The 41,204-nt window shown below is 63.4% G+C and carries 34 protein-coding genes and 1 pseudogene; 13 read left to right on the top strand and 22 right to left on the bottom strand.

The window, feature by feature from the left end; genetic code table 11:
• Positions 1-187: 187 nt before the first annotated feature.
• From BLU76_RS24215 to BLU76_RS24175, 9 genes are all read right to left on the bottom strand, one after another.
• Complete coding sequence (locus BLU76_RS24215; RefSeq protein ID WP_063320759.1) at positions 188-790, bottom strand: glutathione S-transferase; 603 nt, start codon at positions 788-790, stop codon at positions 188-190.
• Positions 787-4,428, bottom strand: a complete 3,642-nt coding sequence (locus tag BLU76_RS24210; RefSeq protein WP_092224776.1) for an AAA family ATPase — start codon at positions 4,426-4,428, stop codon at positions 787-789. The genes BLU76_RS24215 and BLU76_RS24210 overlap by 4 nt, the downstream gene beginning before the upstream one ends.
• Entirely contained in the window at positions 4,425-5,669 is a 1,245-nt protein-coding gene (locus BLU76_RS24205; RefSeq protein WP_092145913.1) for an exonuclease SbcCD subunit D C-terminal domain-containing protein, read from the bottom strand. Before BLU76_RS24205 ends, BLU76_RS24210 begins: the two co-directional genes overlap by 4 nt.
• Before the next feature lie 336 nt (positions 5,670-6,005).
• Positions 6,006-7,643 carry a BatD family protein gene (locus BLU76_RS24200; RefSeq protein WP_092145911.1) on the bottom strand — a complete coding sequence of 546 codons (1,638 nt, stop codon included), beginning with the start codon at positions 7,641-7,643 and terminating at the stop codon, positions 6,006-6,008.
• On the bottom strand, positions 7,640-9,376 hold the full coding sequence (locus BLU76_RS24195) for a VWA domain-containing protein (protein ID WP_092224774.1): 1,737 nt from the start codon (positions 9,374-9,376) through the stop codon (positions 7,640-7,642). The genes BLU76_RS24200 and BLU76_RS24195 overlap by 4 nt, the downstream gene beginning before the upstream one ends.
• Entirely contained in the window at positions 9,373-10,452 is a 1,080-nt protein-coding gene (locus tag BLU76_RS24190; protein ID WP_092224771.1) for a vWA domain-containing protein, read from the bottom strand. Before BLU76_RS24190 ends, BLU76_RS24195 begins: the two co-directional genes overlap by 4 nt.
• A complete protein-coding gene (locus BLU76_RS24185; RefSeq protein WP_063320765.1) occupies positions 10,445-10,939 on the bottom strand; it encodes a DUF4381 domain-containing protein in 495 nt (164 codons plus the stop codon). The genes BLU76_RS24190 and BLU76_RS24185 overlap by 8 nt, the downstream gene beginning before the upstream one ends.
• Entirely contained in the window at positions 10,936-11,880 is a 945-nt protein-coding gene (locus BLU76_RS24180; RefSeq protein ID WP_092145907.1) for a DUF58 domain-containing protein, read from the bottom strand. Before BLU76_RS24180 ends, BLU76_RS24185 begins: the two co-directional genes overlap by 4 nt.
• A 9-nt stretch (positions 11,881-11,889) precedes the next feature.
• The gene (locus BLU76_RS24175; RefSeq protein ID WP_003202654.1) at positions 11,890-12,849 is read right to left on the bottom strand and encodes an AAA family ATPase; all 960 of its coding nucleotides are present in this window, start codon (positions 12,847-12,849) and stop codon (positions 11,890-11,892) included.
• A 586-nt stretch (positions 12,850-13,435) separates the two neighbouring features.
• Between BLU76_RS24175 and BLU76_RS31990 the strand changes: the two are divergent.
• Positions 13,436-13,786 (top strand): annotated as a pseudogene (locus BLU76_RS31990) (DUF6124 family protein); the annotation flags it as partial.
• Positions 13,787-13,960: 174 nt separating this feature from the next.
• Here BLU76_RS31990 and BLU76_RS24165 read toward each other — a convergent pair.
• From BLU76_RS24165 to BLU76_RS24140, 6 genes are all read right to left on the bottom strand, one after another.
• Complete coding sequence (locus BLU76_RS24165; RefSeq protein ID WP_092145905.1) at positions 13,961-14,938, bottom strand: 2-hydroxyacid dehydrogenase; 978 nt, start codon at positions 14,936-14,938, stop codon at positions 13,961-13,963.
• Between the two features lie 14 nt (positions 14,939-14,952).
• Positions 14,953-16,251, bottom strand: coding sequence for an MFS transporter (locus tag BLU76_RS24160; RefSeq protein WP_092145903.1), 1,299 nt, complete (start codon positions 16,249-16,251; stop codon positions 14,953-14,955).
• An 88-nt stretch (positions 16,252-16,339) separates the two neighbouring features.
• Complete coding sequence (locus tag BLU76_RS24155) at positions 16,340-17,320, bottom strand: sugar kinase (protein WP_092145901.1); 981 nt, start codon at positions 17,318-17,320, stop codon at positions 16,340-16,342.
• The gene (locus BLU76_RS24150; protein ID WP_092145899.1) at positions 17,313-18,095 is read right to left on the bottom strand and encodes a sugar phosphate isomerase/epimerase family protein; all 783 of its coding nucleotides are present in this window, start codon (positions 18,093-18,095) and stop codon (positions 17,313-17,315) included. The genes BLU76_RS24155 and BLU76_RS24150 overlap by 8 nt, the downstream gene beginning before the upstream one ends.
• Before the next feature lie 154 nt (positions 18,096-18,249).
• Positions 18,250-19,275 (bottom strand): LacI family DNA-binding transcriptional regulator, encoded by a 1,026-nt coding sequence (locus BLU76_RS24145; RefSeq protein ID WP_092224769.1) that lies wholly within the window; start codon positions 19,273-19,275, stop codon positions 18,250-18,252.
• 352 nt (positions 19,276-19,627) lie between these two features.
• The gene (locus BLU76_RS24140) at positions 19,628-19,981 is read right to left on the bottom strand and encodes a hypothetical protein (RefSeq protein WP_092224767.1); all 354 of its coding nucleotides are present in this window, start codon (positions 19,979-19,981) and stop codon (positions 19,628-19,630) included.
• 465 nt (positions 19,982-20,446) lie between these two features.
• Between BLU76_RS24140 and BLU76_RS24135 the strand changes: the two genes are divergently transcribed.
• Positions 20,447-25,315, top strand: a complete 4,869-nt coding sequence (locus tag BLU76_RS24135; RefSeq protein WP_092224765.1) for an NAD-glutamate dehydrogenase — start codon at positions 20,447-20,449, stop codon at positions 25,313-25,315.
• A gap of 183 nt (positions 25,316-25,498) precedes the next feature.
• Here the strand turns inward: BLU76_RS24135 and BLU76_RS24130 are convergent, their stop codons facing one another.
• Positions 25,499-25,903, bottom strand: coding sequence for a cupin domain-containing protein (locus BLU76_RS24130; protein ID WP_092145891.1), 405 nt, complete (start codon positions 25,901-25,903; stop codon positions 25,499-25,501).
• Positions 25,904-26,354: 451 nt separating this feature from the next.
• On the opposite strand from BLU76_RS24130, the gene BLU76_RS24125 reads away from it, so the two are divergent.
• Positions 26,355-27,641 carry a delta-60 repeat domain-containing protein gene (locus BLU76_RS24125; protein ID WP_092145889.1) on the top strand — a complete coding sequence of 429 codons (1,287 nt, stop codon included), beginning with the start codon at positions 26,355-26,357 and terminating at the stop codon, positions 27,639-27,641.
• 45 nt (positions 27,642-27,686) lie between these two features.
• On the opposite strand, the gene BLU76_RS24120 is transcribed toward BLU76_RS24125, so the two are convergent.
• Both BLU76_RS24120 and BLU76_RS24115 read right to left on the bottom strand, forming a co-directional pair.
• Positions 27,687-27,980, bottom strand: a complete 294-nt coding sequence (locus tag BLU76_RS24120) for an antibiotic biosynthesis monooxygenase family protein (protein WP_092145887.1) — start codon at positions 27,978-27,980, stop codon at positions 27,687-27,689.
• A 123-nt stretch (positions 27,981-28,103) separates the two neighbouring features.
• Entirely contained in the window at positions 28,104-29,537 is a 1,434-nt protein-coding gene (locus BLU76_RS24115; RefSeq protein WP_092145885.1) for a MocR-like pyridoxine biosynthesis transcription factor PdxR, read from the bottom strand.
• A gap of 195 nt (positions 29,538-29,732) precedes the next feature.
• Between BLU76_RS24115 and BLU76_RS24110 the strand changes: the two genes are divergently transcribed.
• A complete protein-coding gene (locus BLU76_RS24110) occupies positions 29,733-30,173 on the top strand; it encodes a carboxymuconolactone decarboxylase family protein (protein ID WP_092224763.1) in 441 nt (146 codons plus the stop codon).
• A 180-nt stretch (positions 30,174-30,353) separates the two neighbouring features.
• On the opposite strand, the gene BLU76_RS24105 is transcribed toward BLU76_RS24110, so the two are convergent.
• Positions 30,354-30,695, bottom strand: coding sequence for a hypothetical protein (locus BLU76_RS24105; protein WP_092145881.1), 342 nt, complete (start codon positions 30,693-30,695; stop codon positions 30,354-30,356).
• 205 nt (positions 30,696-30,900) lie between these two features.
• On the opposite strand from BLU76_RS24105, the gene BLU76_RS24100 reads away from it, so the two are divergent.
• The 3 genes from BLU76_RS24100 to BLU76_RS24090 are packed head-to-tail and all read left to right on the top strand — an operon-like array spanning position 30,901 to position 33,054.
• On the top strand, positions 30,901-31,533 hold the full coding sequence (locus BLU76_RS24100) for a secretin and TonB N-terminal domain-containing protein (RefSeq protein ID WP_063320780.1): 633 nt from the start codon (positions 30,901-30,903) through the stop codon (positions 31,531-31,533).
• Positions 31,530-32,075, top strand: a complete 546-nt coding sequence (locus BLU76_RS24095) for a sigma-70 family RNA polymerase sigma factor (protein WP_072347363.1) — start codon at positions 31,530-31,532, stop codon at positions 32,073-32,075. The genes BLU76_RS24100 and BLU76_RS24095 overlap by 4 nt, the downstream gene beginning before the upstream one ends.
• A gap of 37 nt (positions 32,076-32,112) precedes the next feature.
• Positions 32,113-33,054 carry a FecR family protein gene (locus BLU76_RS24090; protein WP_092224818.1) on the top strand — a complete coding sequence of 314 codons (942 nt, stop codon included), beginning with the start codon at positions 32,113-32,115 and terminating at the stop codon, positions 33,052-33,054.
• 158 nt (positions 33,055-33,212) lie between these two features.
• Here the strand turns inward: BLU76_RS24090 and BLU76_RS24085 are convergent, their stop codons facing one another.
• Together BLU76_RS24085 and gspH are read right to left on the bottom strand one after the other, a co-directional pair.
• Positions 33,213-33,824 (bottom strand): PulJ/GspJ family protein, encoded by a 612-nt coding sequence (locus BLU76_RS24085; RefSeq protein ID WP_092145877.1) that lies wholly within the window; start codon positions 33,822-33,824, stop codon positions 33,213-33,215.
• Positions 33,821-34,273, bottom strand: coding sequence for a type II secretion system minor pseudopilin GspH (gene gspH, locus BLU76_RS24080; RefSeq protein WP_092145875.1), 453 nt, complete (start codon positions 34,271-34,273; stop codon positions 33,821-33,823). Before gspH ends, BLU76_RS24085 begins: the two co-directional genes overlap by 4 nt.
• 116 nt (positions 34,274-34,389) lie before the next feature.
• On the opposite strand from gspH, the gene BLU76_RS24075 reads away from it, so the two are divergent.
• Positions 34,390-34,833: a type II secretion system protein N gene (locus BLU76_RS24075; RefSeq protein WP_092224761.1), complete on the top strand. Its 444-nt coding sequence runs from the start codon at positions 34,390-34,392 to the stop codon at positions 34,831-34,833.
• A gap of 110 nt (positions 34,834-34,943) precedes the next feature.
• Here the strand turns inward: BLU76_RS24075 and gspI are convergent, their stop codons facing one another.
• The gene (gene gspI, locus BLU76_RS24070) at positions 34,944-35,318 is read right to left on the bottom strand and encodes a type II secretion system minor pseudopilin GspI (RefSeq protein ID WP_063320785.1); all 375 of its coding nucleotides are present in this window, start codon (positions 35,316-35,318) and stop codon (positions 34,944-34,946) included.
• Positions 35,319-35,465: 147 nt separating this feature from the next.
• On the opposite strand from gspI, the gene gspG reads away from it, so the two are divergent.
• From gspG to gspD, 5 genes are read left to right on the top strand one after another with little or no spacing between them, the layout of a single operon-like run.
• Positions 35,466-35,915 (top strand): type II secretion system major pseudopilin GspG, encoded by a 450-nt coding sequence (gene gspG, locus BLU76_RS24065; RefSeq protein ID WP_046062736.1) that lies wholly within the window; start codon positions 35,466-35,468, stop codon positions 35,913-35,915.
• An 8-nt stretch (positions 35,916-35,923) separates the two neighbouring features.
• On the top strand, positions 35,924-36,910 hold the full coding sequence (gene gspK / locus BLU76_RS24060; RefSeq protein WP_092224759.1) for a type II secretion system minor pseudopilin GspK: 987 nt from the start codon (positions 35,924-35,926) through the stop codon (positions 36,908-36,910).
• On the top strand, positions 36,907-38,079 hold the full coding sequence (gene gspL, locus BLU76_RS24055) for a type II secretion system protein GspL (RefSeq protein ID WP_092224757.1): 1,173 nt from the start codon (positions 36,907-36,909) through the stop codon (positions 38,077-38,079). Before gspK ends, gspL begins: the two co-directional genes overlap by 4 nt.
• Positions 38,072-38,644, top strand: coding sequence for a type II secretion system protein GspM (gspM, locus tag BLU76_RS24050; RefSeq protein ID WP_092145867.1), 573 nt, complete (start codon positions 38,072-38,074; stop codon positions 38,642-38,644). The genes gspL and gspM overlap by 8 nt, the downstream gene beginning before the upstream one ends.
• Entirely contained in the window at positions 38,641-41,004 is a 2,364-nt protein-coding gene (gene gspD, locus BLU76_RS24045) for a type II secretion system secretin GspD (RefSeq protein ID WP_092224755.1), read from the top strand. The genes gspM and gspD overlap by 4 nt, the downstream gene beginning before the upstream one ends.
• The last annotated feature ends 200 nt before the right edge of the window (positions 41,005-41,204 follow it).

The following is a 41,204-nucleotide window of genomic DNA, read 5'->3' as shown; positions in this document are numbered from 1 at the left end:
CGAGGCATTCCCTTAACCCGCGCCGTACCCAATTCCCCGTGGCGAGGGAGCTTGCTCCCGCTGGGGCGCGCAGCGGCCCTAAAACCCGGCAACGCGGTGGGTCAGGTTGATTAGTGGTCCTTGAGGGGGGGCTGCTGCGCAGCCCAGCGGGAGCAAGCTCCCTCGCCACAAGGGCTGTGTGCAGCCGTTATTTGGCCATGATCGCCACGAACAGCTCGGACGCCAGGAACCGTTGCAACCAGTCCCGTAGCCGAGGATAAGGCGCCTGGGTGAACCACTCGCGGTCGACATGGGCGAACTGACGCACGAATGGCATCAGCGCCACATCGGCCAGGCTCAGGTGATCGGCCACCAGGAATGGCCGCGCTTCAAGCAGCGTTTCCAGCCGCCCCAGGAACACCTCGCCCTCGGCCCGATAATGCTCCACCGGCTGTTCAGGATGACGCTCGGGGTACTTGTAGCGGTTCAGGTGAAGCTTGAACCGATGGTCGTTTTCCTCGATCAACGCTGCCGCCAATGTCTGGCCTTCGGGATCATCCAGCAACCGCCAGTCTTGCGGATCATGGCGGGCCAAGGCCCAGGCCATGATCTCCAGGCTTTCATCGATCACCCGGCCATCGACCTGCAGCACCGGCACCGTGCCTTTGCTGGAGAGTGCGAGCATCTCGGCGGGCTTGGCCTTCAGGCTGACTTCGACAATCGCCACCTCGACCGCGCTGTAGCGCAAGGCCATGCGTGCTCGCATCGCGTAGGGGCAGCGGCGGAAGGAATAGAGCGTGGCGTGGCTCATTTCACCTCCACGGTGCTCAAGCCGTTGCCTTGGCGACGGACCTGGATCTGCACCGGTATCCGCTCGTGCATTTCCTGTACGTGGGAAATCACCGCGACCTTGCGGCCCTGGGCCTGCAGGCCGTCGAGAGCGTCCATCGCCAGTTGCAGCGACTCGGGGTCGAGGCTGCCGAAGCCTTCGTCGATGAACAGCGATTCGATCTTCAGTGTGCTGGACGCCATCGAGGCCAGGCCCAAGGCCAAGGCGAGGGAGACCAGGAAGGTTTCGCCGCCGGACAACGAATGTACCGAGCGCAGTTCATCGCCCATTTCCGTGTCCATCACCAGTAGCCCGAGCATGCTGCCGCCACGCTTGAGCCTATAGCGGCGTACCAGTTGCCGCAGTTGGGCATTGGCGTGGTGCACCAGCAAGTCGAGGTTGTAGGCCTGGGCCAGCTTGCGGAAGCGGTCGCCGGTGGCCGAACCGATCAATGCGTCCAGCCGTGCCCAACGCTGGTATTCGATATAGGCCTGCTCGATCTGCTGGGCCAGGGCCTGGTTGGCGTTCTGCCGGCGCTGGTCCTCGGCCTGTTCGGCGCGTAGTTCGGCACAGCGCTGTTCACTGGCGGCGAACTGGCCTTGCAGCTCGGTGAGGGCTTCGGCCAATTGTTCCGGCAACAGGTTGCCGTTGTGTTGGGCCTGATGGTTTTGCAGGCGCTGCTCGCGTTCGGTGAGCAGGACGCGGGCCTGCTCGATGGCTTTTTCGCTGTTGAGCAAGCGCTGGCGCAACTGGCTGACGTGTTGGTCGTCCAGGCCGAGCAGGGCCTCAAGGGCGGCATCGTCCAGTTCCGGATGGTTGGTGCGCCATTGCGCGATACCGGCGGCCAGCGCCTGGCGTTCGAGGTCCAGGGATTGGGCCTGTTCCTGTCGGGCCTTGAGTTCGGCGGCCAGTTGCACCAGGTCGTTGCGCAATTGCTGCAACTGCTGATTGGCCGTCGCCTCGGCATCCCGCGTCTGTTCCAGGCGCTGGTCGAGTTGTTGCTGCCACTGTTCGGCGCTGGTGTGCTCGCCGAGCAGTTGCGTGAGTTGCTGCTGGCAGGTCTGTTGTTGCTCGTTCAGGGCGCTGAATTGCAGGCGGGCCGCTTCCAGTTGCTGGAGGCGGGTCTGCTGGCGGTCCTGCTCTTTCTCCAGGGTCTGCTGGCGCTGGAGCTGTTCGCTCAGTTCGTCGCGCTGCTGTTCCAATTGCTCCAGGCGCTGGGCGATATGCTGGTCGAGCTGCAAGAAGGTTGCGGCGGGTTCGCTGCGCAAGGCCTGCAGGGTGTCAGCGGGTAGCAGGGTGCTGAAGTGGCTCAGCTCCTCGTCCAGGCGCTGGCGGTCGCGGGACAGTTCCTGCTGCTGGTTGCCCAGGTGTTGTGACGCCTGTTGGCTGGCTGCCTCGGCTTCACGCAGTCGCTGCGCCATGCGCGCGGCGTCTTGCTGCAGGGTCAGCAGGGCGGTTTGCCGTTGTTCGTCCTGGCTGATGCGCAGGTTCAGTTGGCTGTTCTGCTGGGTCAGCCAGGCGTCGCGCTTGTTCGCTTCCTGGGCCAGCAGTTGCGCCGACAACGGGTGGGCTTCAAGGCTGGGCGCCAGGCCCTGTTGCTGGCTGGCGAGCTGTTCCTGCTGCTGTTTGAGTTCCTTGAGCTGGGCGATCACTCCACTGTATTGCGCCCGCAGGTCGATGACTTTTTCATTGAGCAGGTCGACGGCCTTGCGGGCGTTGGCCTCTTCGGTTTCATCGAAGCGCCCGAGGTTTTCCAGCAGGGCTTCGGGCTGATGATAAGGATGCTCGACACTGCCACACACGGGGCAGGGCTGTTCATCCTGCAACTGTGCGCGCAGCTGCTCGACACTTTCGCTACGGACCAGGCGCTGGCGCTCCAGCAGCTCGCGAGTAACGGTCAGGGTCTGTTCGGCGATGGTCAGTTCGGCCTTGGCTTCGCCGCCTTCGCGCACCAGCCGGTCACGTTCCTGCAACGCTCGTTGCTGGCGTTGTTCAAGCTCGGCGCCACGTTTGTCCAGCTCTTGCTGACTGGCCCACAGCCGGGTCAGGTCTTCGAAGGCGCGCAGTTGCTTGCGGTTGTCTTGCAGCAGGGTGCCGAGCAACTGGATCTGTTCGGCCACGGCCTCCGGCTCGGCGCCGGCTTCCTTGTAGAGCACTTCAAGGTCTTGCCGGCGGGTGGCCAGTTCCTCGGCGGCGCGGGTGGCGCTTTGTTCCAGTGTGGCGAGTTCGGCCTGGCCCTGGTTCAGGCGATTACCGATCAGCATCAGTTGTTGGAGGCGATCGCGATAGGCGTTCCAGGCATCGCTCAGCGGGGCCAGGTGCGTGCTTTGTTCCAGCGCGTCGGCGATGCGCTGCAAGCGCTCGGCCACCTGCCTTTGCTGCTCGAGCAAGGTGTCGATGGTGCGCTGGCCTTCGGTGCAGGCCTGCTGTGCCTGTTCCTGGCGCTCGGCGCTGAGGCTCGCGTCTTGGGCCAGGCGGGCGAGGGTGCTCTGCTCGCCGAAGGCCTGACGCAGCAATGGCGCACTGTCGATGCTTTGCTGGCGGGCGCTGGCCAGCGCTTGTTGCGCATCGTCCAGGGCCTTTTCCAGTTCGGCTTGTTGGGCGTGCAGGTCGATCTGCTGCTGGGTGAGTTGCTGGATCTGCGCCGCCAGGGGCTCAAGCTGCCGGTTCAGTTCCGTTTGGCGAATGAACTGATGCCGCTGGGGCGCCAGTTGTTCCAGGCGGACCAGTTTCAGACGTTCGTCGGCCAGGGCGTTCCAATCGGCCTGGGCCTGTTGCAGCTGTTCGGCGGCGCTGGCGTGTTCATCCTGCAATAGGCCCAGGTCGCGCAGCCAGGTGTGCTGCTGCTCCAGCTGCTTGAGTTGGGCTTGTTGGGCCTTGAGTTGCAGCTGCGCTTCGGTGAAGCGCAGGTCCAGCTCGGCCCGGGCCTCGGGAGCGAGCGGCGTAACGCCAGTGGCCTGGTCCTGTAACTGCTTGTGGTTTTCCTTGGCTTGCTTGGCCTTGTCGAAGGCGCGGCGCCCGAGGCGGGTGTAGAGGGCGGTGTCGGTGAGTTTTTCCAGCAGTTCGCTGCGATCGTTGTCATCGGCCTTGAGGAACGCGCTGAACTCGCTCTGGGCCAGCAGCACGGCACGGGTGAACTGTTCGAAGTTCAGGCCCAGGGCCGTTTCGAGCTGGGTCTTGTATTCGCCTTTCTGGCTCGCCAGCAGTTGATCGTTGTCCAGGTCCCGCAGGCTCTGGCGGCTGGCTTGCAATTTGCCGCCGGCCTTTTCCCGGGCGCGATTGGCTTCCCAGCGGGCCCGATAGCGGCGTCCGTCGATGCCGCGAAAATCCACTTCGGCATAACCATCGCCGGTACCACGGCGCAACAGTGTGCGCGGATCGCCCGTGGCAATTTCGCCATCGACGTCCGGCACCTTGGCGTCGCGTCCGGTGTTATTGAGGCGCGGCACGGCGCCAAACAGCGCCAGGCACAGGGCGTCGAGCAATGTGCTCTTGCCGGCGCCCGTGGGGCCGGTAATGGCGAACAGGCCGGCGCTGGCCAAGGGTTCGGCGGTGAAATCGATTTCAAACGGCCCGGCCAGGGACGCCAGGTTCTTGAGGCGGATCGCGAGGATCTTCATGGCTGCTCGCTCTCCATCTGCACGTCTTGCAACAGCACGGCAAAGTCCTTGAGGGTCTGTTCGTCCACGTCGTTGCCGTAGGTGTCCTGCCAGGCGCGGCTGAACAACTCCTGTGGGCTGAGTTGATCCAGCTCCACCAGCGCGCTGCCATCATCGGCATTGCCGGCGCCGCCGTTGCCGGCGTACTCGGCGGCGATCCGCACCAGGCGCACGGCCTTGCCTTGCAATGCGGTCTCCACTTGGTGACGCAGGTCCGGCTGCGGTTCGTCGAGGCGTACCCGCACTTCCAACCAGGGTTGGCGCTGGACATCGGCCAGCAGGTCGATGTCGGGCAGGTCCTTGAGTTGCACCAGTAGATCGGCCAGTGGCGCCGGGCCCAGGCGTTGCAGGTTGACGGCCCGTGGGATCAGGCGCGGCTCGACCTTGACCAGCGCCTCGCCGTCGAGGGTGATGTCGAGGATCTGATGCTGATAGCCGATCTCCGAAAATGACAGCGGGATCGGTGAACCGCTGTAGCGGATGCGCTCTTCACCGTTGACCTTCTGCGGCTTGTGCAAATGGCCGAGGGCGACGTAGCTGATGTTCGGGCCGAACAGGCTGGCGGGCAGGGCCTCGGCGTTGCCGATGATCAGGCTGCGCTCGGAATCCTCGGACACCGAACCACCGGCCATATGGGCATGACTGATGGCGATCAGCGCCTGGCCTTTCTTGCGCTTGCTATTGGCCGCGGCGATCAGCCACTCATGGACCTGGCCGATGCCTCGCAGGTAGTCGTCGCCCAGCTGTGCGCCAGTGACTTCGGCAGGGCGCAGGAACGGCAGGGCCAGGCACCACGCCTTGACCTTGCCTTTGGCATCGGGCAACGGCAACAACAGGCGCTCGACGTCCAGTTGACCGTCGTCCAGCCACAGCACCCGGCCCAGGGCATGGGTGCGCAGGCGTCGCATCAGCGGCGCAGGCAGTTCGATACGCGAGCCGGAGTCGTGGTTGCCGGCGATCATCACGATGGTCAGGTTGGCGTTTTGTTCATGGGCGCTGACGATGAAGTCGTAGAGTCGCTCCTGGGCTTTGACCGGCGGATTCACGGTGTCGAAGATATCGCCGGCAATCAGCAGTACATCGGGTTTTTCGCTGCTCAGTTGGCGCAGCAGCCAGTCGAGGAAACACGCGTGTTCGAAGTCGCGTTCCTGGCCGTGGAGGTTTTGCCCCAGGTGCCAGTCGGAGGTGTGAAACAGACGCAAGGTGTACTCCAGGAAACAGATGATGGCCGCGTGAAGAGGGGCGGCTAAAAGAAGCAGAGTTTACTGGGAAATGGGGGCGAGAACTTGCTCGACGTTGCAGGATTTGGTGCAAGACCCTGTGGCGAGGGAGCTTGCTCCCGCTCGATTGCGCAGCAATCGCAAAAAAAGGGGCCGCTTCGCAGCCCAGCGGGAGCAAGCTCCCTCGCCACAAAAGCTACAAAAGCTACAAAAGCTACAAAGCTACAAAAGCTACAAAAGCTACAAAAGCTACAAAAGCTACAAAAGCTACAAAAGCTACAAAAGCTACAAAAGCCATGACTGCCCAGGAAACCGGGTTTATTTGGGGTACAACGGCGGCAACCCGGAATCACTGGCAGAAGCCTGCGCCCCATCGGTGGGGGGAATCGCCCGAATCGCCCGCCACAAGTCTTCACCCTGCCAATGCTGGCCGGTCTCGCTGTAGAGCGCGCCGTTGAGGCCGTCCAGGGCGTCGGACAGCGGCACGAAGCGTGCGGCCATGTCGGCCAGGGTTTCCGGTTGCTGGCGGGCCCAGGCGTCCAGGGCCTGGCGGGTGGCGTGGGGGTCGTTGGCCAGGCAGGTGCGTTTGAGATCATCCAGCAAGGTGCGGGGGCTCGGTCCGGTCTGGGTCGAGCGCAGGATCGCTGGCTGCCAGCGGCCGCGCCACCACAGGGCGAAGCCCAGCACGGTCGTGCAGGCCAGGACCAAGGTGCTCAGTTGCCAGTACCAGAGCATGTCGCTGTCGACGGTCGTTACGATCTGCGCCGTGCCGGCCGGCGTGTCCACCATCAGGCTTGGATTGTTCGCCACTTGCAGGGTCCGCGCCGGGAGGCTGGTGCGGTCCAGGTGGTCTTCCAGGGTGTTCCACCAGACCACTTCCACCGGTGGCAGCTCGATGGTGCCGCTGCGATTGGGCACCAGCGCTTCGCGGTCTTCGCGGCTGCCCACCAGCCCGCGTTCACTGTTGCGGCTGCTGAGTACCGGTTGGTCCGGATAGCGCCGCAGGCCATTGATCTCCGTGGCCGGCAGCGGTGGCAACTGGGCGCTGGCCAGGCCTTCGGCTTCCAGGGTCAGGCTGCGGGTCAGGGAATCGCCCACCTGGCTGTGGGTCGGCTCCGGGCTCCAGCTTTCACTCAAGGACAGACTGCGCGCCGGCAGCCAGGGCACGTCGGCCGGATAACTGGCAGGCTTGGGCTTGACGCGCAGCAACAGTTGCGCGGAGCTTACCCGCATCAACTGGCCGGGCTTGGGGCCCGAAGGTACGGCGTCCTGGGCCACCGGCTCGACCAGGGTGGCGCTGAATGTCTGGGCCGGAATCGTCAGTTCGCCGCTGCGCTGTGGGTAGATGCCGTAGCGCAGTTCAATCACGCCATGGCGGACATCGTTGATGACTTTTTCATAGGTGCGCGATTCGCCCAGTTGCTCGGTGCGGGCATCGGGGATGTGCAGCGGCGTGAGGCTGCTGTCGTCGTACAGCGACACCGAATGGTAGATGCGCAGGGTCAAGATCGCCTGGGCCTGAACATACACGTCGGTCTGGTCGAGGCTGGCCTCGATAAACACCGCTGCCAGGGGCTGCGAGGCGTCGCGGGTTTCGCTTTCGATCACCTGCAGGGTGATCGGCTGGCTGGTCACTTCGCCCAGTTGCAACGGCGGAATGATCACGGTGCCGCTTTGGCGCGGCAGCAGGGTCACGATCCAGCGGGTGGTGGCGCGGTTCTCTCCGTCAAGGGTCGTCAACTGGTTGACCTGACGGGTACCGCGCACATCGAACAAGGCCTGGAGCGGAGCCAGGTCCGGTTTGCCGAACAACGTGGCGTCGTTGGATTCCAGGGTCAGCTCCACCGTTTCCCCGGAGTTCAGGCGGCTGCGGTCCACACTGGCAGTCAGCTGTGCAGCCTGGGTTCCAGAGGCCCAGAGCAGCAACACGAGGAAGTAGGTGGTGAAGCGGGTCATTTGGTTTTTTCCTGGGCCTGATGGCTTTGCTGTTCATACCAGAATTTACGTCTGAGCAGCTCCCCTGGATTATCCGGGATCTGGCGCAGCCATTGTTCCAGTGCCTGGCGCTGTTCTTCTTCATTGCGCTGGCCCGCGGCAGGACGCAGTGGCGGGGTGGTGGTCTGCTCATCGGGCAGTTCGCTGCCTGGTACATCCTGGGCGGTAGGCGGTTGTGCCGCGCGCGGGGGTTGGGGCTCGTCCGATGTCGCGCTTGCCTCGAGAGAGGGCTGTCCCGGTTCGGAAGACTGGGTGGGTGAGTCGGTATCCGGCGATTGCTCGGTGGGGGCCGGCTCCTCGTTTTCGGCAGGCTTGGGTTCTTCCGGTACGGGGGGCGGCTCTTTCAACAAACTTTCCACCAGGGCCTTGTTGGTCTGGGCGGGGCGCAGGTCGGGTTGCAACTCCAGGGCCTGCTCATAGGCATCCAGCGCGGCTTCCAGTTCGCCGCTCCTGGCCAGGGCATTGCCGCGATTGTAGTGCGCACGGGCGTCGTTGCCTTCGGCGAAGCGTCGGGCGGCTTCGCTGTACTGGCCGGCTTCGTACAGGGCGACGCCTTGCCACTGGCTGTCCTCGAAGTGGGCGGCGGCTTCGGCGGGACGTTTTTGCTTGAGCAAGTGCTGGCCCTGTTGGTCGGCGCGCAACCACAGGTCCTGGAATTCGAAGGCGTGGCCGGTTTGCGGCAACATGAATAACAGTGGCAGGCAGAACAGCCAGCCTCGCCGTCCGGCACAGGCGGCCAGCAGCAACAGGGGCAGGAGCAGCCAATAGCCCTGGTCGGCCCAGGTGTCCAGGCGCAGCGTTTGTCCGTCGCTGCGCAGATGACGAGGGCCGTCCAACAGGCCCAGGCCGCGCAGGTCGCTGTCGTCCAGGCGCGCCGGCCGGTAGCGGCCGTCCAGCTTGTTGGCAAAGGCCTTGAGGCCCGGGCTGTCCAGGCGTGGCAGCAGGATCGAACCCTGCGCATCCTTGAGGTAACTGCCATCTTCCTGGGGCACCGGTGCGCCTTCGCGGGTACCAATGCCGAGCATCAGCCATTGTGTGGCGGAACCGTCCAGGGCCTGGCGAATGCCTTGGCGTTCCTGCTCGTTCAGCGACGAACCGATCAGCAGGATCCGGCCATGGCCCAGTTCGCCCTGGTCCAACAGGGCCAGCGCCTTGCGGACCGCCAGGTCGGCACGATGGCCGCTCTGCGGCATGATCGATGGCGCAAGGGCTTCGAGCAGGTTGGCGCTGGTGGACAGATCGTCGGACAGCGGCACCAGCGTATGGGCGCTGCCGGCATAGACGATGATCGCGGTCTGGGCGTCGCTGCGGTTCTGCAACAGGTCCAGTACCTTGCGCCGGGCCTGCTCCAGGCGCGTGGGCGGGACGTCGGTGGCGAGCATTTCCGGGGTCAGTTCCAGCACCACCACCAGCGGGTCGGCGGGTTTCTGGCTGGTCTGTTCGACCCGCGCCCAACTCGGCCCCAGCAGCGCCAGCACGATCAACAGCCAACCCAGGCCCAGGGCAATCCACGGCAGCCGGCTTTCGCGGCCACTGCCGCCACTGAGCAGCACAGCATGAAAGGCGGGCGGCAGGATCATCTGCCAGCGGCCCACGCGTTTCTGCCGGTGCCACAGTTGCCAGAGCAACCAGCCCAGCAGAGGTAGCAGCAATACGAACCAGGGGCGTAGCCAATGTGGCCAGAAGGCGATCATCGACGCCTCCGCAAGCGCAGGCGCTTGAGCCGCTGGCGCCACTCGGTGTGTTGGGCCGGCTGGAACAGCGGCTGGTTGAACAGGCGCTGCAACGGATTGTCCGGCCAGCGCGCCCGGGCCACCAGCAACATGCTCAACAGCAGCGCAACGGCCAGGGGCCAGTGATACAGCGCCAGGGCAGGACGGGCCTGGGTCGGTTGCTGGGTCACCGGCTCGAGCTGGTCGAGGGCGGTCTTGATCGCCAGTAATTGCGCGCCATCCTGGGCACGAAAATACTGGCCGCCGGTGGCTTGGGCGATTTCCTTGAGTGTCGGTTCATCCAGGTCCAGGCTCGGGTTGACGCCGAGCAAACCCGTGGTGCCGCTTTGTTCCGGGTCGGCACCGATGCCGATCGGGTAGATTTTCACGCCTTCGTCGGCAGCCAGTCGCGCAGCGGTCAGCGGATCGATTTCACCGCCGTTGTTGGCGCCGTCGGTTACCAGGATCAGCACGCGGCTGTGGGCCGGGCGCTGGCGCAGGCGCTTGAGGGCCAGTCCGATGGCGTCGCCTATGGCGGTGTTCTTGCCGGCGATACCGATACGCGCCTCATCGAGCCAATGGCGCACGGTGCGGCGGTCGAAGGTCAGCGGTGCTTGCAGATAGGCCTGGCTGCCGAACAGGATCAGGCCGACCCGGTCACCTTCGCGGCCTTCGAGAAAGTCCCCGAGCATGTGCTGGACCAGCACAAGGCGACTGACCTCTTCGTCCTTCCACTGCATGTCGGGAAAGTCCATGGAACCCGAGACATCCACCGCCACCAGCAGGTCGCGGCCGCTGGCGGCAATGGGCAATGGCTCGCCCAACCACTGCGGTCGGGTCGCGGCGATCAGCAACAGCAGCCAGAGCAGGATGAAGGGCGCCTGTTGCCGCCAGGTCGGCAGATTGGCCCGCGCCCGCCGACCCACCAGGCCTTCCAGGTCCCCGAGGAAACTGACCTTGAGCGCTGGCTCGCCGCTATCGGCCGCCGGCAGCACCAGGCGCATCAGCCAAGGCAGCGGCAACAGGGCGAATACCCACGGCCAGGCGAACTCAAACATGTTTGCGAATCCAGATTTCGACCGCCTGGGTCAGGCCAGCGATGGCTTTGTCATCGAGCTTGCATTCGGGTTTGTAGGCGCCTTCCACCAAGATCATCCAGCGCGTCAGGCCCGCGGCCGGGCAGCGGTTATCCAGGAACGCCAGCCATTTGCGCCCATTGAGGGTGTGGCTCTGGCTGTAGGGGTAGTGATTGCGGCATAGACGCTTGAGCAGCCCGTTGAGCTGTTGCAACCAGGCCCCGGCCGGCGCGCCGTCGTAGGGTTTGGGCAGCAGGGCGAGTTCGGCCAGCGCGGCCAGGCGCACCGGGTCCAAGGGTTGTTCGGCGCGGGCGACGGTGCGCTTGATGGGAATGAACCGGCGCAGTTGCCACAGGCCCAGGCCCAGCAATGGGATCAACACCAGCAGCAGCCACCAGCCTGGCGCGGGTGGCCAGAAACCGATAGGCGGCGGCGCCATCAGCGGTTGCAGTTGATCGAGGCTGCTCATCGGCTTTTCCCGGCCCGCTTGGGGTTCAGGTAGTCGCGCAGTTGCTCGACCATGTCGCCCTGGGTACTCAGGGGCAGCATCAGGATTCGCAGTTTCTGCGCCAGCATCTCCCAGCGTTCCTGGCGCGCCTCGGCCTGGGCGCGATAGGCCTGGCGCAGTTCGAAATTCAGGGTGTCGAGTTCCAGCTGCGAACCACGCTGGGTGAACCGCAGCAGACCGGCGGCGGGCAGGGCATGATCCAGCGGGTCCGACAGTGGCAGCAACAACAGGTCGCAATGGCGCGACAGCAGGCTCAACTGTTGCTCGGCGCTGTCGGACAGCGCGCGCTCATCGCAAATCACGATCGCCAGGCTGCCGGGCCGTAGCACTTCCCGGGCTCGGCGCAGGGCGATGCCGAACGAGTCGCGATCCGGCTCGGCCTCGGTGTGCAGTGACTGATTGACCCGCACCAACCGGTTGAGCAATTGCAACAGGCTCTGTTTGCTGCGTCGCGGCTTGACCTCGTAATGGGTGTTATTGCCGAACACCAGGCCGCCGACCCGGTCGTTATGCCCCAGCGCGGCCCAGCCTATGAGGCTGGCGGCCTGAGCGGCGAGCACCGACTTGAACACCAGCCCCGAACCGAAGAACAGCCGGTGGCTTTGCTCGATCATGATGAAGATCGGCCGCTCGCGTTCTTCGTGGAACAGTTTGGTGTGGGGCTCCTGGGTCCGGGCGGTGACGCGCCAGTCAATGGTGCGTACGTCGTCGCCGGCCTGATAGACCCGCACCTGGTCGAAATCGACCCCGCGTCCGCGCAGCTTGGAGTGATGCAGGCCGATCAGCGGGCTGCGCTGGCCTGGGGTCGAGAACAACTGCACTTCGCGTACGCGATGGCGCATCTCGATCAGCTCTGCGAGGCTGACGCGGATGCCCGGTGCGGGCGCCAGTGGGTTATTCATGACGCATGCTCAAGCGACAGCGACGACGTCGAGAATCCGCTGCACGACCCGGTCCTGGTCGATACCGGCGGCTTCGGCTTCGAACGACAGGATGATGCGATGGCGCAGCACGTCGAACAGCACGGCCTGGATATCTTCGGGGCTGACAAAGTCGCGTCCGGCCAGCCAGGCGTGGGCACGGGCACAGCGGTCCAGGGCGATGGAGCCCCGCGGGCTGGCGCCGTAGGCGATCCATTCGGCCATTTCCGGATCGAACTTGGCCGGGTTGCGGGTGGCCATGATCAGTTGCACCAAGTACTCCTCCACGGCGTCGGCCATGTACAACCCGAGGATTTCCTTGCGCGCAGAGAAAATCGCCTGCTGGCTCACGCGGCGTTCGGGCTTGGTCTCGCCGTTCAGCGCTTCACCCCGGGCCTGCTGCAGGATACGGCGTTCCACCGCGGCGTCCGGGAAACCGATCTTGACGTGCATCAGGAAGCGGTCGAGCTGGGCTTCGGGCAGCGGGTAGGTGCCTTCCTGCTCGATCGGGTTCTGCGTGGCCATCACCAGGAACAGCGGCGACAGTTCATAAGTGCTGCGCCCGACGCTGACCTGCCGCTCGGCCATCGCCTCCAGCAAGGCCGACTGGACCTTGGCCGGGGCGCGGTTGATTTCGTCCGCCAGCACCAGGTTATGGAAAATCGGCCCTTGCTGGAACACGAAGCTACCGGTTTCCGGGCGGTAGATTTCCGTACCGGTGATGTCGGCGGGCAGCAGGTCGGGGGTGAACTGGATGCGATGGAATTGCGCTTCGACGCCTTCGGCCAGTTCTTTGATGGCCTTGGTCTTGGCCAGCCCCGGCGCGCCTTCCACCAGCATGTGGCCGTCGGCAAGCAGGGCGATGAGCAGGCGCTCGATGAGTTTTTCCTGGCCGAGAATCTGCGTTGAAAGAAAGGTTCGCAGCGCAAGCAGCGCTTCACGATGTTCCATCGGTGACTGTTCCTGGAAAGGGTGGCCCCGGACGTTCGGATAACGCCGGGGCTGGGGGCGTTACTTTAATGCATGGCAGGGGGTGGCGACTAACGGGATTTTGATTGGCCGTGTGAATTGTGATCGGCTTGGAAAGATTGTGGGGGTGGGTTTGCTTGCCATGAATCCCACCCGACAGGCGCACCTTACCCGGTGGCGAGGGAGCTTGCTCCCGCTTGAGTGCGAAGCACTCACAAAGTGAAGGGGTGTTTATCGGGACGTAGGAGTGCTCTGGAGCAGGCTACGTTGTCTTGCGCCATTGCCTACAACTGCGCCAGAATCCGCCGGCTTGTGCGCTTGGGAGGCAGGTTCTATCGTTTCCGGGTCGCTGATGAATCAGCGATCGGGTTTGGTAGCCCGGCTTTTGACTTGTCGCACAGCCCCTGTAACAGAGGCCTTTTTGGTATCTGTTTTATGGCGGTCATGCGCAGGGCGTCTTCGGACGCGCCGGTTCTCCAAGTCACCGGTCTACCAACCCGCGTATGGCCGCCACCTTCGTTTGGTAGCGAGGTTGATGGTCTCCTTTTTCTGATTTGGAGATTCATTCATGTTCAAAGTAACCCCGAACCCACCGAACACCGATCCAACGTCACCGCGTTCAAAAACCAAGTCTCAAAAACACGACGAAGTCACCGACCGAGTCCTCGACCATTACCTGAACCCCAAGCCGGACAAACCCGAAGCAGAACCTGCCCCCGGCCAACTCTTCACCGTCAACAAAGACATCGACACCGAAAGCCTGCTTGCCAACCTCAGCGAAACCCTGGCTTCGGCCAATGCCATGGTCAATGACCTGGCCTTCGACCTGGACGGTTCACGCCGGCATTTCCTCCTGGGCATTCAGCAACTGATCGAACTGGGCAGCCCGCTGGCGAACCGTGCACTGGACAACATCGAAACCCATCAGCCGACATACCCCCCCGTGGCGAGGGAGCTTGCTCCCGCTGGGCTGCGCAGCAGCCCCAAACCGAGCCGGCGCGGTTCCCAGACATACCGCGCCCGCCGGGCCTGCGACTGCTGCGCAGTCGAGCGGGAGCAAGCTCCCTCGCCACAGCCGTGCTTGGATGATTGCTCAGCCTACCCACGCCCCCGCATTCACCAGATTCGCCGGCCGCTCACCCGCCAATGCCGCCAGCAGGTTGTCGACCGCACAACGCGCCATCGCTTCCCGGGTCTCGTGGGTGGCCGAGCCCATGTGCGGTGTCGCCACCACGTTATCCAGTTGCAACAACGGTGAATCCGCACTCAAGGGCTCGCGCTCGAACACGTCCAGCCCCGCGGCACGGATTTGCCCGCTGCGCAGGGCGTCGATCAGTGCCGCCTCGTCCACCACTTTGCCTCGGGAGATATTGATAAAGATGGATTCGGGACGCATCCGGGCAAACGCCCGCGCATTGATCAGCCCTTGGGTTTCAGCCGTCAAGGGCAAGGTCAGGCAGACGAAGTCCGCCTGCTGCAACAATGTTTCGAGGCTGCAATAGCGTGCGTCGAAGCGCTGCTCGACTGCAGGCTTGGGCGAGTGGCTGTGGTAGATGACCTGCATGCCGAAGCCGAAGTGCCCGCGCTGGGCCAAGGCTTCGCCGATGCGGCCCATGCCGATGATGCCCAAGGTCTTGCCATGGACATCGCTGCCGAAATGCCGGGGGCCGATGCTCTGTTGCCAGCCGCCGCTGCGCACCAGGTTGGCCAGTTCCACCACGCGCCGGGCGGTTGCCAGGATCAGGGCGAAACCGGTGTCCGCGGTGGTTTCGGTGAGCACGTCCGGGGTATTGGTGAGCAGGATCCGGCGTTCGGTCAGGTAGTCGATATCGTAGTTGTCGACCCCCACCGAGACGCTGGCGATGGCTTGCAGGTTCGGCGCCAGGTCCAGCAGCGCCGCATCCAGCTTGAGGCTGGCACCCAGCAAGCCATGGGCGCTTGGCAAGGCCTCGCGCAGTTGCACCAGGCTTTGCGCGTCGAGGCGCTCGATGAGGGTGACTTGGGCCTGGGCTTGCAAACGGGCCATCAATTGCGCTGACAGCGCCTTGTACAACACCACGTGCTTTTTCATGGAGGGGTCTCGCTTCAGGAATGGGCGGGCGCCGAGTGTGGCGTCGCGGTTTTCGACACGGCCCGGTCGCTGGCGCCGGGCTTGAGGGCGAGGGTCAGCACCACGGCCACCAGCAACGCGCCGCTCATCAACAGGAAGGACATGCCAGGGGAACCGGTGGAACCGTTGAGGTAACCCACCAGGTACGAGCCGCCGAATGAACCCAGCGCGCCCATGCTGTTGATCAGCGCCATGGCACCGCCGGCGACGTTGGCGGGGAGGATTTCCGGAACGATGGCAAAAAACGGCCCGTACGGCGCATACATGCAAGCCCCGGCCACCACCAGCAGGCTGTAGGACCACCAGAAATGTTCAGGCCCCAGCAGGTAGGAGGCGTAGAACGCGATGGAAGCGACCAGCAGCGGCGGCCAGACGAAGCGCTTGCGCTTCTGGGCCTTGTCCGATGCCCAGGACACCACCAGCATGCCGACCACCGCCGCCAGGTACGGCAACGACGACAGCCAGCCGGCCTCGACCATGCTCATCTGCAAACCTGCCTTGAGGATGGACGGTAGCCACAGCACGAACCCGTAGACCCCAATGCTCCAGCAGAAAAACTGCAACGCCAGGATGATGACCTTGGGCGAGCGGAAGGCCTCGGCATAGTTCTTCACCGCCTTGATACCCACCTGTTCAGCCGCCAATGCGCTTTCCAGGTCGTGTTTTTCCTGGTCGCTGAGCCACTTGGCCTGGGACGGACGATCATCGGCCAGGCGCCACCAGATAAAGGCCCAGAGCACCGCCGGCAGGCCTTCGATGATGAACATCCAGCGCCAGTCGAATTGCTGTACCAGATAACCCGACACCACCGACATCCACAGCATGGTCACTGGGTTGCCAAGGATCAGGAACGTGTTGGCGCGCGAACGTTCGGCCCGGGTGAACCAGTGGCACAGGTACACCAGCATGGCCGGCATCACCGCGGCCTCGACCACCCCGAGCATGAAGCGGATCACGATCAACCAGTAGGCATTGGAGACCACGCCCGTCAGGGTGGCCAGCGAGCCCCAGAGGATCAGGCTGACGAAGATCAGCTTCTTCACGCTGTGCTTTTGCGCATAGATCGCCCCCGGGACCTGGAAGAAAAAGTAGCCGAGGAAAAACAGGGCGCCCAGCAAGGACGACAGCCCCGGGGTGATCATCAGGTCCTTGGCCATGCCCGAGGCGGCGGCGAACCCGTAGTTGGCCCGGTCCAGGTAGGCCAGGCTGTAGGTGATGAACACGATGGGCATGATGTACCACCAGCGGCGGGTGGCGAGGTTGAGCGTTTGCATGTCGTTGACTCCTGAGCTTGTTGTTTTTGTTTGCAGCAGGTGTTTTTTGCGGTGGCCGCTATCGCGAGCAAGCTCGCTCCCACAGGGGTTAACTCGATCTCCTGTGGGAGCAAGCTTGCTCGCGATTGGCGTCATTGAATTGCGCCAATAACTCATGGCGCGTCGGCAACCCTTCCATGTCCCCACGGCTCTGCACCGCACGACTGCCAATCCAATTAGCGCGCTGCACGGCCTCGGTGATGGCGCGGCCTTCGAGCAACGCACTGATCAGGCCGACGGCGAAGCCATCGCCGGCGCCCACGGTGTCCACCACTCGGGCCACCGGCACACCGGCGATAACACCCTGGTCCAGGTGCGTGCGGTAATACGCGCCGTCCGCGCCGAGCTTGATCACGACGATTTCGGCGCCTTGGTCCAGGTAGAACGCGGCGATGTCAGCCGGGTCGTCGAAACCGGTCAGCAAGCGACCTTCGCCGAGCCCTGGCAGGACCCAGTGGGCGAGGGCGGCGAGGCGATTGATGTGCGCAATCATCGTCGACTCGCTGCCCCAAAGGCTTGGCCTCAGGTTGGGGTCGAACGACAGGCTGCGGCCGGCCGCGCGCATACGGCTCATCAATTCAAAGGACATCTCGCGGGCCGTGACCGACAACGCCGGGACGATGCCGGTGGCGTGCAAGTGACGGGCTTCAAGCAGCGATGGCGCGATGGAATCGATCGACAGATGACTGGCCGCCGAGCCACGACGGAAATACTCGACTTGCGGGTCGCTGCCATCGTCGGTACGGGACTTGAACTGAAATCCGGTGGGGTGCGTTGGATCGACCGCCACGTGACGACAATCCAGGCCTTCGTTTTCCAGTGTCTGCACGACGAAGCGTCCCAGGGAATCGGCGCCAACCCGGCTCAGCCACGCGACCTTGAAGTCCAGGCGCGACAAACCGATGGCCACGTTGCTGTCGGCCCCGGCAATGCGCTTGTGGAACTGGTCGACGCTGGCCAGGTCACCGCGCTGGTCGGCCACCAGCATCGCCATGGTTTCGCCGAACGACAGCACATCGAACTCAGGCATGGGCAGGCTCCCGGCGTAGTTGCCCGAGGCGGGCAAGGGTGGCGACATGTTCAGCGGTCAATTGCAGCAAGTCTTCGCCTTGTAGCGGGTATTCGGCGGCGCGCATTACACCGACGGGCATGTGCTTGAGCAGTTGCTCCCACAGGTGCAGGTCGGTCATGGCCGGAGGTACGGCGACCAGTTTGCCGTCGGCGCGCTGGGCCACTGCCTTGCAATGCACGTAAGCCACATACCGTCCGAGCTGTCGGGCGGCGACGGCGGCCGATTGGTCCTGCCATTGCCAGTTGCCGATGTCGAAGGTCATACCGACGGGCAATGCATGCTCTTCGGCAGCGGTGAAGAAACGTTGCAACGGTTCGATCCGTCCGCCTTGCAAGGTCTGGTCGTTTTCCACCAGCAACTGCACCGGGCTTGCGCCGAGCACATCCGCCAGTGCCGACAGGTCATGGGAGCCGGTGAAGTGCCCGAGGGAGACTTTTAGCCATGCCGAGCCGAAAGCCTCGGACCGTTGCAGGGTCAGTGCCAGGGCCGGGTTGGGCCTGGACTGCCCGGCGAGCCACAGCTCCAGTGGTGACGAGAAAACACTTTGCAGCCCCTGGGCGCGAGCGCGAGCGGCCAGCTCGGCGGGCTGTTCGGTGGTGAGCAATTCTTCGCGCCATTCGATGCGCGAGGCGCCGGCGGCGGCCAGCAGATCGATGAAATGGCCTTGGCCTTGTTGCCGTACCAGGTCGGCGCCGTAGCTGGAAAGGCTGATGGAAACGGGTGGTTTGTTCATTGTTATTGCACCTCTGAAACCGGTTTCAGTTTTATTTAAAAAAAGGGGGGTGTGCTTCAGGTCCTCATCGCGAGCAAGCTCGCTCCCACACGGGATCTGTGGCGCACTGAAGATCCCTGTGGGAGCGAGCTTGCTCGCGATAGGGCCCTCACCATCACCGACCATTCCCAAGCGTCGACCCACGCTCAATCAGCCGCGCCGCAAAATCCAGGGTCCGCACCGGCCCGTTGTCGCCGCGCAAGCGCTTGAGCAAACACTCGAATGCACTGGCGCCGATCTCGGCGGTGGGTTGGGCCAGGGCGGTGATGCCGCTGCCCACCAACGGGTACCAATCCAGATCGTCGAGGGCGATCAGGCCTACGTCGTCGAACAAATGGCAACCCAGGTCGCGCAAGGCTTGAGTGGCGGCCAACGCAGCAATGCCGTTGGCGCAGAACAGTGCCTTGGGGCCAGCGCCCGGCTGGGCAAGGAAGGCCTCGATGCGGGCGGTCAACCGGTCACAGGTTTCCACCACGGCGCCGGTCAGGGCAGGGCGGCGCTCGATGCCGGCCTTGAAACTGTCGACCCGCTCGATCCGCGAGCTGGTGCCGTCGAAGGGCTCGGTGACCAGGAGCAGATCGCGGTAACCCCGTTGTTCAAGGTGGTCGAGCGCCATCGCGACGGCGGCCGGGTTATCCAGTCCCACCAGGTCGCTTTCGAGCCGATCAACCTTGCGATCCACCAGCACCAGCGGCATCTCGCTGCGCAGTTCGAGCAGTTCCTCACGGTGATGCCCCAGGGTGTTCACGATCAGCCCTTCGATATTGTAGGCGCGCAACAACGCCAGGTGCTGGCGCTCCTGCTCGTCATCGCGATCGGTGTTACACACCACTAGGCTGTAGCCATGGCGACGGCAGGCGGTTTCCACGCCATGCATCACGGCAATTGAATAAGGGTTGCGGATATCGGCCACCAGCATGCCGATCAGGCGCGTGCGTCCGCGCTTGAGGCCACGGGCCATCTGGTTGGGACGATAGCCCAACTCATTGATTGCCTGCTCGATGCGCCGGGCGATGGCCTCGGAGAGCAGGGCGCGGTCCTCGCCAATGAAGCGCGAGACACTGGCCTTGGAGACCCCGGCGCGTTCGGCGACGTCAAGCATGGTCACGCGGCTGCGCTGGGCGGCGGAGAAAGAATTCACGGATAGAAACCTGCTTATTGGAATTATTTAGCGGCTCTGAAACCGGTTTCAGGAAACCTCAGAATCCAGTCGGTCGTCAAGGGCGTCTTGATACGAGAGCGACCGACGGTGATTCACCTCGTGGTAAGGAGCCGCAGCGTGGGTAGGATGTGGTGGGAAGGCTCACGCGAACCAGTGTGGCGAGGGAGCTTGCTCCCGCTCGGCTGCGCAGCAGTCGCCATTCGTGCTGGCGCGGTTTGGCTGTCAGATCGTGGTGTGTGGTTTTTGGGGCTGCTGCGCAGCCCAGCGGGAGCAAGCTCCCTCGCCACAAGAGCTGCCCGACTCCTATCCTGAATCCCTGGCGCTGCTGAGCTCAGAGCTGACTTATATAAGTCCCGGTGCCCCGGAGAATGTTCCGCAACGTCAGTTCCACTTCCGCCAGGTCCGCCGCATCGCTGTTATGAATGATTTCCAGCACATCATCGCCATTCAGGGCATCGGCGTCCGCTGCGGCGATTTCGATCTTCAGCAGGGTCGGGCTCAGGGTCACCTTCACGCCATCGAGTGTCGAAGGCTCGCCATCCAGAGTGATTTCCAGTGCGTCTTCGTCGGGGTAGCGGGACATCAGGAACATGTCGCCCTGGGCGCTATGGCAGCAGAGCATGGCCATGTTGTCTTCTTCTTCGTCGCACGGGTTGGCGATCAGAAGGGCGGTGGTCATTTGCATGGTGATGGCTCCTGGCTCGATGAGCCCTGCGGGGGAGTAAAAGGTGGATTTTGCCAGCCGGGAGGAATTTCTGCTGGATTACCGCTGCCAGACGCAGGATCCAGCGATGATTTCACGCCGCCAGGTGCCGTTTGGCCCTTGGGCTGCTAGGGTTGTTCGATGCGCACGGGCTGTTTAGCTAGCCGATGACCGAATATGTCGCAGCGCTGCAAGCAGGCAGGTTGTCGCACTCGTTAAGCTGCGCAACGGATGTGCACCTGCAAAGGCCGTCCCACGGGTGTTTTTTGCAGGTGCCCATGACATGAAATTACATGGAAAAGGATGTGACCTGCGGGTCCTGTCCAGCTTCATCCACCTGTCATCCTGTTTCCTCTGCCCGAGAATCAGGAACGGGATGGCCGATAACCCCGCAAGGGGTTGCACGCGACGCTTTCATCAATAACAAGCCCAAGCGGAGTACCACAGATGGCGTTCTTCACCGCAGCCAGCAAGGCCGACTTCCAGCATCAACTGCAAGCGGCACTGGCGCAGCACATCAGTGAACAGGCACTGCCACAAGTGGCGCTGTTCGCTGAACAATTCTTCGGCATCATTTCCCTCGATGAACTTACCCAGCGCCGGTTGTCCGACCTCGCCGGCTGCACCCTGTCTGCCTGGCGCCTGCTTGAGCGCTTCGATCACGCGCAACCGCAGGTGCGCGTCTACAACCCCGATTACGAACGCCACGGTTGGCAGTCGACCCACACGGCCGTGGAAGTGCTGCACCACGACCTGCCATTCCTGGTGGACTCGGTCCGCACCGAGTTGAACCGTCGCGGCTACAGCATTCATACCCTGCAAACCACCGTGCTGAGCGTGCGTCGCGGCAGCAAGGGCGAGTTGCTGGAAATCCTGCCAAAAGGCACCCAGGGCGACGACATCCTGCAAGAGTCGTTGATGTACCTGGAAATCGACCGTTGCGCCAACGCCGCCGAACTCAACGTCCTGAGCAAGGAACTTGAGCAAGTGCTGGGCGAAGTGCGCGTGGCCGTGGCCGACTTCGAACCGATGAAAGCCAAGGTCCAGGAAATCCTCGACAGCCTGGACAGCAGCGCCTACGCCATCGACGCTGATGAAAAGAGCGAGATCAAGAGCTTCCTGGAATGGCTGGTGGGTAACCACTTCACCTTCCTGGGCTACGAAGAGTTCGTGGTTCGTGACGAGGCCGATGGTGGCCACATCGAGTACAACCCCGATTCGTTCCTGGGCCTGACCAAATTGCTGCGCGCCGGCCTGACCGCCGAAGACCTGCGCATCGAAGACTACGCCGTCAATTACCTGCGCGAACCGACGCCGCTGTCGTTCGCCAAGGCCGCGCACCCGAGCCGCGTACACCGTCCGGCCTATCCGGACTACGTGTCGATCCGTGAAATCGACGCCGACGGCAAGGTCATCAAGGAATGCCGCTTCATGGGCCTGTACACCTCTTCGGTGTATGGCGAGAGCGTGCGGGCCATCCCGTACATCCGCCGCAAGGTCGCGGAAATCGAGCGTCGCTCGGGCTTCCAGGCCAAGGCGCACCTGGGCAAGGAACTGGCCCAGGTGGTCGAAGTGCTGCCCCGTGACGACCTGTTCCAGACCCCGGTGGACGAGCTGTTCAGCACTGTCATGTCCATCGTGCAGATCCAGGAACGCAACAAGATCCGCGTGTTCCTGCGCAAAGACCCGTATGGCCGTTTCTGCTACTGCCTGGCCTACGTGCCACGTGATATCTATTCCACCGAAGTGCGCCAGAAGATCCAGCAAGTACTGATGGATCGCCTGAAGGCCTCGGACTGCGAGTTCTGGACCTTCTTCTCCGAATCCGTACTGGCCCGTGTACAACTGATCTTGCGGGTGGACCCGAAGAACCGCATCGACATCGACCCGTTGCTGCTGGAAAAAGAAGTCGTGCAGGCCTGCCGCAGCTGGAAGGACGACTACGCCAGCCTGGTCGTCGAGAGCTTCGGTGAAGCCCAGGGCACCAACGTGCTGTCGGATTTCCCGAAAGGTTTCCCGGCCGGCTACCGCGAGCGCTTTGCTGCGCACTCGGCCGTGGTCGACATGCAGCACCTGCTGAGCCTGAGCGAAAAAAATCCGCTGGTCATGAGCTTCTACCAGCCGCTGGGCCAGGTCTCCGGCCAGCGTGAGCTGCACTGCAAGCTGTATCACGCCGATACGCCACTGGCGCTGTCCGACGTGTTGCCGATCCTGGAAAACCTCGGCCTGCGCGTGCTGGGTGAATTCCCGTACCGCCTGCGCCACACCAATGGCCGCGAGTTCTGGATCCATGACTTCGCGTTCACCGCCGCCGAAGGCCTGGACCTGGATATCCAGCAACTCAACGACACCTTGCAGGACGCCTTCGTCCACATCGTGCGTGGCGATGCCGAGAACGATGCGTTCAACCGCCTGGTGCTGACCGCCGGCCTGCCATGGCGCGACGTGGCGCTGCTGCGTGCCTATGCCCGTTACCTGAAGCAGATCCGCCTGGGCTTCGACCTGGGTTACATCGCCAGCACCCTGAACAACCACACCGATATCGCTCGCGAGTTGACCCGGTTGTTCAAGACCCGCTTCTACCTGGCGCGCAAACTCACCGGCGATGACCTGGAAGACAAGCAGCTGCGCCTGGAGCAAGCGATTCTCTCGGCCCTGGACGACGTCCAGGTGCTCAACGAAGACCGCATCCTGCGTCGTTACCTGGACCTGATCAAGGCCACCCTGCGGACCAACTTCTACCAGACCGACGCCAACGGCCAGAACAAGTCCTACTTCAGCTTCAAGTTCAACCCGCACTTGATCCCGGAGCTGCCCAAGCCCGTACCGAAGTTCGAGATCTTCGTCTACTCGCCACGGGTCGAAGGCGTGCACCTGCGCTTTGGCAACGTTGCCCGCGGTGGCTTGCGCTGGTCCGACCGTGAAGAAGACTACCGCACCGAAGTGCTGGGCCTGGTAAAAGCCCAGCAAGTGAAGAACTCGGTGATCGTGCCGGTGGGCGCCAAGGGCGGTTTCCTGCCACGTCGCCTGCCGTTGGGCGGCAGCCGGGACGAGATCGCGGCCGAGGGCATCGCCTGCTACCGCATCTTCATCTCGGGCCTGTTGGACATCACCGACAACCTGAAGGACGGCGCGCTGGTACCGCCGGCCAACGTCGTGCGTCATGACGACGATGACCCGTACCTGGTGGTGGCGGCGGACAAGGGCACTGCGACCTTCTCCGACATCGCCAACGGCATTGCCATCGACTATGGCTTCTGGCTCGGCGATGCGTTCGCCTCCGGCGGTTCGGCGGGCTACGACCACAAGAAAATGGGCATCACCGCCAAGGGCGCGTGGGTCGGCGTGCAGCGCCACTTCCGCGAACGCGGCATCAATGTCCAGGAAGACAGCATCACCGTGGTGGGTGTCGGCGACATGGCCGGCGACGTGTTCGGCAACGGCTTGTTGATGTCCGACAAGCTGCAACTGGTCGCGGCCTTCAACCACCTGCACATCTTCATCGACCCGAACCCGGAGCCTGCCAGCAGCTTTGCCGAGCGCCAGCGCCTGTTCGATCTGCCGCGTTCGGCCTGGACCGACTACGACACCAGCATCATGTCCGAAGGCGGCGGTATCTTCTCGCGTAGCGCGAAGAGCATTGCCATCTCGCCACAGATGAAAGAACGCTTCGACATCAAGGCCGACAAACTGACCCCGACCGAACTGCTCAATGCCTTGCTCAAGGCACCGGTGGATCTGTTGTGGAACGGCGGTATCGGCACCTACGTCAAGGCCAGCACTGAAAGCCACGCCGATGTCGGCGACAAGGCCAACGACGCACTGCGCGTGAACGGCAACGAACTGCGCTGCAAGGTCGTGGGCGAGGGCGGCAACCTGGGCATGACCCAACTGGGTCGCGTCGAGTTCGGCCTCAATGGCGGCGGTTCCAACACCGACTTCATCGACAACGCCGGCGGCGTGGACTGCTCCGACCACGAAGTGAACATCAAGATCCTGCTCAACGAAGTGGTGCAGGCCGGCGACATGACCGACAAGCAACGCAACCAGTTGCTGGCGAGCATGACCGACGAAGTCGGTGGCCTGGTGTTGGGCAACAACTACAAGCAGACCCAGGCCCTGTCCCTGGCGGCCCGTCGCGCTTTCGTGCGGATCGCCGAGTACAAGCGCCTGATGAACGACCTGGAAGCCCGTGGCAAGCTGGATCGCGCCATCGAGTTCCTGCCGACCGAAGAACAGCTGGCCGAACGTGTCGCGGCGGGCCATGGCCTGACCCGTGCCGAACTGTCGGTGCTGATCTCCTACAGCAAGATCGACCTCAAGGAAGCGCTGCTCAACTCCCTGGTACCGGACGACGACTACCTGACCCGTGACATGGAGACGGCGTTCCCGCCGACACTGGTGAGCAAGTTCTCCGAGGCCATGCGTCGCCATCGCCTCAAGCGCGAGATCGTCAGCACCCAGATCGCCAACGACCTGGTCAACCACATGGGCATCACCTTCGTGCAACGGCTCAAGGAGTCGACGGGCATGAGCCCGGCGAACGTGGCGGGCGCTTATGTGATCGTGCGCGATATTTTCCATCTCCCGCACTGGTTCCGGCAGATCGAAGCCCTGGACCACCAGGTGTCCGCCGACGTGCAACTGGAGCTGATGGACGAGCTGATGCGCCTGGGGCGTCGCGCCACGCGCTGGTTCCTGCGCAGCCGCCGCAACGAGCAGAACGCTGCCCGTGACGTGGCGCACTTCGGTCCGCACCTGGCGGCGTTGGGCCTCAAGCTCGACGAACTGCTGGAAGGTCCGACCCGCGAAGGTTGGCAGACCCGCTACCAGGCCTACGTGGCCGCTGGTGTGCCGGAGCTGCTGGCGCGCATGGTTGCCGGCACGACGCACCTGTACACCTTGCTGCCGATCATCGAGGCGTCCGACGTCACCGGCCAGAACGCCGCCGATGTGGCCAAGGCCTACTTCGCCGTGGGCAGCGCCCTGGACATCACCTGGTACCTGCAACAGATCAGCGCACTGCCGGTGGAAAACAACTGGCAGGCACTGGCCCGTGAAGCGTTCCGTGATGATGTCGACTGGCAACAGCGGGCGATCACCATCTCGGTCCTGCAAGAGGGCGATGGCGCCCAGGACGTGGAAACTCGCCTGGCACTGTGGCTGGAGCAGCACCACGAAATGGTCGAGCGCTGGCGTGCCATGCTGGTGGACATCCGTGCTGCCAGCGGTACCGACTACGCCATGTACGCGGTCGCCAACCGCGAGCTGTTGGACGTGGCAATGAGCGGTCAGGCGGTCGTGACGGCCAACTGATTCGGCGTTGAATGAAAAAGCCCCGCATTGAGAGATGCGGGGCTTTTTTTGCTTTCAAGATTCACTGTGGACCCCTGTGGGAGCGGGCTTGCTCGCGAATGCGTCGGGTCAGCTTGCACAAGTGTTGGATGTGCCGCCGTCTTCGCGAGCAAGCCCGCTCCCACAGGGGATTGCATTGATCCGTTAGTTCTTCAGCGGTATCAATACCGCTTCATCCTCTCCCATCACCATGAACACCAGCAATTTCGCCGGTTGGCTCGTGCTGGCGTTTTTCGACACCAGGTGCTCGGAACCCGCCGCTTCATACCAGAACTCACCGGCCTTGTAGGTCTTCGCCGGTTCGCCCTTGACCTGGGAGGTGATGGCGCCTTCCAGCACATAGGCCATGGCCGTTCCTTCATGTTTGTGGGCAACGGACGACTGGCCGGGGGCGTAGTCGACCGTCAGCATCATGGTTTTTTTACCCGGCAGGTTCTTCAGCATCTTCTCCTGCAGTACGTTGACCTTTTCCGAAGGCGCGGTTTCGTGGGCATAGACCGGGGCCAGGGGCAGCAGACTGAGGGTGGCGATCAGGCAGAGGGTTTTCATTGCAATGACCTTCGTGGGTTTGAGTGAGTTCGCGCTGGCGCGGCGATGGATTCACCCTAAGCCCCACGGTGGTGCAAACAAACGTCCAATCTTTAAGAAGGCGGGTAGACCAATACCGTGATCCACCAAACTTGAAAGGTAACCCCCCTGTAGGAGCTGCCGAAGGCTGCGATCTTTTGATCTTTCGATTGAGATCAATTGGATTGGACAAGATCGCAGCCTGGTTGCACTCGGCAGCTCCTACAGGCTCAGCGGGAGCAAGCGCCCTCGTCACAGGAGAAGTGTTCTATATGCCCCACGCATTTTGCCAGCCGTCAACTGTCAGGACTGACAGTTGACGGGGCCGGATTCATGGAGCAAAACGAAATCGCCCTTGCATCAGCAGTAGAGCATTGAATTTTCAACCCCGGTATTTGGCACAAGGGCTCTCAACCCATACAGGAGTTATCCAATGTCTACTGACTTGTCTCGTAACGCCGGAAGCCTTGATCCTACCTTTGGCTCTGGCGGAAAAGTGTTCCCTTCCAACTCCGCCGACCCTCTCATGCCCGGGAGCGTTTCGGGGCTTACCATCGCTCCCGACCACAAGGTGCTCATCGCCGGGAGATTCGGCCAGAACTACAGCATTATCCGCCTGAACCCAGACGGATCCGCCGACAGGGACTTTGGCGAATACGGTGTGATCACGGGCAGCTTCGCAGAGGGCTACGCCTCTGGCGGAGAGTCCATTTCACTGTTGGACAATGGTCAGATACTACTGACTGGCCTCTTTAAGGAAGATGATCAATATAGCCCCAGCCTGTCTGCGGCAGCACGTTTTTACAGCGATGGGCGTCTGGACACCAGGTTCGGTTTTAAAGGCCATGTCGTCATCCGGCTACCACTGGATCAATCCAATCCAGCCATTGCGGATAATGCAACCCGTGACGGTAGCGGACGCAGCAGTGTCAGTGCCACAGTCCTCCCTGATGGAAAAATCTGGATGACCAGCGTACACCGCTACAGTTTTATCGATAGTGTCGGCGTGCTGATGCGGCTTGAGTCGAACGGCAATCTGGATCTCAGCCTGAACAACGGTAAGGGCTTCGTCATCGTGCGATACCCTGAGTGTTCGACTGCAATCACCACGCACCTGATCCAGCCAGATGGAAAAATCGTCGTCGCCGGGATAGCCATCGTTGGCGGACGCGAAGCTGCATTCACTGCACGTTATATGTCTGACGGAACGGCTGACCCAAGTTTTGGCAGTGCGGGATTTGTTCTCACTGAGATTGAAAGGCCGACTCAAATTCTGTCATTGGCGTTGCAAAAGAACGGGAATCTCGTCGCTGCAGGTTCGACAACCGTCGCTCCAACAGCTGGCTTTCTGCTAAGCCTCCGCCCAGATGGCAGGAATGATCCGCTGTTCAACCGAGGGGTGCCGTTGTTGACATTGATTGACGACAATCCGTACGGATCGCAATGGATCGGTGTTGCCACTGATGACAGCGGAAAAATTGTCGTAACGGGCGCTACTCTGGGGGGCGAAGAGGCCGACATCCTGCTTGCGCGATACCTGAGCGATGCCAGCTTGGACGGCAGTTTTGGCGATGGCACGGGAATTGTGCGAACCAAAATCGGCAGCAGTGTCGATCATCCTCAAGCCATTGCACTACAGGAGGACGGTCGTATTGTGGTCATCGGGATGTTCTTCTCGGAGAGCGGCTTCAGACCGGTCGTTCTTCGTTTCAAGAATTGAGTGCTGGCGTCCGGCTACGTAAAGGCAGGGGTGCCACAGTGCGTTTCAGACAATCGGGAAACTGTTGAAATCCACGCTGCGGGCCAGGCGACTATCGATCAGGCCGATGAAGCCCTGCACCTCGGGGCAGTTGAAATGGGCTTGCATCGCCGCTTCCGATTGCCAGCGAGCGCTGACGGTCCAGCGGTCACCGTCGTCCGGGCAACGGTCAACCATGTAGGCATCGCACCCAGGCTGCGCGCGCAGGGTTTCGACGATTTTCTGCAACTGGCGGCCCAGTTCTTCCGAGCGACCAGCGGCGGCTTGGACCTGTACGGTATTGATCACCTGGCGAGTCATGGTTCTGGCTCCTGAATCAAGTCGGACGGGATTTGGCTCGACATCAACGAGACCCCAGCAGGATAGGCCTGTAATGGCGAGGCTAAAACAGCCAATGAGCGGATAAATGCCCAGTCCAATGGCTCAAGTGACCTGCTGCAAAATGTCTCGCAAGCGGTCCAGGGCGATGTCAATGTCCAGGGTGTCAATGGCGCCGAAACCCAGGAACAGGCCGGGACGCACCGCAGCCTCATTGAAAAAGCCGTCAAGGCTGTACAGCCCGACTTCGGCTTTTCTCGCCAGCTCGATCACCAGCGCCAGGTCGATGGGCACCTTGCACAGCACTGCCAGGTGGAAGCCTGCGGTTGTGGGAACCGCCTCGAACCAGGGCGACAAATCCCCGCCCATGCGTGCCAGGATTCGCTCGCGGCGCCCGGCATACAGCGTGTGGCAACGGCGGATGTGCTTGAGCAGGCAGCCCTCGGCGATGAACTTCGCCAACGCCCACTGGGGCAGGGTGGAGGTGTGCTGGTCGGTGAGGCGCTTGGCCAGGATCACTGCTTCAAGAATCGCTGGCGGCAGGATCGCATAGCCGAGCCGCAGTTCCGGCAACAAGGTCTTGGAGAAGGTGCCCACGTACGCGACGATCCCGCGCTCATCCAGGCTCTGCAACGAATCGGCGGGCCGGCCTTCGTAGCGGAATTCGCTGTCGTAGTCGTCTTCGATGATGATCGCCCCCAGCTCATAGGCCCGCGCCAGCAGGGCGTTGCGGCGGGCCTGGCTCATGGGCATGCCCAAGGGAAACTGGTGGGAGGGCGTCACATAAATCAGCCGCGTGCCGTCGGGGATCAGGTCGACCCGCATGCCTTGCTCGTCCACCGGCACCCCGGCCACCGTGGCGCCCTGGGAGCCGAACAGCAAGCGCGCCGGTGGATAGCCCGGATCTTCCATGGCCACCAGGCTGCCGGGACGGGTCAGCACCCGCGAGATCAGGTCCAGGGCCTGCTGTGCGCCGTTGCAGACCACGACGTCTTCATCCTGGCAATTGACCCCACGGGAAAACGCGATGTGCCGGGCAATGGCATTGCGCAGCGCCGGCAGGCCTTCGGGCTGGCTGTAGAAGCCCTTGGCACTGGCAATCTGACGCAGCGCGTGGGCGGTGCAACGCCGCCAGTCGTCCAGCGGAAACTGACCCTTGCCCGTGGCGCCGCCGATGAAGTCGTAGCGCAACGCACCTTCGAGGGTGGGATGGCGCATCAGGTCGGGCATGGTGCGCCAGGCTTCGACGACGTCGGCACCGGCCAGCTCGCGGTGGCTCTGCTTGCGCACGATCCTGGCCGGCCGTGCGTTGACGTAGGTGCCTTTGCCGATGATGCCGGTGAGCAGGTTTTCGTAGGTCAGTTGGGCGTAGGTGTCGGAGACGGTCTTGCGCGAGACGCCCAGTTGCTCGGCCAGCAGGCGGCTGGGCGGTAGCTGCGTGCCGGCCGCCAGGCGACCGCTTTCGATGGCGCTGCGCAATTGTTGATACAACTGGCCCGACAGGTCCTTGCGGCCGTTGATGACAACATGAAGTTCCATACCCGCAAGCTCCTGGGCGGTTGTTCGGTGGCCGGCGTCAAAGGCGCAAGATTACCCGCATTGTGCGACTGCATAGAAGTTGCGTGGGGAAAATCCTGTGCATTGGACTTGTCCCCGGTTTTTTCGCCGAATTGGACCTGTCATTGACCGGTCCCTGAGCTTACCGTGAAGGTCTCGAATGCCACGGAGCCCGCCATGAGCCCGCGTCTGGATTACTACACCGCATCCCCCGGGGCGATGCGAGCCATGATCGGCCTGGAAGCCCTGACCAGCCGCCTGAGTATCGAACCGGCGCTGTTGCACTTGATCAAGATCCGCGCTTCACAACTCAATGGCTGTGCCTTCTGCACCGACATGCATTCGGTGGAGGCCCGACGCCAGGGCGAGACCGAGCGCCGGCTCTACGCGGTGGCGGTGTGGCGCGACAGCGGTTTTTTCACGGCCCGCGAACGCGCCGCCCTGGCCTGGACCGAGACGGTGACGCTGTTGGCTGAAAGCCAGGTGCCGGACGAAATCTATGCCCAGGCCCGGGCCTGTTTCAGCGAGGAGGAATTGGTGGACCTGACCCTGGCGATCAGCACCATCAACAGCTGGAACCGGCTGGCGGTGAGTTTTCGCCAGAGTCCCAGTGCTTGATTGCCAATCCTGAAGGAGACTGTGGCGAGCTGCTTTTGTGGCGAGGGGATTTATCCCCGTTGGGCTGCGTAGCAGCCCCAAAAACAAAGAACTCAATCTATCTGACATACCGAGCTGTCAGGCTTTAGGGCCGCTCGCGCCCCAACGGGGATAAATCCCCTCGCCACAAAAGCGGCGTCGTTACTTGAGCAGCGGCGAGGTCCCCGAGGTAGCCGGCGGCCGTTGGGGCTTGACCGAAGTGCCGAATGTATTGCCCATGCGCACCCCCGTGGCCGCCGGGGTAGCCAGGCCAATGCTGTTCGGAGCGCGCTCGTTGACCGGCACATTCATGGCGTCCTGGGCCTGTTGCGCCGCCTTCGCGGCCTGGGGGTCGTTGCCCATCTGCCGACTCAGGCAGTTGTAGTCTGGGGTCTTGTAACCGCCAACGGTTACCTCGATACAGGCCGGGGCTTCTTCACCCTGGGCCCCGGGCAGGGCCATGAACAGCCCGAGGCCTGCCATCATGTTCATCCACGGTTTCATCTGCGACCTCCTGGCCCGCCGCAGCGGACGGTGCGTTGTCAGGGCACCAGTCTAGTGCGGCCTGGAGGATTTGTATCGGTTGTCATACGACATTCATAAACACCCCTCAGGATGACGATTTTCAACGGATACGTCAGTCGTGCAGCAGGGCAGAGCCGGGGGCGGACGCGGACGTGGATTGACCAGGGCGCCCTTGGGGTGGCTGATGGTGTTGCTGTGTCTGCTGGCCGGACCGATCCAGGCGGTCGGCCTGGTGGACCTGGACATCGCGCCCCAGGAACTGACCACGGCGCTGGAGCAGTTCAGCCGGGCGACGGGCATGGCGGTGCTGGTGGACCATCAGTTGTCGAGCCAGCGTCATACGCTGGGTGTCCAGGGGCAGTTCACACCTTCCGAAGGGTTGAGGGTGTTGCTCAGCGGCACCGGACTGGCGGCGCACTATGCCCGGGCGGATGCGTTCACATTGCAGCCGGTGCGGGTCCGAGAGGTGCCGCTGCCTCCCGGCGTCACCCCAGGCTTGAGTGACAGCAACTACGCGGCAGCGATCCAGGCGGTCATCCAGCGCAATTTGTGTCGTTCACCGTTGACCCGCCCAGGCAGTTTCCGGGCGGTGCTGCAAGTGTGGATCGGCCGGGACGGCGTGGTCCAGCACAGTCGCCTGGTCAGTTCCACGGGCGACCTGATGCGGGACAAGGCCTTGGTCAACAGTTTGCAGAACCTCAGGATCGACCGCCCGGCGCCCAGCTCGTTGCGCCAGCCGGTGACCCTGCTTTTGTTACCCGACTTATCAGGAAGAAGCATGGAATGCATAGCAGGGGAAGGGGTGTCCGGGCGATGAAAGACTCCGGTCGCAGCCCGTTGGTGAGGTTGTTCCTCACCTCGTATGAGGATTTCAAGGTGCGCCTGCGCAGACGCCTGGGCTCCGAGGAACTGGCCAACGATGTGTTGCATGAAACCTACCTGCGGGTCGATCGCATGGTCGATACCCAGGAGATTGCCCAGCCCAACGCTTATTTGTATCGCATGGCCCTGAATATCGCCGCCGACCGCCGGCAGGCCGATGCGCGTTTGCTCACGGGCGATGAAATCGAGGAATTGCTGCAGGTCTCGGATGAAGCGCTGGATCCGGCCCGTGTGGTGGGTGGGCAGAAGGAACTGCAGACCCTGCTCAAGGCCTTGTACGAACTGCCGGCGCGCCGCCGCAGGATCTTCATCGCCGCACGCCTGGAGGAAGCACCGCACCTGGAAATATCCCAGCGCTTCGGTATTTCCACGCGCATGGTGGAGAAGGAGATCAAGGCTGCGTTGGGGCACTGCGCCCAGCGCCTGGAAAGAAAAGTCATTCAGCGGTTCGGTCCCGGCGCGGGAAAACCGTCTTGAGAGTAGAGACCCGACCCTTTCGTGAGTGTGTGTGCGCTTGAACATCTTCAGCATCGCTTCCCCTGACGCCACGCCCCAGGCCCGATTGGCCGGCGAGGCCCGAGACTGGCTGATCCTGCTGACCTCGGGGCGCGCCACCGTGGCCGATGCCCGGGCCTTGCGCCTGTGGTGCGGGCAGAGCCCCGAACATGCCCAGGCCTTCGAACAGGCCAAGGCGTTGTGGCAGGGGCTGCAACCGGCCGCCGCAGCGTTGCAGGCGCCCCGGCATATCGGCCGCCGGGCGTTGCTGGGTGGCGCCATCGCGGCATCGACGGCCTTCCTGTTGATCCGCGCCACGGTGCCAGGCGGTGTTTCCGGGCTGGGAGCCGACTACGTCACCGACGTCGGCGAACAGCGCCGCGTGGAACTGGCCGAAGGCATCAGCCTGGAACTCAATACCCAGACCCGCCTCAGTCGCCGCGCGCTGGCCGACGGCGGACAAGGACTGGAATTGCTCAGCGGTGAGATTGAAGTGCAGGGGCGCAGTGCCCAGGTGGTCAGCGTCCAGGCCGGCGCCGGTTGGATCAGCGCCGCCCAGGCACGCTTCAACATCCGCTACACCGACCAGAGCGTCTGCGCGACCTGCCTGGAGGGCGTGGTGCAGGTCGAGGTGCAAGGCCGGCGGTTCCGCCTGGAGCCGGGCATGCAGATGACTTACGAGCCTCACCAGGTGGGCGCGCCCAAGCGTGCCGATGTGTCGGCGGCCATTGCCTGGCGTGAGCAGGTGTTGGTGTTCAACGACGCGACCCTGGCCAGCGTCATCGACGAAATCAACCGCTACCGTCCCGGCATGTTGCTGCTGCTCAACCGCGAACTGGGCCAGCGCAAGGTCCAGGCGCGGTTTCGCCTCGACCAGTTGGCGGGCGTGGCGCTGTTGATCCGCGATGCCTACGGCGCCAAATGCACCGAGTTGCCGGGTGGCGTGGTGGTGCTGAGCTGAGGCCTGCGGCGCCTGGCGGGCCTCATCGCGTGCAAGCTCGCTCCCACAAGGGTGTGCCCAAATCTTGAGGTCACCCGTTAACTCTGTGGGAGCGAGCTTGCTCGCGATGAGGCCGGTACATTCGACATCATCCTTGACAGACCCACCGCTATCGCGAGCTAATCCAGCGGCCCCAGCACCTGTCGATACGTTTCGGCCCCCTGGGGTGTCTGGCGGGTCAGGCTGATTTCGATGCCCATTGGATTTTCCTGGCGGTTGCCGCTGAGCTTGCGCCAGCCTTTTTCCTTGTCCCAGAACCGCAGTCCGGCATCGCTGACGTCACTGAGCACGGCCACGCCCGAGCCGGGTGCGGGCAGGGGGTAGCGACTGCGGGCCTGGCCTTGGGCGCGGTAAAGCGTGTCACCCTTGAGCCACCAGCGCACCCGTTGCAACTCGCCTTCCTGGGTCGCCGCCACGCGGATCACATCCAGGCGGAAGCCCCGACCTTCGGTGCTGCGCACGGTGAGGGCGGGCGGGGCGGTCGAGGGCTGGTCGTCGACGCCGGGTTTGACCGGTTCACTCAGCTCGATGCTGGCGCGCAGGGCCACGTCGCGCTCCAGTTGGTTCAACACCCGCAGCAGCGCTTCGGTCTGCTCGGTACTGGCTTGCAAATGGCTGTCGGCACGAGTCACGCTGTCCAGCCCGCGCCAGGCGATCAGGCTGACCACCGCCATCAGCAGGATCGCCACCATCACTTCCAGCAAGGTGAAGCCTGTCTGCCGGACACTCATTGGAGTTGCACCCGCCCCGCGGCACTGCGTTGCACCGTGAGGCTGTTCACGCCGTCCGACAAGCGGATCTGCAAGGGCTCGCCGAGCCACTCGGCATTCAGCACCACCCGTTGCCTGGGGTCCACGCGAACCTCCATCGACGGGCTCTGCCAGCGACGCGGATGCAGTTGCGGATCATCCTTGAAACGATCCAACCCGGTGCCTTGATCGGCGCGACGACTGAAACCAAACCCCTTGGCGTCCCAGCGCCAGGTAATCGGTCGCCCGTCGGTGCGGGCTTCGGTCTGGGCCAGTTGCAGCAGTTGCACCAGCCGCTCGCCGTCCTGGCGCAGCAACTTCAACGGATCCGGCTTGATGCTCAGGCTCACGGCGGCGCTGGCAATGCCGATGATCACCAGCACCACCATCAGTTCGATCAGGGTGAAACCGCGTTGCTTGCCGAGGTTCATGCGCGCTCCTTTGCGTGAAACCATCCTGCACGGTGAAGATGATAAGGATGTGAAATAAAACGGAGAGAATTGACGCGTAGGCTGGACGCTGGAACCCAAGAAAGGAGATTCAGGCCATGGCGTTCATCGAGCGTGTGTCCCCGGCGCAAATCGTCCAGGCCGTGGGTCTGTTGGCGGCGTTGGCCGGGGTGGCGGCCTGGTCTTCGCTGCTGCTCACGTCGGCCGAGTCGCGCACGCCGGATGTCGCCCCGCAACGCATGGCCGAACGTTCCGATAACCCGGCGCTGCAATGGTTCTCCAACCAGCCGGCAGCGGTGGACATCAAGGTCAGCGGTGTGATGGCCGGCACGCACACGCCCGTGGCGATCCTCAGTCTCAACGACGGACCGCCGCGCAGTTTCCTGGTCGGTGAAAGGGTGGCCCAAGGCGTACGGTTGGTAGCGATCGAGGCGCAGGCGGTGGTCATCGAACGTGGCAATGAGCAGACCCGGTTGGTCCTGGCTCGGTTGCCGGATTCGGTGAGTTTGCCGTCCCTGACACGTCCCGAAAACCAGCGCTGAACCTCTGTGGCGAGGGAGCTTGCTCCCGCTCGGTTGCGCAGCAACCGCAAGATTTTGGGGCCGCTTCGCGACCCAGCGGGAGCAAGCTCCCTCGCCACAAGGGGCTGCCTTTATTTTTCCCGGCTGACCAACGTCTCCAGCCGAGCCAACGGCGGTGCTTCGCGACTGCGATCCGACACGCTCAGTTCAACCCGCAGCAGCCGGCCGTTTTCCGCCGGGCGCAGGTTCTGTTCGCAACGCAACAGCAATCGCCCCTGGTCGCATTCGAACACTTTCGAGCCCTGGGCAAAACGACCTTCCAGACGCAACTGCGCCAGCTGGCTGCGGGCGGCGAGCAGGGCGATGGATTTGTCCCGCAGCAGGCCGTTGCTCTGGGTCATCACCGCCGCCACGCGCACAGCGGCCGACATGGCCACGGCGATGATCGCCAGGGCCACCAGCACTTCGATCAGGGTGAAGCCGGCTTGTGGAGCGAGGCGTGGCATGGCGCGGGCTCGGGGGGAGGGCAGCCTTGAAGATTAGCCGGCGTTCGTGACCAATTGACGACGCAAGCTCCTGAGCAATTTCAATATCACTGACATATTTTCTTGCAACACTGCGCCTCGAATCGAATCCAGCGAAGGACCGTCGAGATGCAGATCGCCCGTTACAACGCCCGTTCCCAAGGCCCTCGCGGGCAGCGGGGTTTCACCCTGATCGAAATCATGGTCGTGGTGGTGATCCTCGGCATCCTGGCGGCGATGGTGGTGCCCAAGGTGCTCGACCGTCCCGACCAGGCGCGGGCAACGGCGGCGAAACAGGACATTGGCGGCCTGATGCAAGCCCTGAAGCTGTATCGCCTGGACCACGGCAGTTACCCGAGCATGAACCAGGGGCTCAAAGTGCTGGTGGAGAAGCCGGCCGATGCGAAAAACAGCACCTGGCGCTCTTACCTGGAGCGCCTGCCCAACGACCCATGGGGCCGTCCTTATAACTACCTCAACCCGGGTGCCAACGGCGAAGTCGATATCTTCTCCCTTGGCGCCGACGGTCAGCCTGACGGCGACGGCGTGAATGCCGACATTGGCTCCTGGCAGTTGTAAGGGCCGTGATGCGAACGGATTCGCCCCTCGCGGCGAAGCAGCGCGGCATGGCGCTGATCAGTGCCTTGCTGATTGCTGCCGTGGTGGCGGTCATTGCCGGTGGCATGCTGACCCGCCAGACCCTGTTCACTCGCAGCCTGGAGGCCGAGCAGTTGCGTGTCCAGGGCTCGGCGCGGTTGCAGGGTGGCCTGCAACTGAGTCGCCAGTTGCTCTGGGATGCCAGGCAGCGCGATCCACTGACGCGCTTCGGCCAACCTTGGGCCAAACCTATCGTGATACCGGGTTCAGGCCAGATCGACACACCCTTCGAAGGCCAGTTGGAAGATGAGCAAGGCAAGTTCAACCTGCGCAACCTCGTCGCCAATGAGCGGGTGGACGAGGAACAAGTGCGCGCCTTCGAACGCCTGTGCCAGCAATTGGGCGTGGCCGCGACGGTCCGCACGCGTATCGTCGACAGGGTGGTCGAGGCCTATCCGCGCCTGTTGAGTCCGCAGCGGGTGGACCAGGCGCCAAAGGCCAATACCTTCAACAGCGGCCGCGAAACCTCGCCCCAGGCCGACAACACGCCGCTGGCCCCGACGCGCCCGATGCTGCGCACCTTGCAAGACTTGCGCAGCGTCAAAGGCGTCACCACACGGTTGCTGGACACACTGGCGCCGTACGTGACGATCCTGCCCACCAACACCTGGCTCAATGGCAACACCGCCAGCGCCCCGGTGCTGGCCGCCTACGTGCCGGGGCTGTCGCTGCAACGGGCCGAGGCTCTGGTCAGGGAGCGCGATGGCGGCCACTGGTTTATCAATCGCGGGGATTTCGTCAATCGCCTGCGCATGCCGGAGTTGGACACGGCCAGCGTCAAGGTCGGCATCACCAGTGATTGGTTCCGCCTGCGGGGCCAGGCACGCAGTGGTCGGCGGCGGGTCGAGCTGGAGGCGTTGCTGCAACGTACCGAGGACCGCTTGCCCCAGGTGATCTGGTCGAGGGTGGGGGTATGACGCGCTTGCGCATCGCCCTGGCGCCGCTGGACAGCCTGGACCTCGACAGCCCGGTGGCGTTTGCCTGGCTTGATCGCCAAGGCCAGGTCCGTGAGCAAGGCCGCAGCAGCCTTCGGGCGCTGGGCCAGAGTGGTAAAAACCTTTCGGTGGAGTGTTTTCTTCATCCCCGCGACAGCGTGTTGACCCGCCTGGAGTTGCCGCTGTTACCGGCGGCCAGGATCACCGCAGCGGTGACGTGCGCGGCCCAGGCCCTGATGCTCGGAGCCAGCGAACAGATGCAGGTGGCCCATGGCCCGCGTGGGGTCGATGGGCAGGTGCAGATCGCCTGGCTGGACCGTGAATCCCTCGCCAATCTCGGGCGGCTTGTGCACCAGGCCGGCATGAAACTGCGTGGCCTCTACCCGGCGGCCTACGCCTTGCCGGTGCTGTCGGGGCCGGTGGCCTGTATCGAGGACGACCATCTGCTGGTGCGCCATGACCTGCAGCACGCCGTGGTGCAACCGTTGCAGCAAGAGGCGCTGGAGGAGTGGCTACTGGAAACGGGGCCCGGGATGCATTGGGTGGGCGAGGCGCCGCCGCAACCTTCGATCGAGGCCTTGGCCGAAGCCCAACGCTGGATGGGCCCTGCGCCAGGCTGGGGGTTGCATGCCGGCCTTGCACGCAACGCCGTCGAGCGCGGTGGTTGGGGCCGGGCGGCGGCGATCTGCGCGACAGCACTGGCGGTGTGGGTGATTGGGCTGAACCTCTACGCCGCCCGTGAAGCGGCCCAGGGCCAACGGCTCAAGGCGCAGATGAGCCAGCGGGTGAAGCAGGCGTTTCCCGAGTTGCCGGTGATTCTCAACCCGCTGCAACAGGCACGTCAGCAAATCGCTGCGCGCCAGAACGGTGCGGCGACCGACCCGACCCAACGCTTTGCCAGCCTGGTGCAACAGGCGGGCAGTGCCATGCCGTTCATGAGCGGCAATGTCCAGGCGCTGGTGTTCGAGAACGGTGAGTTGCGCCTGAATGTCGTGGCCGAGGCGCAGAAAACCACCGCCGAAGAGGATTGGAAAATCCCCCTGGTCCAGGCCGGCATCGACGTCGCCGCCATCGATCAGGGCTGGACCCTGCGTGTGGCACCGGCCGGCCAGGGCAGCCCCGACGAAAACCCGGACGCCGATGATGAATAAGCATTCTCTGGCATTGGTGTGGGGGCACTGGGCAACCTATCGCACGCGTTTGCGCACGTTCTGGCAGGGGCTGGCGGTGCGTGAGCAAGCCGCCGTGGCCCTGGCTGCGCTGGTGTTGGGCGGCTGTCTGGTCTGGCTCGCACTGATCCAGCCGCCGCTCAAGACTATCGCCTATTGGCAAGCCGAAACCCCGAAGCTGCGTTCACAGACCGAAGCCCTCGAAGTGCTGTTGCGCGACGTCGCGGGGCCCGCACCCGAGCAACCTCTTGAAACCGCCTTGCGCCAGAGCCTGGACGCCAGTGGCTTGAGCCAGCATTACCAATTGCAAGCGCCAGGCGCCGAGCGCCCCAACACCTGGCAGCTCACGTTCGACCAGGCCCCAGCGGAGGCGGTGATCAGTTGGTTGCTGGGCAACCCACGGCAATTCTCCCTGGAAGTGATCGAGGCCCGTTTGCAGCGCACCGCCCTTGCCAATCGCGACAACCACGACACCGACAATACCGCCGGCACACTGTCCGGAACCGTTCGCATGGATCAGGCGCAAGGCGCTAAGGAAGCTTCATGAAAGGGGCCAGATACCCACGTCATTGGCGCAAGGCTGCACCGCTGTTGTTGCTCGCGTTGAGTGCGTGCAACAGCACGCCGCCCGCGTCGCAGCCACCGTTGCTGGTGGACAGCGAGTTGGGCATTCCGTTGGGGAGTACCCAGCGCAGTGGTGATGCAGTGCTCGATCGTCAGCGGGCCCAGGACCTGCGTGAACATAAGCCCGCGGTGCGGCATCAGGTCGACCTCACCACCCGTGCTCGCGAGCCGCGCAACAATGCGCCGGCGCGTACGCCCTTGGGCGATCAACCGGTGACGCTGAATTTCGTCGAGGCGGATATCCAGGCGGTGGTGCGAGCCTTGTCCCGTTCCACCGGCCAACAGTTTCTGGTGGACCCGCGGGTCAAGGGCAACCTGACGCTGGTCTCCGAAGGCCAGGTCCCGGCCCACCAAGCCTACGACATGCTGCTGGCCGCGCTGCGCATGCAAGGCTTCAGCGTGGTCGACGTCGGTGGCGTAGCCCAGGTGGTGCCGGAGGCCGATGCCAAACTGCTGGGTGGGCCGATCTACAGTGCCGACAAACCGGCCGGCAACGGCATGCTCACCCGCACCTTCCGCCTGCAATATGAGAACGCGGTGAATCTGATCCCGGTGCTGCGCCCGATCGTGTCGCCGAATAACCCGATCAATGCCTACCCGGGCAACAACACCATTGTCGTCACCGATTACGCCGAGAACCTGTCGCGGGTGGCGCAACTCATCGAAGGCATCGACACCCCGAGTGCCATCGACACCGATGTGGTGCCGATCCACAACGGCATCGCGGTCGACATCGCGCAAATGGTCTCTGATCTGCTGGAAACCCAGGGCGGCGACCAGACCCAGAAGATCAACGTGATCGGCGATCCGCGCTCCAATTCCATCATCATCCGCGCCGGCAGCCCCGAGCGCACGGAGCTGGCGCGCAACCTGATCTACAAGCTCGATAACGCCCAGAACAACCCGAGCAACCTGCATGTGGTGTACCTGCGCAATGCCCAGGCCGGCAAACTGGCCCAGGCCCTGCGCGGCTTGCTCACCGGGGAGAGTGAAGGCGAGGGCAGCGACAACTCGCGCTCGGTGCTCAGTGGCATGGGCGCCAGTACCAACGGACAGAGTGGGCAGGGCAGCAGTGGCGATGGCACCAGCGGCACCACCAGCGGCAATGCTTCGACCAGCGGCAACGGCTACGGCCAAGGCAGCAACGGCACGACTTCCGCTTCGACGAAAAACGAACAGAACACCGCTTTCAGCGCCGGCGGCGTGACCATCCAGGCCGACGCCACCACCAACACCTTGCTGATCTCCGCGCCGGACCCGCTGTACCGCAACCTGCGGGAAGTCATCGACCTGTTGGACCAGCGGCGCGCCCAAGTGGTGATCGAGAGCCTGATCGTCGAAGTCGGCGAGGACGACGCCAGCGAATTCGGCGTGCAATGGCAGACCGGCAACCTCGGTGGCAGTGGGGTGATCGGCGGGGTCAACCTCGGCGGCACCGCGCTCAACCTCAACGGCAAGACCAGCATCGATGTCTTGCCCCAGGGCCTGAACCTGGGGGTGGTCAACGGCACGGTGGACATTCCGGGTATCGGCAAGATTCTCGATCTCAAGGTCCTGGCCCGGGCCTTGAAGAGCAAGGGTGGCACCAATGTGCTGTCGACGCCGAACCTGCTGACCCTGGACAACGAAGCGGCGAGCATTTTCGTCGGCCAGACCATTCCCTTCGTCAGCGGCAGCTATGTCACCGGCGGCGGTGGTACCAGCAACAACCCGTTCCAGACCGTGACCCGCGAGGAGGTGGGTTTGAAGCTCAATGTCCGGCCGCAGATTTCCGAAGGCGGGACGGTCAAGCTCGACATCTATCAGGAAGTCAGCAGCGTCGACAATCGTGCTTCGAGCACCACCGGCATCGTCACCAACAAGCGCGCCATCGACACCAGCATCCTGCTGGACGATGGGCAGATCATGGTCCTCGGCGGGTTGCTGCAGGATGGCTACAGCCAGAGCAATGACGCGGTACCGTGGTTGTCGACCATTCCGGGGATCGGTGCGCTGTTTCGCAACGAACGGCGGCAGATCACCAAGACCAACCTGATGGTGTTCCTGCGGCCCTACATCATCCGCGACACGGCGGCGGGACGCGGCATTACCCTCAACCGCTACGACTTCATGCGTCGCGCCCAAGGCCTGCTGCAACCAGACCGTAGCTGGGCAATGCCGGACATGCAGGCCCCGCAGTTGCCGGCCTCGGCGAGGGCGATTCCGGGGACGGCGCCTGCCGGGGTGCAGATGCCCAGGGCGGTGATCAAAGCGGTGCCTGTGATGGAGCCGATTGGACAATGAATTTCGTGGCGAGGGAGCTTGCTCCCGCTGGGTTGCGAAGCGACCCCAAAAAGATTGCATGCGATCTGCCTGGCACACCGAGGTGCCTGGTTTTGGGGCTGCTGCGCAGCCCAGCGGGAGCAAGCTCCCTCGCCACAGTGGTGGGTGGGTCAGTCGTAGAGGAAGTGTGCCCATGAACACCCTCCCATACGCCTGGGCCA

Source organism: Pseudomonas sp. NFACC08-1, from assembly GCF_900106735.1.
In the GTDB taxonomy this organism is placed as follows: Bacteria; Pseudomonadota; Gammaproteobacteria; order Pseudomonadales; family Pseudomonadaceae; genus Aquipseudomonas; species Aquipseudomonas fluorescens_Q.
This window is presented reverse-complemented; position numbering and strand designations above follow the sequence as displayed.

Coding starts and splice junctions, on each gene's coding strand:
- BLU76_RS24215 (WP_063320759.1), bottom strand. CDS start 790: ATGAGCCACGCCACGCTCTATTCCTTCCGCCGCTGCCCCTACGCGATG.
- BLU76_RS24210 (WP_092224776.1), bottom strand. CDS start 4,428: ATGAAGATCCTCGCGATCCGCCTCAAGAACCTGGCGTCCCTGGCCGGG.
- BLU76_RS24200 (WP_092145911.1), bottom strand. CDS start 7,643: ATGACCCGCTTCACCACCTACTTCCTCGTGTTGCTGCTCTGGGCCTCT.
- BLU76_RS24195 (WP_092224774.1), bottom strand. CDS start 9,376: ATGATCGCCTTCTGGCCACATTGGCTACGCCCCTGGTTCGTATTGCTG.
- BLU76_RS24190 (WP_092224771.1), bottom strand. CDS start 10,452: ATGTTTGAGTTCGCCTGGCCGTGGGTATTCGCCCTGTTGCCGCTGCCT.
- BLU76_RS24185 (WP_063320765.1), bottom strand. CDS start 10,939: ATGAGCAGCCTCGATCAACTGCAACCGCTGATGGCGCCGCCGCCTATC.
- BLU76_RS24180 (WP_092145907.1), bottom strand. CDS start 11,880: ATGAATAACCCACTGGCGCCCGCACCGGGCATCCGCGTCAGCCTCGCA.
- BLU76_RS24175 (WP_003202654.1), bottom strand. CDS start 12,849: ATGGAACATCGTGAAGCGCTGCTTGCGCTGCGAACCTTTCTTTCAACG.
- BLU76_RS24165 (WP_092145905.1), bottom strand. CDS start 14,938: ATGAAAAAGCACGTGGTGTTGTACAAGGCGCTGTCAGCGCAATTGATG.
- BLU76_RS24160 (WP_092145903.1), bottom strand. CDS start 16,251: ATGCAAACGCTCAACCTCGCCACCCGCCGCTGGTGGTACATCATGCCC.
- BLU76_RS24155 (WP_092145901.1), bottom strand. CDS start 17,320: ATGCCTGAGTTCGATGTGCTGTCGTTCGGCGAAACCATGGCGATGCTG.
- BLU76_RS24150 (WP_092145899.1), bottom strand. CDS start 18,095: ATGAACAAACCACCCGTTTCCATCAGCCTTTCCAGCTACGGCGCCGAC.
- BLU76_RS24140 (WP_092224767.1), bottom strand. CDS start 19,981: ATGCAAATGACCACCGCCCTTCTGATCGCCAACCCGTGCGACGAAGAA.
- BLU76_RS24135 (WP_092224765.1), top strand. CDS start 20,447: ATGGCGTTCTTCACCGCAGCCAGCAAGGCCGACTTCCAGCATCAACTG.
- BLU76_RS24130 (WP_092145891.1), bottom strand. CDS start 25,903: ATGAAAACCCTCTGCCTGATCGCCACCCTCAGTCTGCTGCCCCTGGCC.
- BLU76_RS24125 (WP_092145889.1), top strand. CDS start 26,355: ATGTCTACTGACTTGTCTCGTAACGCCGGAAGCCTTGATCCTACCTTT.
- BLU76_RS24120 (WP_092145887.1), bottom strand. CDS start 27,980: ATGACTCGCCAGGTGATCAATACCGTACAGGTCCAAGCCGCCGCTGGT.
- BLU76_RS24115 (WP_092145885.1), bottom strand. CDS start 29,537: ATGGAACTTCATGTTGTCATCAACGGCCGCAAGGACCTGTCGGGCCAG.
- BLU76_RS24110 (WP_092224763.1), top strand. CDS start 29,733: ATGAGCCCGCGTCTGGATTACTACACCGCATCCCCCGGGGCGATGCGA.
- BLU76_RS24105 (WP_092145881.1), bottom strand. CDS start 30,695: ATGAAACCGTGGATGAACATGATGGCAGGCCTCGGGCTGTTCATGGCC.
- BLU76_RS24100 (WP_063320780.1), top strand. CDS start 30,901: ATGGTGTTGCTGTGTCTGCTGGCCGGACCGATCCAGGCGGTCGGCCTG.
- BLU76_RS24095 (WP_072347363.1), top strand. CDS start 31,530: ATGAAAGACTCCGGTCGCAGCCCGTTGGTGAGGTTGTTCCTCACCTCG.
- BLU76_RS24085 (WP_092145877.1), bottom strand. CDS start 33,824: ATGAGTGTCCGGCAGACAGGCTTCACCTTGCTGGAAGTGATGGTGGCG.
- gspH (WP_092145875.1), bottom strand. CDS start 34,273: ATGAACCTCGGCAAGCAACGCGGTTTCACCCTGATCGAACTGATGGTG.
- BLU76_RS24075 (WP_092224761.1), top strand. CDS start 34,390: ATGGCGTTCATCGAGCGTGTGTCCCCGGCGCAAATCGTCCAGGCCGTG.
- gspI (WP_063320785.1), bottom strand. CDS start 35,318: ATGCCACGCCTCGCTCCACAAGCCGGCTTCACCCTGATCGAAGTGCTG.
- gspG (WP_046062736.1), top strand. CDS start 35,466: ATGCAGATCGCCCGTTACAACGCCCGTTCCCAAGGCCCTCGCGGGCAG.
- gspK (WP_092224759.1), top strand. CDS start 35,924: ATGCGAACGGATTCGCCCCTCGCGGCGAAGCAGCGCGGCATGGCGCTG.
- gspL (WP_092224757.1), top strand. CDS start 36,907: ATGACGCGCTTGCGCATCGCCCTGGCGCCGCTGGACAGCCTGGACCTC.
- gspM (WP_092145867.1), top strand. CDS start 38,072: ATGAATAAGCATTCTCTGGCATTGGTGTGGGGGCACTGGGCAACCTAT.
- gspD (WP_092224755.1), top strand. CDS start 38,641: ATGAAAGGGGCCAGATACCCACGTCATTGGCGCAAGGCTGCACCGCTG.